This is a genomic window from Candidatus Polarisedimenticolia bacterium, assembly GCA_036001465.1.
Lineage (GTDB): Bacteria > Acidobacteriota > Polarisedimenticolia > Gp22-AA2 > Gp22-AA2 > Gp22-AA3.
The window spans coordinates 57,672-105,261 of record DASYUH010000109.1 but is presented as its reverse complement, the minus strand read 5'-3'; the positions used below and the strand labels follow the sequence as shown (position 1 = coordinate 105,261).

Below are 47,590 nucleotides of genomic sequence, written 5' to 3'. Positions count from 1 at the left end.
GCCATCACCCAGAGCAAATAGTAGTGAAATGCGCCGAGAGCTAGACTGGCTACCGCCAGTCCCCAGCTGACGCGCCACTTCGAGTTGTGCGTTCCTAACAACGTCACTTTAGATCAGCTCCCTTGTACGCATAACGCTCCGGCTAAGCTGCGGCGCGCGTGCTCAGCCTCTCACTCCGCCACGGGCCTCCCGCGCGCCGCCAGCTTCAGCCGGTTGTTAGGCATCATGGCTTCCAGTGGAAGCCCTCCACGATCAGTTCGATCGGCTCCGCTTCGCCGCGCGCGTACATCTTCGTCACGACATCACGACAGAGCACAGCAAGGTCCCCATGCTCGATACGCAGATAGCGTACCCCGTTGGCCTCTTCGAGTTTGGGCCGAAAGCCCGCGGCTCGCGCGAAATCCTGAAATCGAGCCTCGTCCTCGATATTGCGCTCACCGAGAAGCACCCAGTCGAGCCCGGGCCGGCCGCCTTCAAGCGAGAATTGGAGGTTCACAACATCGCCCGGACGGTCAGGTGTGTTGAACATGAATACTGCAAATGTTGGAGACGAGCTGGCGCCAGAAAGGCTGGCTAGTACCTTCGGAATGTCAGCTACCCCAACGTGATACGTCGGTGCGGTGCGTGAACGTAGGAGGGCCGCCACAAGGCTGACAATCACAACTCCCCCGATAACGACCAACACAGGCTTCATGATGCCTAACGCTCCGGCTAAGCTGCGGCGCGCGTGCTCAGCCTCTCACTCCGCCACGGGCCTCCCGCGCGCCGGCAGCTTCAGCCGGTTGTTAGGTGGCACGTACCTCACTAGTCGATTCCCAGTACCAACAAGGTTACGACATGCTGTTCCGGATTGATAATGACAAACTCTTGAAAGGCGTCGTGGAGACTGGATGGCTCGTACTCATGCGACACACCTGATTTCTCGAGACGGAGTGTCTTCGCGTGGTCGAGGTCGAGTTCACGGATCAAGTGCCGGACCTTCTCGGTCGCGCCTGGCTTGGGCAAGCCGTGGCTCTCATCTGCCCAAAACACTTCGATGGCCTGCTGGGCCGAGCGCGCATCGATCGGCCCGAAGTCTTCAAGCCCAATGTCTGACAGAATGAAGGGACCGTGCATGTCCACATTGTCGTGCCGGCCTGAGCCTGGGGTCAGAGTTGCGTCACGGTATGCCGGGTGCTGCAGCAGGGCTGCGAGCAGGGATGCAGCGTTCGATTTCGCCTCATACTTGAGCCGCTTCGCGACTACGAACCGGTGGTTGTCTCCAGCCGCGATACTCAGCTCACCAACCTGACTCAGCATGGCAAATCGCCCCTTAGTGCCACCTAACGCCCCGGCTAAGCTGCGGCGCGCGTGCGCCGCAGCGACTCCGCCACGGGTCTCCCGCGCGCCGCCAGCTTCAGCCGGTTGTTATGCGGACTCGTCACGATGCTCGCCAGGTCTTCACGCATCAACTCGAAGCCAAGACTATGTCGTCGCCCATGTGCCATATGTCTGCTACCCGTCCCGCGTGCTCCTTGCCACGGTCATCAATGATATCCACCTCGCACTCGAAGGGAACAGACCACGGTGGTGGACCTCCTTGGGCCGCGACGGTTCCCTTGAGGAGGATACGGACGACCATGCGTGCGCTCGTTAGGTGTGGGACCTCGACACGTTGCTGAGCCAAGAAGTCGGGAAACGAGAGTACATAGCGGCGCACGGCGTCCGCGACAGGAGCTGTCAAGAACGACTCGGGGCCGGCTCTACCGGTCAGCAAGTTAACAGTGAACTCGGGCACACCCGACGAAACTGCCGATCGTACAAGGTGACTCATCGTGTGATCGTCCCCTGCCCAGTTCAGGGTGCTGACGAACGACGCCGCGAAGTTGTGAGCAGCGCTACGGATCGCCTTGTATTTCACGCCACCACCTGTTCCGCATAACGCAAATTAGGCCGATCTATAAAAACCAATAAACCTGCGAAATCGCCGTCTAGTTCGGAAAAGGTCGGTCTGCTATTTCCAGTTAGTGCTGCGAAGCCGTCGGAAAGATGACGGAGCTGCGCCGAGGCGTAGCCGCCGGACCTGAGTTGCGCTGTAGAGTCATAGGCTGGCACCGGTCGCCTCATGTGGCACTCCCGCCTCGTTCGTCCAGGGGACTTCTGACCCCGCGGCCGCCTCGGTTGAGGACGTGGGCATAGATCATGGTGGTGGCGACGTCGCTGTGGCCGAGGAGCTCCTGGATTGTCCGGATGTCGTAACCGGCCTCGAGGAGGTGGGTGGCGAAGGAGTGCCGCAGGGTGTGGCAGCTGGCGGGCTTGTGGAGCCGCGCGGCGCGAACGGCCTCCTTCACGGACCGTTGGACGACGGATTCATGCAGGTGATGCCGGTACATGACCCCGGTATCGCGTTCGCTGTAGAAGCGGGTCGCGGGGAAGACCCATTGCCAGCCCCACTCTTTCGGCGCGCTGGGGTACTTGCGGACGAGCGCGCCCGGCAGGGGCGCGCGGCCCCTCCCCTTCCGCAGGTCCTGCTGGTGCAGGCGGAATACTTTGTCGAGATGCGAGGTCAGGGGCTCGCGCAATTTGGTGGGGAGGAGCGTGACGCGATCCTTGGCTCCTTTGCCATCGCGGACAGTGATTTCGCCGCGAGCGAGGTCGATGTCCTTGACTCGCAGGCGGCAGCATTCCATCAGGCGCAGGCCGGACCCGTACATCAATGAGGCCATGAGCCAGGGGCTGCCGTTCAGCTCGTTGAGAATGGCGTCGACCTCGTCACGGGTGAGAACGACCGGAAGGCGGATGGGGCGTTTGGCCCGGACGACGTCCTGCAGCCACTCGAGGTCTCGATGCAGGACCTCCTGATAGAAAAATAGGATGGCGCTCAGCGCCTGGTTCTGGGTCGAGGCGCTGACGCGACCTTCGGTCGCCAAGCTCGACAAGAATCGGCTGATTTCGGGCTCGCGCAAGCGGAGGGGATCCTGGCCTTGATGGAACCGGATGAACCGTCGCACCCATCCGGCGTAAGCCTGCTCGGTGCGCGGGCTGAGGTGCCGGCTGCGCGCTTCGCGATGAATGGCTTCGATCAGGCGCTCGACGCTGATCCGCGACCCGCGGGCGGGCGCGGCTGCGGCGTCCTTGGTGGCCAAGGGCTCCATGCATTCACTCCCTTGGGGGCGTTTTTTGGACGGCTCTTGGCCGCAAATATACGCCCGGCGGCCTCATTCAGGCAAGGGGACGTTCGCGCCGCCGCGGGGCGGATGACGCGGTCGACGTGGGGGAGGCGAGCCGCTAGGCTCCGCTGCTGGACGACCCGCCGGAGACCGCCTTCTCCCACCAGGGGGTCTTCTTCTTTCCGGTCTCGCCGGACCCGCCGAAGACGGTCTTGAGAAGGTCGGTGGTGCGGGCGACCGGGTCCTTGCGGATCTTCTCCTCTTCCCGGCCGATCATCAGGAACATGCCGTCGAGCGCCTTGGCGGTCACGTAGGCCTTCAGGTCGAAGGCGACGCGTCCCCCGAACGGCAGCGCGGCCGCGCGGCCCATCATGGTGTCGAAGGTCCGGGTGGTCCCGACCTTGTCGAGCTGCCCGGCGACGATCGGCCGGAACAGGGTGTCGAGCCTGGGGCCGGCGTTGGCGCGCAGGTAATCGGTGGCCTCATGGTCCTTGCCGCGCACGATCTTCACGGCGTCGGCGAAGCTCATCTGCTTGATGGTGTCGAGGAAGACGTTCCTGGCGAGGGGGGCGGCGGTCTCGGCGGCGCGGTTCATGCTGGTCACGAATTCGTCGACCAGGTTCCCCTTGCCGATCGTCCGGAGGCTGACGTCGACGGCATGGAGCTTCTGGGGCATCGGGATCCGGACGTCCAGATTCTTCAGATAGCCGTCCGGGCGGCCGAGGAGGGCGACGGATCGGCTGGTGCCGACTCCGAGCGCCTCCTTCAGGCCGCTGGCGGCGGTCCTGGGATCCAGGGTGGCGGCGGCCTGCGACGGGACGGCGGTCGCGAGGCAGAGCGCGGTCACGATGGCCGCGGGCCGGTGACTCGCTGTCCTGAGTGTCGAGAGCATGGGGAGGTCCTCCTGCTCTGGCGGAGCCGGGTGATTGTAGTCCGCTTCGCGGCGGGCGCAACCGCGGCGGGTTGCCCTTGACTCGGACCGGCGATCGGGATGAGGCTACCGGCTTCAACAACGGGAGACGCGATCATGGCGCGGCGCAATCGTCCGGCGGGAACGGGAATCGCCGTCGGCGGGCTCATCCTCTTCATTGGCGCGATCCTGCTGATGCGCGCGGTGCTGATCCACGGGGGAGATGCGACGTCCGGCGCCGCCTCTGCGTCCGGTGCACCCGCGGCGTCCGGCGCGCCCACCGCGCGCGCCGGGGTGGACCGGGCGGACGCTCCTCGCAAGCGTCTCCGCGACCTGGGGATCGTCATCGGGCGGATGGCTCCGGGGGCGAACAACGCGATCACCGACGTCAAGGGGGTGCGTGTGGGGCACGTGACGCTGGTCCGCGGCGAGGGGAAGCTGCGGCCGGGGGAGGGGCCGGTGCGCACGGGGGTGACGGCGATCCTGCCGCATGGGGGGGACCTGTGGCGCGAGAAGGTCCCGGCGGCGACCTGGGTGCTGAACGGCACGGGGGAGATGACGGGGAGCATCTGGATCGAGACGCAGGGGGCGCTCGAGGTGCCCATCCTGCTGACCAACACGATGAACATCGGGAAGGTGATGGACGGCGTGGTGGAGTACATGCTCAAGCGCTACCCGGACATCGGCATCGGCGACGACGTGGTGGCGCCGACGGTGGCGGAGTGCGACGACTCGTCGCTCAACGACGCGCGCGGGCGGCACGTGTCGGTCGCGGACACGGTGCGGGCGATCGAGTCGGCAAGCGCGGGGCCCGTGATGGAAGGGGCGGTGGGCGCGGGGACGGGGATGATCTCCTACGAGTTCAAGGGGGGGATCGGCACGGCGTCGCGCGTTCTGCGTTCGGAGGACGGCGGCTGGACGGTGGGGGTCCTGGTGAACGCGAACATGGGGCGGCGGCGCGAGCTGCTGGTGGCGGGGGTGCCGGTGGGGCGGGAGATCACCAACCTGATGCCGCTGGAGGGGGCCGGCGACGGCTCGATCATCATCGTGGTGGCGACCGACGCGCCGCTCGATCACCTGAAGCTGCGGCGGCTGGCTTCGAAGGCGTCGATGGGGCTGGCGCGCACGGGGACGATCTCGTCTCACGGCAGCGGCGACATCTTCCTGGCGTTCTCGACGGGGAACCGGGTGCCGCACTACGCGAAGCCCTTGACCTACACGCTGACCGTGGTGCCGGACTCCCACCTGAATCCGCTCTTCGAGGCGGTGGGCGAGGCGACCGAAGAGGCCATCCTGAACGCGCTGGCGATGGCGACCACGACGGTGGGGCGCGACGGCAACACGGCCTTCGCGCTGCCTCTGGACCGGCTGGTGGCGATCATGAAGAAGTACGGCCGGCCGCCGGTCGGCGGCGCGCCCGCTGCGAAGCAGGGGGCGGCGGGCGGCGCGCCGGGGACGCCATGAGCTATTGCGAGGTCGCGACGGGGCATCCGTTCCACGGCCCCTACCACGACAGGGAGTACGGCTTCCCGCTGCGCGACGACGTCGGGCTGTTCGAGCGGCTGGTCCTGGAGATCAACCAGGCGGGGCTGAGCTGGCTGACGATCCTCAAGAAGCGGGCGGCGTTCCGTGCGGCGTACGACCGGTTCGACGTCGATCGGGTCGCGGCGTACGGGCGGAGGGAGAAGGCGCGGCTGCTGCGGGACGCCGGGATCATCCGCAACCGGCTGAAGATCGACGCGGCGATCGAGAACGCGCGGCGCATTGCGGCGCTACGCGAGGAGCACGGCTCGTTCGCGGAGTGGCTCGACGCCCACCATCCGCTGGCCAGGCCCGCGTGGGTGAAGCTGTTCAAGGAGACGTTCCGCTTCACGGGTGGGGAGATCACCGGAGAGTTCCTGATCAGCACGGGGTACCTGCCGGGGGCCCACGCTGCGTCGTGCCCGGTGCAGGGGCGCATCCTGGCGCTCGATCCGCCGTGGGCCCGGGCGGCGGCGCCGCGGGCGGCAGCGCCGCAGCCGGGGGCGGCGGCGGCGCGTCCGCGCCGCGAGGCGGGCCGCCCGGCCGGGCCGGAGAGCCGCGCGCCCGGACGGAGGCGCGATGGCTGACCGGCACGACGTGGTGATCGTCGGGGGGGGCCACAACGGGCTGGTGGCGTCGGCGTACCTCGCGGCGCGCGGGCTGGAGGTCCTGGTCCTGGAGCGGCGGGCGTTCGTGGGGGGGGCGTCGGTGACCGAGGAGCCGTGGCCGGGGTTCAAGGTCTCGACGGCGGCGTACGTCATCAGCCTGCTGCGGCGCGAGGTGGTGCGCGACCTGGACCTGAAGCGGCACGGGCTCACGATCTATCCTCAGGATCCGCCGTACTTCCAGCCGTATCCGGACGGCCGGCATCTGATGATCTGGAACGACTACAACAAGACGCGCGCGGAGATCCGCAAGTTCTCGGCGAAGGACGCGGACGTCTACGAGGACTACGAGAAGGCGCTGAACCGGCTGGCGGAGTTCGTCGAGCCGCTCCTGATGATGACGCCCCCGGACCCGACGTCGTCGCGTTTGCGCGATCTGCTCGGGCTCCTGAAGGTGGCGCGGCTGGCGCGCGGGCTGAAGAAGGACCTGTACGGCGAGATCGAGATCCTGGTCGCGAGCGCCAAGGACTTCCTCGACTCGTGGTTCGAGTCGGAGGAGCTGAAGGCGCTCCTCTGCGGCCAGGCGGTGATCGGGACGTTCGCGGGGCCGCGCACGCCGGGGACGGCGTACGTGCTGTTCCACCACGTCATGGGCGAGGTGGACGGGATGCGCGGCTGCTGGGGGGTGGTGCGCGGCGGCATGGGGCAGGTGTCGGAGTGCATCGCCCGGGCGGCGCGCGAGCGGGGGGTGACGATCCGCTGCGGCGCAGCGGTCGAGAGGATCCTGGTCCGGGACGGCCGGGCGGAGGGGGTCGTCCTGAAGGGGGGCGAGGAGGTCCGGGCGCGCGCCGTGGTCAGCAACGCCGATCCGAACATCACCTTCCTGAAGCTCATGGACGCGCGGCGCGATCTGCCGCCGGAGTTCGTGCGCGCGATCGAGCGCTTCCGGATCACCGGGTCGTCGATCAAGGTGAACTACGCCCTGTCCGAGCTGCCGGACTTCACGGCGCTGCCGGGGAAGGCGCCGGGGCCGCAGCACCGGGGGACGATCGACATCTGCCCGTCGCTCGACTACATGGAGAAGGCCTACGACGAGGCGAAGTACGGGCAGTGGTCGTCGCAGCCGTTCCTCGAAGCCGTGATTCCGACGGTCTACGACGACTCGATTGCGCCGGCGGGGCAGCACATCATGTCGGTCTTCTGCCAGTTCGGGCCGTACGAGCTGAAGGGAGGGACCTGGGACACCGAGAAGGAGAAGTTCGGCGACCGGGTGACGGAGATCTTCACGCGCTACGCCCCCAACTTCAGGGGCTCGGTCCTGCACCGGCAGGTGTTGAGTCCGCTCGACCTCGAGCGGGACTTCTCATTGACGCACGGCAACATCTTCCAGGGGGACATGACGCTCGACCAGCTCTTCTTCATGCGCCCGGTGCCGGGGGCGGCCGACTATCGCACTCCCGTGCGCGGCCTCTACCTGTGCGGGGCGTGCACGCATCCGGGCGGCGGCGTCATGGGGGCCGCGGGGTACAACGCGGCACGCGAGATCGGGCGCGATTTCCGCAAAGGGGCGCTGCGCTAGCCTGCCGGCCGGGACTGGGCGTGCCCGCGGAGCCCGGCCCGACGGGGCCCGGGTGAACGAAGAGGGCCTCCGGGTCGCCCCGGAGGCCCTTCGAATTCCAGCGCTCGACCGAGAAAGCCGGACTTACGCCTTCTCGTGGCTCTCGCCGTGCTTGCAGCAGGCGCCTGCCGGCATCTGGGCCCACTCCTGGACCGCCTTGATGGTCTCGGGAGTGCTGCCGACCAGCGTGAACGTGCCGCCGTCGTCGGCCATCTCGACCTTGGTGGTCACGCCTTCCATGGACAGGGGGCAGCCCTCGCAGGGCTCGCCGTTGGCGTGGGCGGCGAGGTGCTCCTTGATGTGGCTGACGGCCTTGGCGTTCTTCCCCTTCAGGGTCACGATGGCGCCGTCGTCGGTCAGCTTCGCTTCCTTGACGACGTTCTTGTTCAGGTTGCAGTGCGCGCCCGCCTTCGCCTCTCCTCCCTTGCCGTGATCGCAGTTGGCTCCGGCGAACGCGAAGCCGGTCAGGGCGACGGGGAGCACGAGCGCCAGGACCGCCTTGCTCTTCAGGACATTCCTCATGTTGGTCTGCCTCCTTGGCAAGCACCCATCTTACCCGAGCCGCGGGCCGGCGACCAGCCCCGCGGCGGTCGTGGCGACCTATCCGTGCGGGCCTGGGCTTGACTACACGTCAATCCCCTGGATAGAATTCGACCACGATACTTGGGGAACCCACTCTATCCTGGCTAGTTGGAGGGACTCCGATGATGCGGAGCCGGTCCTTCCTGAGTCGTATTGTAGCGGCATGCTGCCTTTTGGCGATGGAATCAGCCTCATTCGCCTCACCCGTTGCTCCAGTCAACGTCGTGATCAAGGTGGCCGTCGTTGACATTGATCTCTCGCTCAAACCGGTACCGAAGCACCCGTTTGAAATCCTGCCTCTGGCAGAGGCAGGAGGCGACAAGGTTGCTATCACCACATCGTTCACCGGGGAGGGCCAGGTTCAACTAGGACCCGGACACTATCGGATTCGTTCCATGGCGCCAGTGCAGCTCGGCCTGCGTCGAATGGAATGGGACTTTGCGTTCGAGGTTATCAGTGGCCGTGCGGTGACGATCGAGTTGAGCAATGACAACGCACTCATCGGCACGCCCTCCGTGCCTGTTCCTGTCCGGCCAAAGTCCACTGCGACAGAGGTGTTCCAGGCGCTGCGTGATTCCGTGGTAACAGTCGAGTCCGAAGGGGGCCATGGCTCTGGCTTTCTAGTAGACGAGCGGGGCCTCCTGATCACAAATGAACATGTCACCTCGGGAAGTCGCTTTTTCACGGTCAGTTTTGACGACGAACACCGGCTGCCCGCGACTGTCATCGCCTCAGATGCACGCGAGGATGTCGCTATCCTCGTGATCAACCCGAAAGCGATGCCGCCTCTCGGCGTGATAAGGCTCGCCGCAGATTCCGCTGAGCAGCCGCCAGTCCGAGAGGGGGACGAGATCTTCGCGATTGGAAGCCCTCTTCATCAACAGAAAATCATCACCGCGGGGATCGTCAGCAAAGTCGAAACTGGCGCAATCATCAGCGACGTCATGATCGATCACGGCAACAGCGGAGGGCCCCTACTCAACGCTGAGAAAGAAGCGATCGGAATCAACACCTTTGGAGAAGGACGCGGGATTTCTGGAACCGTGAGAATATGGAAGGCATTCCCCGTGTTAGAGGAGGCCAGGAAGAAGCTCAGCGGATTCACCCTGCCGTCTTCGGATTTTCGGCCTCCGATCCCGCGGACACGTTATCCCGCGGATGCACTGAAGCAGATTGTCTTGGCTGAAGACTTCGATCTGGAGAATTACCACATCGTGACTCGGCGCTTTGATGTCTTCCTTCTCACTCCGCCTGCTCTCTGCTACTTCGACCATCAGGATGACATCAAGGCCGCCCAGGGCCGGCAGCAGCGGCGCAAGAAGGTCTCTGCAGCCGACACCTACGATCCTGTCGCTGATATCAAGGGTTGGGCTCAGTACGTCGGCCAGTACAGCGCGATTGTAAAGATCGTCATCATTCCCCGGATCAAGCCGACTTTCGGTTCAGCTTTCGCGGCCGGCCTGGTAGGCTCGAGCGCGGTCATGCGCTACCGATACCAAGGAGATGTCGATACTCTGCGGCTCATCCGGGATGGCAAGGAAGTACAGCCGATCCGAATCGGTCGGGCGCCCGTAGGGCAGCGGTTCGCTGGTCCTGCCGGACACATGGAAGATGTGGCATACCTCGGATTCGCAGAGTTTCTGCCCGAGGCATTTGAACCAGCGAGAGCGGAGGGAGATCACCTTGGGCTTGAGATACTCAATGAAGCGAAGCCTGATGCGATCACCAGCGAAGAGATCGGCGGGGATCTTCTCCAGAGAATTTGGAGAGACTTCGCACCCCTGAGAGCTCCGGCTTCGCGCTGACTTTCTCCTCTATCTGAACTTCCTCACGCGCTGCCTGGTCCGGTGCTACGGCAAAAACTTCTCAGTATGCTTGAGCTTTTCCGGAAGATAGGTGTCGATGACGTAGTTGAGCCCCCACTTGGCGAGGGCCTGCTGCTCGGCGCGGACGCCCATCTTCAGGAGGTGCTCCATGGCGGCGACCCAGGGCTTGTGGTGCTGGAAGAACGGGTCGTTCTTGATGGCGTCGCGGGCCCGCTTGATGTCGACCTCCTTCAGCGGGTGGGTGGGGAGCTTGTAGTCGACGATGTCCTGCGGCGTGATCCCCATGTAGCGCGCCTGGGGAACGCAGAAGTACTCGTTGAGGTGGGCGGCGTTTCCGGACCCGACCTTGAGGGTGCGGTAGATGTTCGAGATGCCGTACGGGTCGCCGTCGACGAACACGTAGACGGGGATCTTCTTGAAGTCGGCCAGGCGGCGGATGAAGCGGCGGCAGGCGCGCGTCGGCACGCCCCCCATCGAGACCAGGATGCAGTTGGCGGTCTTCCAGTACTTGTGCTTCACCAGGCGCTGGAACATGCCGGCGGTCTCGATCACCAGGATGAAGTCGGCGTCGGTCTCGAACTTCAGGTGCTCGACCGAGATCGGGATCGAATAGGCGCCGGAGCCGAACTTGGTGCAGTCGATGCGCAGGGGCTTGCCGGTCTCGGAGTCGCGGTCGACGATGACGAGCTTCCCGGAGATCTCGCCCCCCTTCTCCTCCGGCACGAAGCCGATCTGCTCGCGGTTGACCTCGAACAGCGCCTCGACGTCGTCCATCACGGCATCGGATTCGGGCTGCTCGAGGAAGCGCGCCGCGTCCCAGTTCTTCGAGACGTAGTACGCCTCCCTCTTGGTGGCGATGTCGTCCTGCGAGATCAGCTCGCGCGACAGCGCCATCATGCGCAGGGTCTGCGCGAACGTCTTGACGGTCGAGACGGTGAGGGTGCGCTCCTTCTTCCGGCCGCGCATCTCGAAGTGCCCCTTCTTCGGGTCGTACTTGACGTTGCTCAGGCTGCGCAGCGGGAACTTGAGATTGGGCTTCTGCCGCTTCAGGATGGTCTTGCGGACCTCCTCCGCGGTCTGCTCGATCTTCTTCAGGGCCGGGGACGGCATCGTCTCTCCCTTCAGCGCGCGCCGGCGCGCGCCGTCATCACGAAGGCATGCAGCGGTATCCGGACCGGGCGGTCCCCGAACTGCTTCGCCACCGTCAGCGCGACGGCGGAGATCACGTCGGCGACCGGCACGATGTTGCGCTCGCGGATCGCGCTGCCGACCGGGTTCCCCTCGACCAGGCCGGTCGCCAGCTCGCGCGCCGTCGGGCTCTCCCCCTGGAACGCGACCGGGTCGATCCGCACCTCGGTGAAGCCGGCGCCGCTCGCCATCTCCTGCAGCGCGTCCATATCGTGCAGGCTGAACGGGACCTGGTAGAACGTCGGCGGATCGCTGGGGAAGAACGACGCGATCTTCTCGTGCGCGATCTTGGCGAAGGTGTTCTTCTCGAGCGAGTCCCAGACGCTGAGCAGAAGCGTCCCGCCGTCCGCCAGCACGCGCCGCGCCTCCTTGAGCGCCAGCGGCTTGTCCGGCACGAACATCAGGCCGAACTGGCAGACGACGACGTCGAACGACTTGTCGGGAAACGGCAGGGCGCAGGCGTCCGCCTGCTGCCAGTCGATGCCGCGCACCCCTTCGAGCCTGCGCCGGGCGTGGTCGATCATCGGCTGGTTCAGATCGGTCGCGACGAGCCGCGCCCCCGCGGGCAGCCGCTCCCTCAGCTGCCGCGTGACGATGCCGGTGCCGCAGGCGATCTCCAGGACGCGCGTCCCCTCGGCGGCCGGGAGGCGGCGCGCCAGGTCGCGCGCGTACGGCTCGAACAGCACCGGCCCCAGGTGCCGGTCGTAGTTCTCCGGGATCGATCCGGTGAAGTGAGCGTTCGGGTCGGTCATGGCAGCCGGCTCTTCTCGAGGGTTTCCGTGAGCGTCTTCACGATTTTGTCCTCCTCCGTCTTCGTCAGTCCGAGGATCTCCTTGAGGGCGATGCCGATGTGCGGGATGTACGACGTGATGTAGGAGCGCTTCTGCTCGGCCTCGGCCAGGCGGCGCCGGTGGCGCAGGTAGGAGCCGAGGCGGCGGCCGACCTCCTGCAGGGCGAGCCTGAGCTCGCGGATGATCTCGGGGTACGAGGCGATCGCCTCCTTGCTCTCCGAGGTGAACGGCACCCAGACGCTGGCCATGTGCACGAACAGGACCATCGGCGCCGCCGGCAGCGCCCCCTTGCTCTGCTGCATGCCGTAGTTGCGCCAGTCGGTGGTGAGGGCGCCGCGCGTGATGGCGCAGGCCGACTGCTGGTACTGCAGCGGCACGCGGTTGGCGAAGCGCCACAGATCGATCAGCTCTTCGGCCGGCAGCTCGCCGCCGTACGCCAGGCCCGCCTCGACGACGAACGGGTTGCCGCGGTAGACCGCCGGAGGCCGCGTGGCCGAGGTATAGAAGTCGGCCTTGAGCGTCTGCTTCAGCCCCTCGAGGATGAGTCCCTCGCCGATCGGCACGATGGTCGAGGCCGGCGGCGCCATGATCTTCACCTTCGGGATGGCGCGGAACAGCGTCTCGACCTGGGCGACGGTGAGCGAGCGCGGCTTGGCGTCCGGGTCGAGCCCCGCCGCGGCGCAGATCTCCTCCGCCACCTTGGCGCTGACCCGCGAGAAGTCCTGCTGCAGCGCGCCGCGCAGCGACCGTCCCTTCGTGTCGCGCAGCATCGAGATCAGGACACCCAGCTCGACCCCGTACGGGTGCGGCCTGATCGCCAGGGGCTCGCGCGGCAGCTCGGAGGTCAACCGCTCGCGCCGGAACTCGTCCCCCTTGGGCGGGCGGTAGTGCACGGTGGCGTGCGGGTTGGCGAGCGCCGACTGCACCACGTAGTCGTCCACCGACCGGCGCCCCTTCTTGTAGGTGCCGGCGATGTCCATCTCGACGCGCGTGCCGTGCTCCTGGTCCCACGGCACTTCGCGGTCCGTGAGCACCTTGGGCTCGTTGCGCGTCGTGTCGATCTGGATCTCGAAGAAGTGGGCCGGCCGGCTCTTGCCCGTGCGCGACGTGATGCGGATCGGCTGCCCGGTCGTCAGCTGCGCGTACATGCCGGCGGCCGAGATGCCGATCCCCTGCTGCCCGCGGCTCTGCCGCAGGATGTGGAACTTCGAGCCGTACAGGAGCTTCCCGAACACCTTCGGGATCTGGCCGCGCACGATCCCGGGCCCGTTGTCGGTGATCGACAGGCGGAAGCGGTCCTCCGCCAGCTCCTCGATGGCGACGGTGATCTCCGGCAGGATCCCCGCCTCCTCGCAGGCGTCGAGGGAGTTGTCCACCGCCTCTTTTGTCGCGGTCAACAGCGCCTTGGCGGGATTGTCGAATCCGAGGAGGTGCCGGTTCTTCTGGAAGAATTCGGCGACGGAGATCTCGCGCTGCCTCTTGCCGAGCGACTCGGCCGTCTCGCGCCGCCGCGCGGCCGGAGCCTTCGCGGGGGGCGAGGCCGCCTCCGGCGCCGCTTGAGTCTCCGGTGCGGCGTCCGGCACGACCTCGAGGGCGGCGACTTTGGCGGCCGGGCGCTTCGGGGCCGCGGCCTTCGCGGCACGGCGCTTGGTGCCCGGCGCTCCCGCGGGTGCCGCCCCCTTGCGATCGGCCCGGAACAGATCCATCTGCACGACTTTTCCCTTGCCCTTCTTCTGGCCCGCCCTGGACGGCGCTTTCGGCGATCGCGCCGTTGCCCCGGCTGTCTTCGCCTTCCTTGCCATCGCGGAATTCTATCAGAGTCGCCGCGTCGCGCCCCGGGAAGGAATCGGGCCGCACCGAGACCAAGGGTGCGGCCCGTACTTCGGGGCTCGCTTGTCCGCAGCGATCGGCGCCGCGCCGATCGCCTTGACAGCACGGGGCCCGAACCTAGATTCAGAGTCGTCGCGCCCCGTCCCTGGCGACCGGAGTCCTCACGAACGTGACGGAACTACGAATCCGTGATCGCCGCCTCCCGCCGGCCCCCGTTTCCTCCCGCATCATTTATATGACCTTCCTCATCGGCAGCGCCCTGGCGCCGGCCGCGGCCTTGGCGGACGGCGAAGGGTTCTACGGCCCGCTGGAGCTCAAGAGCAGCGAAACGCAGCTCATGAAGAACGCCGGCGCCTACGAAGACCAGTTCGTCCGCCGGGGCTACCGCTACGACGCGCCCGAGCTCGAGGCGGCGCTGTCGCGCCTCGGCGCGCAGCTCGCGCCGAAGCCGACCGATCCGTACATGCGCTACCGCGTCCACGTCCTGCGCGACGCCGCGGCCAACGCCTTCGCCCTTCCGGACGGCCAGCTGTACGTGAACACCGGACTCCTGGCGCAGATCGAGAACGAGGCGCAGCTCGCCGCCGTCCTGGCCCACGAGGTGCAGCACACGGCCGGCCACCACGGCATCCTGTCGTACCGATCGGCGCGCCGCAAGACCATCGCCGGGGCGATCCTCGGGCCACTCACCCTCGGCGTCGGCGATTACTTCCTCGCCATGAGCGTCTTCGGCTACGGCCGCGACCTCGAGGAGGAGGCCGACCGGCTGGGGGCGAAGCGGATGCTGAAGGCCGGCTACGACCCCAGGGAGATGCGCGGCCTGTTCGAGATCCTGATGCAGGACCCCGAAGGGGAGAACCCGGACTTCAAGTCGAAATGGAACACGCATCCCCAGCTCGAGGCGCGCATCGCCTACACGCAGGAGATGATTCCGGGCCTGACGCAGGGGGCCGACCTCGCCGCCCTCAAGGTCGGCGCGCGCGGCTACCGATCGCTCGTGCGGCGCCTCTCCCTCGAGACCGCGCAGGACCTGATCGCCGCCGACCGTCCGCGGTCCGCCGTCGCCCTGGCGAAGCGCCTGGTCCGCGAGGACGAGAGCGACCCGGCCGCCCAGGTGACCCTGGGGGACGCGCGCCTCGCCCTCGGGCCGCGGGCCCTGTTCGAAGGGGAGGCCGGCCCGACCAACAAGCAGAAACTGAGAAACGCCGTCACGCGCGAGCGCTACACGCGGAGCGAGCGCGAGGCGCGTCTCCTCGAGACCCCCGAGGGGCGCGCGGCGCAGAAGCAGAACCTCGACTCCGCCCAGCAGGCGTACATGCGCGCCCTGGCGCTCGACCCGGGGGCCGCCGAGGCCCACCGCGGCCTCGGCTACGTCCTCAAGCGCCAGAAGCGCTTCGTCAACGCCGGCAAGGAGTTCGTCATCTACCTGCGCGCCCGCCCCGCAGCGCACGACAAGGGCGTCATCCTGAACGAGATGAAGGACATCAACGCGGCCATCAAGACCGGAGGAAAGACCCGATGAAGACGTCATCCCGACCGAACTCGCGGACCACGCGGTCCCTGATCGCCCTGGCGCTCGTGCTCGGCGTCGCCTCGTCGGCGGCGGCCTTCGCCCGGGGGTACATGACCGCCGGCTTCCTGGGCAAGAAGTCCCGGCCGATGACGGTGGCCCTGCTCCTGCCGCACGCCGAGTTCGTCAAGGAAAAGGTCATCATGACCGACCAGATGGTGCAGGAGAGCGCCGCGCTGGAGAACGAGGGCTTCGCCGCGTTGAAGGCGATGCTCGCAGCGAAGGGGTACAAGGTCCGCGCCGTGACGTCCCAGGAGCTCGGGCGGAGCGCCGCCCTCGGCGCCCTCGCCCGGAAGATGAACGACCGCTATGACGAGGAGTGGTCCAGGATCGTCCGGCGGCCGAAGCAGGTGCGCCAGCACCGCTACACGGCCGGCGAGGCCGCGGTGAAGCTGTGCGCCTTCCTCAAGGTGGACGGCGTGGCGCTCGCCCGCATCCAGGCGGTCGGCGTGTCCAAGGGGAAAGCCACCATGCGCGCCATCTTCGGCTCCACCAGCGCCGCCCCCCGCAGCTTCGCCCGCATGGACCTGACCGTGTTCGAGGGCCGGCAGGGGTTCGCCGAGGGCTATTTCAGCGGCTACGAGAACACGTCCTACAGCCAGCTCACCAAGAAGGCGGCCCTGGTGATGGGACAGGTCAGCGAGAACCTGCTCCGCAAGTACCCCGAGTCATCGGAGGTCCGGATCGTCGAGGAATCCGAGACCACCGAGGTGAAAGACTCCGACAGCGCCGGCGCCGACCCCGTCGGCGAGTTCGAAGCCCTCCTGGACCGCCACCCGAGCAGCAATCACCCGAAAACCGGCAGCCAGCCAAAATCCAGCGACTGACCGCAAAGCAAACGAGCAGCGCCGGGAACGATCGACCGGCCCGCACTTCGGGGCTAGGCCGTCCGCAGCCGGCGGCGCCGCGGCCTGCGCCCGCCGGGGCTTGTGAGACCTCGCGCCGGGCCCCGCCGCGCGACCTTCAGCGCGGCGGGTGGGCGCGAGGCGAACAGAGGGGAGGCTCGCGCAGCGAGCCGGACCCGTCCTCGGCGGGCGCAGGCCGCGGCGCCACCGGCTGAGGAAGGCTGGCGGTCAGCGCGGGAAGGCGAACTTGATCCCGGGGACTGCCCGCTCCGCGGCCCCCACCTTGTACATCTCCCGCGGCGCGTAGTTCAGCAGGCGCGCGAAGACGATGTACGGGACCTGCTCGATGCGGGTGTTCAGGATGGTGACTGAATCGTTGTAGAACTCGCGCCGGTCGGCGATCTCGTTCTCGAGGGACGTGATCCGCCCCTGCAGCTGCAGGAAGCTCTGGCTCGCCTTGAGGTCGGGGTAGCTCTCGGCCACCGCGAACAGGCTCTTCAGGGCGATCGCCATCTGAGAGCCCGCCAGCCCCTTGGCCGCGGGGCCCCGGGCCTCGAGGTAGCGCGTGCGCGCCTCGATGACCCTCTGGAGCGTCTCCCTCTCGTACTGCATGTGCCCCTCGCAGATCGTCACGAGCTTCGGGATCTCGTCGTAGCGCTGCTTCTCCAGGACCTCGATGTTCGACCAGGACTTGTCGACGTTGACCCGGACCGAGACCAGTTGGTTGTAGATCCCGGCCAGGTAGCTCAAGGCGATCACGACCGCGAGGGCCATGACGATCAGGACGACGATGCCCATGCCAGCCTCCCCGATATCAAAATCGTCACCGCCGCGCGCCGGCGGCCGCGATGGGGAATATAGCCCGCGGCTCCTGCGGCGCAAGGCGGGTCGTTTCCGGAGTTGCTCCGCGCCGGGGTTCTGGGCATAGTTACGTCCATGCGAATCGCCCCCGATCGCCTGCCGGCGCCGGCAGGCCTGGCCCTGGTGGCCGGCATCGCGCTGATCGTGTCCGCCTGCACGGGGGCCTCCGGCCCCGCGCCCCCCGCCGGTCCGCAGGGGGAGGGGACGCGGAAGATGGCGGAGCGCCTCGCGCAGCTGGGGAGAGACATCAATCTGCAGGAAAACCCGTGGTGCAACAAGGAGCGGGCCGAGCTCATCCGCGGCGTGCTCGAGAAGTCGGTCGACCCCCAAGAGTACTTCGACCTGCAGCCGGACTTCGCCGAGGAGCTCCTGAAGGCGGGCAAGTCGGAGGAGGCGATCCAGGCCCTTCTCGATCTGCAGAAGACCGCCGACTCGGGCAAGCGACGCCCCACCCCGCGCAACCGGCTGTTCATGCGGCACCACCTGGCGATCGCCTACCTCCGGCTGGGGGAGCAGCAGAACTGCCTGACGCGCCACACCACCGAGTCGTGCATCCTGCCGATCAAGGGTGGCGGGCTCCACGGGCGCCCCGAGGGCTCGACGCAGGCGATCCGCATCCTCATGGAGGAGCTGAACGACCAGCCGGACGACCTGAGCGCCCGCTGGTGGCTGAATCTCGCCGCCATGACGCTGGGGGATTACCCCGACAAGGTCGAGGAGCGCTGGCTGATCCCTCCCGGAGCATTCGAGTCCGACTACGACATCAGGCGGTTCCACGACCGGGCGCCCGAGCTGAAGCTGGACGTGAACGATCTCGCCGGCGGCTCCATCGCCGAGGACTTCGACCTCGACGGCGATCTCGATCTGGCCGTCTCGACCGTCGCGGTGGACGGCCCCATCCGCTATTTCCGCAACAACTCCGACGGCTCCTTCACCGAGCGCACGGCCGAGGCCGGTCTCACGGGGGAGGTCTGGAGCCTGAACATCGTGCAGACCGACTACAACAACGACGGCTGGCCCGACATCCTGATGCTGCGCGGCGGCTGGCTGGGCCGGGGAGGGCACCTCCCCAACTCGCTCCTGAAGAACAACGGCGACGGGACGTTCGAGGACGTCACCGAGAAGGCGGGACTGCTCAGCTTCCATCCGACCCAGACGGCGAGCTGGCTCGATTACGACAACGACGGCTGGCTCGATCTGTTCATCGGCAACGAGTCGACCAAGCGCGACCCCAACCCGAGCGAGCTGTTCCACAACAACCGGGACGGGACGTTCACCGAGTGCGCCGCGCTCTCCGGCGTCACCGTGGACTGCTTCGCCAAGGGGACCGCCGCCGCCGACTACAACAACGACGGACGGCCCGATCTCTACGTCTCCTGCCGCGAGGAGCCGAACCATCTGTACCGCAACGACGGGCCGAAGCCGGGCGGGGCCGGGCCGACCGCGTGGAGCTTCACCGACGTCACCGCCGAGGCCGGCGTGGCCGAGCCGATCTTCAGCTTCCCGACCTGGTTCTTCGACTACGACAACGACGGCTGGCAGGACCTGTTCGTCTCGGGCTACCAGGCGGAGGGTATCGGGGACTTCGCGGCCGAGTACCTGGGGCTGCCGCACAAGGCCGAGCGCGCCCGGCTGTACCACAACGAGCGCAACGGCCGATTCAAGGACGTCACGAAGGCGGCGCACCTCTACCGGCTGCTGCACACCATGGGATCGAACTTCGGGGACCTCGACAACGACGGCTGGCTCGATTTCTACCTGGGGACCGGCGACCCGAACCTCGGCACCCTGATCCCCAACCGGATGTTCCGCAACGCCGAGGGGCGCTTCTTCCAGGACGTGACCACCCCCGGGGGCTTCGGGCACCTCCAGAAGGGGCACGGCGTGTCGTTCGCCGATTTCGATCACGACGGCGACCAGGACATCTACGAGGCGATGGGGGGCGTGTACCAGGGGGACTTCTACCGGAACGTTCTGTACGAAAACCCGGGACACGGGAACCACTGGATCAAATTGAAGCTCGAAGGGGTCCAGTCCAACCGCGCCGCCCTGGAAGCGCGGATCCGGATCCTCGCCGACACGCCGGAGGGGACGCGCGAGATCCACCGGACCGTCACGACCGGCGGCTCCTTCGGGGCGAACCCGCTGCGCCAGGAGATCGGCCTCGGCCGGGCCACCGCGATCCGCGAGATCCGGGTGACCTGGCCCACGTCCGGGATCGTCCAGACCTTCAAGGACGTCGGGATCGACGGGGTCTATTCGATCAAGGAAGGGGAGGAGGCGCTGGTGCCGCGCACGCTCCGGCCGTTCACCCTCGGGGCGCAGCCGGAGGTCGCCTCCCGCTGACGGCCGTCACCAGCGGACGATCCACCCGCCCGGAAGGATTCCCACCCGCGCCAGAAGCGACACGCTGAATACGACGACCACGCCCGCCCCGCCCGCGAGCGCCGCCCCCGCCTGCAGGGCCAGTCTCCCCACGAGCCACTTCTCGCTGCGATCGGCGATCACGAAGGTCGTCTCGTCGCTCCCCTTGCCGATCAGGACGTCGTCCTCCGGCGGGGCCGCGGGAGCCGACGCCGCGTCGCGCACCACCTCGTCCTGCACGGCGCGCACGGCGTTCCCCCATTCCTCGGTGCTGATCCGGCCGTCGCGATCGGCGTCGAACGTGCTCATGCGCTGCGCATCCCCCTTCAGCTCCCGCAGCCGATCGTGCAGAGTCGCGCGGCTCTCGAGCGCCAGGTCCCGCACCCGCCTCACGGTCCCCGCGACGAACACCTTCTGCCCGCTTACGATCCACCACTCCGTGTATCGCTTGCGCCGCCCGAAGAAGCCCTCGCCCCGCTCGACCTTCCTGAACGACTGCCGCAGCACCGTCTCCGCCCCCGCCGGGTCGACCAGGATCGTCCCGGTCGGGTCCTGGAGGTGGAATGGCACTCCCGAGTCCCCCGATTCGATCGTCACCCACGTGCGGCCCCCCCGGCTTCTCGTCCGTTCCTCCTCCACCTTGTAGCGGAAGTAGACGCACGGGATGTCGGAGTAGGGGGCCGCTACGGTCGCCTTCGCCCTCGCCAGCCCCGCCAGCTCGACGAATCCCATCGCCACCGATCGGATCCTCGACGTCGGGACGTTTTCGATCAGCCGCTTGCGCCTCAAGAGGACGAACCCGAAAAGGAGGAGCGCCCCCCCTCCCAGGACCGCCAGCGCGTCGTACAGCCCGTGCCGCCATGAGCCGTCCCCCCGGAACGGCCCCAGGATCTGGAGGACCGCCAGGCCGCAGCCGGCGACGATGGCGGTGCGAATGAGGTTCTGCCTGCTGAAGTCCAGCCTGAAGTCCATCGGCCCCCGGGCATCCGAGCGTTGCTGCCGCACTCAATATTGGGTCGGCAGTCCGCCCCGGCAAGCCGCCTCTCCACCTTCAGCCGGCACACCTCGAGCGCGCGCACAGCCATGGTGTTGGAGACTCGAGACACCCCTGGGCACAGGTGGGGGGCCGCAGCGCGGGGCGGCGATTTCGAGCCGCGCCATGCGCGTGAGCGAGGCACCGCGCAGCCTTCGCGAGCGAGCCATGAGCCGCCCCGCGCTGCGGCCCCCCACCCGGGACTAGAGAGGCCGCGCCTCCACCGGCTGCACGGCCAGCGGCACCACGCCGCGATCGAGAACCCCCGTGGCCAGGACCTCCTGCACCGCCACGGTGTAGTCGCCGGGAGGAATCGATTCCGCGGGGAGAGGCACGTGCACCTTCCCGTCTGCGCCGATGTCCCGGGGTTCGATGGCAACGATCTTCACGATCGCGTCCCCCTTCCGGATCGCGAGTCGCAATTCCGCGCCTTCGCCGCCGGACCCTTCCGGCATCCTGAAGCCGCACACGAGCGGCTCTCCCTGCCCGTAGACAGCCTTGAGGGCGGGACCGATCGTGGGCTCGCGGTCCGCGCCGGTAACCGCCGTTCCGGCATCTCCCTCCGGCAGATCGATCCAGAGACTTCGTTCCTGCAGCGAGTAGATCGACAGGCCGAGGACCCGGCCCTCCGTGGGCCCGGCCGGCGGGAGGGACAGTCGAGTGCCGCCGACCATCCCCCCGGCGCCGTCCCGCACGACGGCGGTGATCGTCTGGCTCCCGGCCGGCAGCGAGACCCTGTGGACCAGGTCGATCCCGATCGTGCCCGGCCGTCCGTGCTCGGGACGCAGCGCCACGCTCAGCGTTCGGGATGCCCGCACCGTCTCCTTCCTGGCATCGTCCACGGCGACCAGCCCGACCTCGAGATGGGCCGTGGGCCGTCCGTCCTCCGGCAGATAGACGATCCTGTCCCCGGGCACGTGCAGGATCAGATCCGCAATCCGCCCCGACCGGCCCACCGGGCCGGTGACGGCGCTCAGCCCGACCCCCATCTCGGAATACATCTCCGGCACCGTGTACGCCGCCAGGATCGTCCGCTCACGCGCCTCCTCGGGTTTCAGCCGGGTGAATCCCTTCCGCCAGCGCACGCGTGCGTCCCTGTTCCGGCATTTCACCAGCACCTCGTGGAAACGGCCGTCCGGCGGGCCCTGCGGCTGAAACCCGAGGATGTAGTAGGTCCGGCTGCTCGTGTCGAAGTCCTGCAAAACCTGGAAGAAGTCGTTCGAGGCCGAGGCGAGCCCGCCGGTATTGAGGGCGATCGACCTGAGCGAGTCGGTGCGACGCCGGGCCGCCCGCAATTGCCGGGAGTCCCCCGCTTCCAGGCCCCGGGTCTGGAGGCTGTGGATCGTGACACCGCGCGCGGCCGCCGCCTGCACCAGCGCCTGGAGATCGGACGACAGGGACAACGACGCGACCCGGAGGAGCAGGCGATTGTCCTTGACGCGTGCGAGGATCCGCTCGGCGTACGCCAGCGCCGGATTTTCCGGCATGCCGTCCCCCATGTAGACGATCGCCTTGTAGCCGCGCCATCCGGCGACGGAGTCGACGAGCGTCCGGATGGCGCGGAGAACGTCGCGCAGATGGGTCGCCTCCTCCCGGCCATAGGCCTCGGCGAGGTATTTGGCCTTTTCCACCTGATCACCAGGGCGCAGAAGCGCCGCGGCCTCGCCATCGATCTTCTGGGTCGGGCCGGGACCCCCGGAGCCCGCGCCTTGGCCTCTCGACCCGCCCGCGCCTCCCTGGCTCTTACCGCTCCCCATGGGGGATGATTGTTTCGGGTCCGAGATGGAGGACGTCTGGATCGCCTCCGTGACCAGGCGTTCGATCTCGTCGTCGTGCCTCTGCTGCTCGGCGGCGAAATCGGAGATCCGTCGAACCTCGTGCAGGCTCTGGTCGATCACCCCGCGCAACGCGTCGCGGTCGGTCGTGAAATCGTGCAGGATCCTCAGGCCCGTGTCGTACGCGGCGATCCCGACCTGGTCGGAGGGCACCAGCCCCGACGAGAGGAACCGATGGGCGGCCTGCCGCGCAGCCGTCAGGCCGTTCGGTGCGGAGGTCCCGTCCTCGAAGAAGAGCATGAAGCGCCGGGGGAGGTCGGGCGGCCGGGCCGGCTCTCCCGGCGCCGGCTCCTGCGCCGCGGTCACCGCGCCACCCGCCTGCGGAGCGATCGCGCGCAGCTCGAACGAGGCGATCGGGCTCTTGTGCCCGTCCACCATCAGGATGAAATCGTCCGCCGTCAGTCCGGTCAGCGCCCGGCCGCGGGTGTCGGTGACATAGGTCTCGATCAGGACCAGCTCGCTGACGGCGCGTTCGATCAAGGGACGAGGGACCTCGGCCGGAGGCGTCTCTTCCCGGTCCCCCGGAGAGGCCCGTGGCAGGGCGGGCGCCGCGAGCAGCGCGGCCAGGATCGATGCGGTCAGCGGGACGATGCGGGTGCGGTGCGCGCCCATGGGATCTCCGCGTTGCCGACCATGCTACACCTTCCCGGCCCCGCGCAATCGCCCCTTGACCGGCGTCGGCGGGCGGGGTAACGTGACGGCTCCCTTGTGCCTCCCCTGCCGAGAGGCCGCGTCATCCGGAGCGAACGTGAGACGCCTCACAGTTCTTCGCAACTCCCTCGCCGGTCGGAGCGGGGCCCGGCGGCTCGCGCCGGCCGGCCCGGTCATCCTCCCCGTTGCTCTCGCCGTCGCTCTCGTGTCCTTCACCTCCGCAATCCCGCCGGCGGCGGCCGGGGCGCGGCTCGAGCGCAAGGTGGTCCCGACGTTTCAGTCGGTCCGGCTGACGCTCGATCCGGCGCAACCGATCTACAGCGGGACGACCCGCATCGAGCTGAGCGCTCGGGAGGCGACGTCTTCCTTCGACTTTCACGCCCGAGGCATCATCATCGAGCGCCTGGTCCTGGCCCGGCTGGCCGAAATAAAACCGGCGGGCAGCGAGGCTTCCCCAGGCGACCGCGAGATCCCCACTCAGCGCGCCACCGAGGGGGACCGGGTCGTCGTGACCACCGAGCGGCCGATCGACAAGGGGACCTACGCGCTCGACATCGACTTCTCCGTGACCTTCGACACGCAGGCGACCGGGCTCTACCGTCTTCAAGTAGACGGCGCCTGGTACGCCTTCACCCAGTTCGAGGCGACCGACGCGCGCGGGGCGTTCCCCTGCTGGGACGAGCCGGACTTCAAGATCCCGTTCCAGGTCACGCTGGTCGTGCCGAAGGGGGACATGGCGATCGGCAACACGCCGATCGTGCGCGAGAAGATGGAAGGGGACCGCCGGGTCGTCGAGTTCGAGAAGACGCCCCCCCTGCCGACCTACCTCCTGGCGATCGCCACGGGGCCGCTCGAGACCGTCGCCATGCAGGGGCTGCCCTTTCCGGGCCGCATCGTCACCGTGAAGGGAAGCGCCCGCCTGGCGCAGGAGGCGGCGCGCGTCACGCCGCCGATCACCCTGGCGCTGGAGAAGTACTTCGGCATCCCCTATCCGTATCGCAAGCTCGACGTCCTGGCGGTGCCGGAGTTCTGGCCGGGCGCCATGGAGAACGCCGGCGCCATCACCTTCGCCGACCGCATCCTGCTGATCGACCCGCGGGCCGCCAGCGTGGACCAGAGGCGCACCCTGGTCGTGATCGTGGCGCACGAGGTCGCGCACATGTGGTTCGGCGATCTGGTCACGATGAAATGGTGGGACGACCTGTGGCTGAACGAGTCGTTCGCCTCCTGGATGGGGGACAAGGTCTCGGACCAGACCTTCCCCGAGTTCAAGGCGGAGCTGGCCCAGGTGACCGGAATGAACGAGGCGATGACCACCGACGCGCGCCTGTCGACGCGCGCCATGCGGCAGCCGATCGAAGGGGTCGAGAACCTCGACCAGCTGGCCGACACGCTCGCCTACGACAAGGGGCAGGCGGTGCTCACGATGTTCGAGCGCTGGCTCGGCCCCGAGACGTTTCGCAAGGGGGTCGTCGAGTACCTGAAGGCGCACCAGTGGGGGAACGCCACCGCCTCGGACCTGTGGGCGTCGCTGTCGAAGGTGGCCGGCAAGGACATCGGCGCCGCCATGGGGACCTTCCTCGACCAGCCCGGCGTGCCGCTGGTCAAGGCCGAAGTCCTGCCCGACGGCCGCGTGCGCCTCACGCAGGCGCGCTTCCTGAACTACGGCGTCGCTCCGCCGCGGGCCTCGACGTGGCGGATTCCGGTCACCCTGCGATACCCCGACGGCGGCGCGACCCGCACCGAGACGCTGCTGCTCAAGGACGAGTCGACCATCGTGAGCCTGACCGCGAAGAAGCGCCCCGCCTGGATCCATCCGAACGCCGGAGAGACCGGCTATTACCGCTGGCAGGTCCCTCCCGCGATGCTGTCGGCGCTGGCGGCCGACGCTCCGAAGACGCTCACCCCGCGCGAGCGCGTCGGCTTCCTCGGCAACCTGGCCGCCCTCCTCGACGGCGGAGCGCTCAAGGGGGACGAGTACATGAGGCTCCTCGGGCGCTTCGCCAGCGACCCCGAGCCGCGCGTGGTCGGGGCGGTCCTGGACGGACTGGACAAGGTCAAGGAGGCGTTCGTCGTCCCCGAGCTCCAGGGACCGTTCGTCGCCTGGCTGCGCGCCACCCTGGGCCCGACGCTCGCCCGTATCGGACGCACCCGCGCCGAAGGAGAGGACGCGAGCGTGACGTCCCTGCGTCCCCGGCTTCTCGAGTGGCTGGGGAAGGAGGGGCGCGACGAGGCGGTCCTCGATGACGCCGCCTCGCTCGCCAGGGCCTATGAAACAGACCCGGCCTCGATCGACCCCGCCGTCGCCGGGATCGCCCTGCGCCTGTCGGCGCAGCGCGGCGACATGGCGCTCTTCAGCGCGTACTGCGGCCGCTTCGAGTCCGCGAAGATCCCGGCCGATCGCTCCCGTTACCTGGCGGCGCTCGGATCGTTCGAGAAGCCCGAAGTGGCCGATGCGGCGCTCGCCTATGCCCTCGCGGGACCGCTGCGGCCGCAGGAGATCCTGACCATCCCGCACTACCTCTACTCCACGCCGTCGAGCCGTCCGGCCGTGTGGTCCTGGGTCCGGACGAACTTCAAGGCCATCTCCTCGCGCGTCCCCCCGAACTACACCACCTTCTTGGTGTATTTCGCCGCCGGCTGCACGACCGGCCCGCTCGAGGAGGCGCGCGCCTTCTTCTCGAGCCCCGAGCACGACGCCCCCGGGGTTTCCGTCGAGCTCGCCAAGCTCGCCGACCAGGTGAACGACTGCGCCGCCCTCCGCCGCCGCGAGGAGCCGGCGGCGGCCGCCTTCCTGCGCGCCCCCGGCCCGGGCTCGGCTGCTGCAGGCACACGATAGGCGCCGTCAGCCGACACCCCGGCATGTTATCGTGCTCACGATGAGCCTCATCTCAACATCACCCCGACGGCGCGGTGAGACGGTGCCCCCTGCGTCATCCCGCCGTTCTGGCGTCCGGACTGTTGGTGAGCCTCTCCTGCTCAGACCTCCGCTCAAATGGGCAGGCGGTAAACGCTGGCAGATTCCGCATCTGCGCCCGCTATGGCAGGCTCAATCCGGTCGCCGCCTTGTGGAACCATTCTGCGGTGGGCTTGCGGTCACGCTTGGGCTCAGGCCCGAGCGCGCCCTTCTCAACGACGTCAATCCCCATGTCATCAGCTTCTATCGCTGGCTGAAGCGCGGCTTCCGGACTCAGCTGCCGATGAAAAATGACGAGAAGATGTACTACGCCCATCGAGAACAATTCAATGAGCTCCTCGCCGCGGGCCTCGGCGGCAGTAAGGATGCGTCAGCACTTTTCTATTACTTGAATCGTACGGGCTACAACGGCCTGTGCCGCTTCAACCGAAGGGGAGCGTTCAACGTCCCATTTGGTCGATATGCCTCAATTTCGTACAGGGATGACTTTCTGGAGTATCGCAAGGCATTCCGACGCTGGCAATTCATGAGCGTGGATTTCGAGGACATTTCGTTGGCCCGGGGAGATTTCGTCTACGCCGACCCGCCCTACGACGTGGAATTCACGAGTTACGCGAAGGAAGGGTTTTCCTGGCACGATCAGGTCCGGGCCGCCAGGTGGCTGGCGAAACATGATGGGCCCGTCATCCTGTCGAACCAGGCGACGGATAGAATCATGGATCTCTACAAATCCCTTGGCTTTGAGTTGACCATCCTCCGTGCCCCCAGGATGATCAGTTGCACCGGGGACAGAACCCCAGCCCAAGAGGTCTTGGCCCTCAAGAATCTTTGAATCCATGTCACCTCGCAACACGACGACTGGCAGTGTCCTGGAGCAGATGATCCTGCCGGCTTTACGGCGTGGTGGCTACGAAGTGAACCTGCAAGTGAACGTGGGCAAGAGGCTTGGCGGCGGTCGCCATATCGTGGACGCTGTCGCCGCGAAGCAGGGACTCCGGTGGCTCATCTCAATGAAGTGGCAGCAGGTCTCCGGTACGGCCGAGCAAAAGGTTCCGTTCGAGGTCATCTGCCTCGCCGAAGCTGTTCAGTCCGAATTATTCGAGGCAGCGTATCTGGTATTGGGCGGACCTGGCTGGAGCTTGCGTGACTTCTACACTGGCGACGGCCTCCGGCAGCATCTTTCGCATGCTCAAAAGATCCGCATCGTGAGCCTCGAGGACTTTGTCGCATCAGCCAATCAAGGCAGCCTGTAGAGTCCCGAAGTAACCTGCGTCAGCTCACGATCCCTTGCGGACCACGACGAGCCGCCGCGCCGCCTCGTTCCGGCGGACGGTGTGGCTGCCGTCCGGCCACCGCACGTCGATCGATTCGACCGTGGCCGCGCCCCCGAGTCCGAAGTGCAGCCGCGGATCGTGGCTGCTCAGGTAGGAGTCGCCGGACGCGATGTCGCGCCGCTGCGTCCGGCCGCCCGCGGTCACCTTGACCGTGGCGCCGATCGGGATCGCCGCTCCACCCGGGACCTCGCACGCCACCTCCAGCCATGACCCGGCCCCCCGGCCGTCGTTGCGCAGCAGGGCGGGCGGCGCGTCGAGGCGGGTGATCAGGATGTCCAGGTCGCCGTCGTTGTCGTAGTCCCCGATCGCCAGCCCGCGGCTCGACTCGAGCGATTGGAACCCCGGGCCGGCCTGCGCGGTGACGTCCACGAAGCGCCCTTCGCGGTTCTCCAGGAGAAGATTTCGCTGGCGGAAGGTCCCGAGGACCTCCGGGTGCCGGTCGATCTGCGGGTAGATGTGGCCGTTGGCGATCACCAGATCGAGGTCGCCGTCGTTGTCGAAATCGGCGAAGGCCGTGCCCCAGGACATCGGCGGGAAGGTGGCCGGGCCGACCCCGGTCTCCTCGCTGGCGTCCTCGAAGGACCCGCCCCCCAGGCCGCGGTAGAAGGTCGAGAAGTCTTCCGAGAAATTCGTCGTGACGAGATCGAGCCTGCCGTCCCCCGTGGCGTCGCCGACCGCCACCCCCATGCTGGCCTGCGCCGCGCCGTTCGCGTCGAGGGCGCACCCTGACCAGACGCCGACCTCCTTGAACGTCCCGTGCCCTTCGCTGCGGTAGAGGTAGTTCGGATCGGAATCGTTCGCGACGTAGAGATCGAGATCGCCGTCGTCGTCGAAGTCGGCGGCGCGGGCGGCGAAGCCGAACGCCCGGCCCTTGTCCAGGAGCCCCGCCTCGGCCGTGGCATCCACGAACCGCCGGCCCCCTTCCGACCTGAAATAGTGATCCGGCGCCCCGGTGAGGCCGAACGGGCCGAACGCGACCTTCTCGAGCCCCTTCCAGTCGAGGGTCGGCCTCGCCGAGAGGACGTCGTCGAGGGTCGCGGCGATGTACGCCGCGACGTAAAGATCGAGGTCGCCATCCCCATCGGCGTCGAGGAAGGCCGCCCCGGTGTTCCAGCCTGGCGCTTCGATCCTCAGGCGCGGGGCGACGTTCTCGAAGGTGCCGTCCCCCCGGTTGCGGTACAGGACGTTGGGTCCGAAGCTCGTGACCAGGAGATCGGGCCGGCCGTCGGCGTCGTAATCGGCCACCGCGACCCCCGATCCCCAGTGCCCTTCACCGGCGACGCCGGCCTCGTCGGTGACGTCCCGGAAGGTGCCGTCCGGCAGGCCCCTGTACAGGGCATCGCGACCGCGCTCGACCACCCGCGCCTTGCCCGGCGCCGGGCCGCCCGGCGCGGGAGCCTCCAGGCGCCAGCCGTTCACGATGTACACGTCCACACGTCCGTCCCGGTCGTAGTCGAGAAACGCCGCGCCCGTTCCGGCCGAGTCGAGGAGGTGGTCCTTCCCCGGCCGCCCCGCCCAGGTAACGCGCGTGATCCCCGCCGCGGCGGCGACGTCGACGAAGTGGAACCGTCCCGCCCCCTGGTCTTCGGCGCCGGCCGGGGCGCCCGGATGATCCGCACCGGCGCGACGCTCTGCGCCGGCCTGGCGCTCCGCTTCCGGCGGTGAGGCCGGCGGCGCCGGCGGCGCGCCTGCATCGACGCAGGCGGACGCCGCGAGGCAGGCCCACGCCAGAGGGGCCGCCCCGCCCCGGCGCGCGAGGCTCATCAGCAATGGAGGCGAGGCGCGATCAGACGCTCCCCTTCGACAGGGACGCCCAGGTCGTCTCGACCTTCTTCCATTCCGTCTCGAGCGCGTCCGCTTTCGGAGCGCGCGCCAGGAGGCCTAACGCCTTCGACGCGTCGAGGAACGACTGCTTGGCGGCGCGCGTCACGACGACGAATCCTTCGTCGTAGATCCGCTTCGCCTCGCCGGCCGCGTTGTGATGGTGGCCCCCCTCGAGAAGCCGCTTGCGCACGGCGCCGACCGCAGCATCCCCTTCCGTGCCGAGCTGCCCGACGGCCGACGCGAGTCCTTCCAGGGCCGTCTGCGATCCCTTCGCGTCCCCCGCCTTGATCGCCTTGCGCGCGCGGTCCAGCTCGACCTGCGCGTGCGCGTACGCGGTGCCGAGGATGGCGCGCACCAGGTTCGCCTCGGTGGTCTTGACCGCGAGGATCGCGTCCGCCAGGCTCTCGTAGGTCGCGACCATTGCGGGCGGCGTCCCCGCCGGCATCCCCCCCGCCTGCGCCCGCACCTCGAAGGCGCCGAGCACCAGGATCCCCGCCGCCAGGGCGGCACCCACCGCGAACCGCCGCGCGCGTGCTGACATCATCATGTTTCCTCCCGCCGGCCGCGGCCGGCTCAAGAACGACTGGCGGAGAATAGTGAATCGCGGACCTGTTGTCCATGCATAGTGGCGCCGAGAGTGTGGAGAAGAACCCCGTTCATGGACGGAAACTGGTCGCGGACAATCGTTCGCCCGCGGACACAGCAAGGGGGAATTTCGCACATCAATCCTGGTTTCAGAGCGCGGCGAGGGCTGGCTTGACGCTTGATAAGTCGGGGATGTGGACCGGGCGGTCGTCGGGAAGTCGCCCGTCGTTTCCACACTCTGAGCGCCACTATGGGAATCTAGCGGACGAACGTCCCGCGGCGGAGGTCCTCGAGGGCCTGCTCGATCTCGGCCCGGGTGTTCATCACGAACGGGCCGTAGCGGGCGATCGGCTCGCCGAGCGGCTTGCCGGAGACGAGCAGGAACCGGGCCGGCCCGGCGCCGGTCTTGACGTGGATCTCGTCGCCGTCCGAAAGGACCACGAGCTGCGGGGCCGTCACGGTGACTTCCTCCCGCCCGAGGCCGGGAAGGATGGCGCTTCCTTCGAAGACGTAGGCGAAGGCCGTGTGCCCGCGGGCCACGCGCTCACGGTAGGCGCTCTTCGGCGGGACGAGGACGTCGAGATAGATCGGATCGGCCGCGATATCGGTCACCGCCCCCCGGACGTCGCCGACGGTCCCGGCGACCACGCGGATCCGGGCGCCGTCCTTCCCCTTGATCTCCGGAATCCGCTCGGACCGGACGTCCTGGTAGCGCGGCGCGGTCATCTTCGCCTTCGCCGGCAGGTTCACCCAGATCTGGAATCCGGCGATCCCCTCGGGGCGGACCTGGGGCATCTCCTCGTGCAGGATGCCGCGCCCGGAGGTCATCCACTGGATGTCGCCGGCGCCGATGCTCCCGGCGTTCCCCAGCGTGTCCTTGTGGTTCACCGCCCCTTTCAGCATGTAGGTGACCGTCTCGATCCCCCGGTGCGGGTGCTGCGGGAAACCGGCCTCGTAGTCGCGCCGGTCGTGCGACGAGAAGTCGTCCAGCAGGAGGAACGGATCGAGATAATTGACCTCGCGCGTGCCGATGCTCCTGTGGAGCCTGACCCCCGCTCCTTCGAGCACCTGCTGCGGCTCGATGACGGATTGCACGCGTCTGATCTCAGTCATGGTCGCCTCCCCCGCGATGCAGGTCCCCCTGCAGGTACTTCAGCCCCGAGTCCACGATGATCGTGACCACGCGGCGCCCCGGCCCGAGCTCCCGCGCCAGCCGGAGGGCGGCCCAGAGGTTCGCGCCGCAGGAGGTCCCCGCCAGGATCCCCTCTTCCTGCGCCAGCCGCCGGGCGGTCCGGGCGGCGTCGTCATCGCTCACCGCCACGATCGCGTCGGCCAGATCGAGTCGGCAGATCGACGGCACGAACCCGGCGCCGATCCCCTCGATGCGGTGCCCGCCGAGGGGGCCGCGGCGCGACAGCGCCGGCGAGGCCGCCGGCTCGACCGCCACGCAGCGCACACCGGGCAGCCGCTCCTTGAGCACCTCGGCGTTCCCCGAGAAGCAGCCGCCGGTCCCGACCGCCATGACGAACGCGTCGAGCCGGCCGTCGAGCCCGGCGATGATCTCGCGCGCCATCGGGTGGTAGCCGGCCCGGTTGTCCGGGTTGTTGAACTGGTCGGTCCAGAAGGTGTTCGGCTGCGAGGCCAGCTCGCGGGCGCGGCCGACCAGCTTCTGGATCAGCTCCGGCGTGACCTTGCGGTTCACGCTCGTGTGGACCTCGACCGTGGCGCCGAAGGCGCGCATCGTCTGGATCTTCTCCTCCGCGAACGCGTCCGACGACACGAAGTGCGCCTTGTACCCCTTCGCCGCGCACACCATCGCCAGCGAGCTGCCGGTGCTGCCCCCGGTGTAGTCGACGACCGTCCCTCCCGGCTTCAGCTGGCCGCGCCGCTCCGCCCCCTCGACCATCGACAGCGCCATCCGGTCCTTCATACTGCCGGTCGGGTTCGCCCCCTCCAGCTTCACGAAGACGTCGGCGCTCCCCGGCCCGGGCATCCGGACGAGCCGCACGAGCGGCGTGTTGCCGATCGATTCCTGGAGGCTCTTCATGTCACCCCCCGTGGACCGAGCCCAGCAGCGCGTCGAAGCGCGCGCGGTTTGCTTCCATGGTCTTCTCCGGGCCGGTGCACTTGAAGAACCAGTTGGCGTCCGGACCGGGGACAATCGCCCCGAGCAGCATGTAGCCCGGCTTCGGCTCGGGCTCGGGACCGCCCCCCATCGACATCGGCGACGGCGTGTACGTTCCATGGACCTCGGCGCGGCTGATGGTGAACCCCCCCGCCTTCACCTCGGAGAATTCCGGCGACGCCGTGCCCCAGCCGCGGAACTGGGCCGCCCAGCGGTCGAGGTTCGCCTTCACGTCGCCCCCCTGCCCGGCGCCGAAGTAGTAGACCACGCACTCGCCGTCCTCCCTGTCTCCCGAGGCGGCCGGCAGCCGGTACTGCGCCTTGCGCATCCCGGATTTCGGCGGCTCCTCGATCCATTCCTTCGGGACGGTCCAGGCGAGCTCTCCGGAAGCGGCGGCTCCCGGCGGCCCCGCCAGGACGGAATCGTGCGTGGGCAACGGGCTGAGCCGGTCGGCCGGCCCGGCTTCCGGAGCGGAAGGGTCCGCGACCCTCTGAGGAGCCTGGGCCGTCGCGGCGCTCCCGGTCCCATCCGGAGCGCCGCCGCAGGCGAGGCTCGCCAGGAGCAACACTCCGCCCGGCAGCACGGTCCGGATTGCGCGGCCGGCCCCCTTCACCGACATCCTCCCTCGAGCGATTGTCCGGTCCCGTTCCCGGGCCCGTCGACAGGCATTATGCCAGAGTCGCGCGGGGAGGGCACGGCCGCGGCCCCCGGCGACTCGTGCTATGCTTCCGCTCCCGCGCCCACCTTGATTCATAGAGCGGCAGCGGCTGAAGCCCTTGCCTTCAGCCGGGTGGCCGGGACACCTGGGGCGACGGACATGTCCAAGCAGATGACGATGAAGGACGCCATCGCGCGCTTCGTGCGCGACGGCGACCTGGTCGTCATGGAGGGGTTCACCCACCTCATCCCGTTCGCCGCCGGGCACGAGATCATCCGCCAGCGCCGGCGCGACCTGACGCTGGCCCGCCTGACGCCCGACCTGATCTACGACCAGCTGATCGCCGCGGGGTGCGTCCGCAAGCTGATCTTCTCCTGGGCCGGCAACCCTGGGGTGGGGCCGCTGCACGCCTTCCGCCGGGCCGTCGAGCAGGGGCGGCCGCGGCCGCTCGAGATCGAGGAGTACACGCACTTCGGCATGGTGCTGCGGTTCATGGCCGGGGCGTCGAACCTGCCGTTCCTGCCGACGCGCAACTATCCCGGCACCGACCTCACGAAGGTGAACCCGCACTTCAAGAAGGTGCGCTCGCCGTACGGCGACGAGGAGCTGTGGTGCGTGCCGGCCCTCAACCCGGACGTGACCATCGTGCACGCGCAGCGCGCCGACGCCGACGGCAACACGCAGGTCTGGGGCCTGTACGGGGTGCAGAAGGAGGCGGCGTTCGCCAGCCGCAGGGTGATCGTGTCGGTCGAGGAGGTGGTCGACTCGTCGGTCATCCGCTCCGACCCGAACCGCACGCTCATCCCGGGCGCCATCGTCAGCGCCGTGGTGCACGAGCCGTTCGGCGCGCACCCGTCGTTCGTCCAGGGGGCGTACGATCGCGACAACGATTTCTACGTGAAGTGGGACGCCGTCTCGCGCGAGGAGAAGGGCTTCGGGGCGTACCTCGACGAGTGGGTGCACGGGATCCCCGACCGCGCCGCGTATATAAAGAAGATGGGCGCGCGCTTCGACGAGCTGAAGGCCGACCGGCAGATGTGCGCGCCTGTCAACTACGGGTTCTGAGCGGCGGCGGGCCACGGCGCCGGCGGAGTGGACGATGGCCGGATACACGACATCCGAGCTGATGGTCTCGCGGGCGGCGAAGGAGCTGAAGAACGGCGACGTCGTCTTCGTCGGCATCGGCGTGCCGTCGCTGGCGGTCAATCTCGCCTACCGCATGCACGCACCGGGCATCTGCATGATCTACGAGTCGGGGGCCGTCGGCTGCGTGCCGAAGCGCCTGCCGATCTCGATCGGCGATCCGTGCCTGGTGACCGGCTCCCTGGCCGTCGTGCCGATGCTGGACGTGTTCAACCTGTACCTGCAGCGCGGCCTGATCGACGTCGGCTTCCTGGGCGGGGCCCAGGTGGACCGCTTCGGCAACATCAACTCGACCGTCATCGGCGACTACGCCAAACCGAAGGTCCGCCTGCCGGGCAGCGGCGGCGCCTGCGAGATCGCAGCGCTGGCGAAAAAGGTCGTCATCACCATCGCCAACTCGAAGCGCACCCTTCCCGAGCGCGTCGACTTCGTGACCAGCCCGGGCTACCTGCGCGGTGGCCGCGAGCGCGAGTCGCTGGGGCTTCGGGGCGGCCCCGATCTGGTGATCACCGACATGGGCGTCTACCGCTTCGACCCCGACACGCGCGAGATGGTCCTGGTCTCGATGCATCCCGGCGTCACGGTGAAGACGATCAAGGACAGCACCGGCTGGGACGTCAGGGTGGCGGGCGACCTCACCGAGACGCCGCCGCCTACCCCCGAGGAGATCCGGATCATCCGCGAGGAGCTCGATCCGCAGGGGATCTTCCTCAAATCGAAGGCCGGGTGAAGAGGTGAAGAGGTTGAAGCAGGCCGCACGGAAACGCCGGATGGCGAAGCGTGCCCCCGCGAAGCGCTCGCGGGGCCGCTTCGGCGCGAAAGGCGCGGCGCGATCGTCCGCGGCCGGGAAGCGCTCCGCCCGGCCGGCCGCCCGCCGCAAGCCGGCCGCGAGCCGCGGGCCGATCCTTCAGGACTCGGCCCTGGCGAGGGCGACGGGACGGGCCGCCGCGTCGCTTCGGACGTCGCTCGCCAGGGAGCCGGCGCTCATCGCGGAGGAGGCCCTGAAGGCGGCCGAGCAGATCGAGATGCTCCTCGACGATGAAGAGGAGGAGGACCCGGAGCCGCACGAAGAGGAGGAGTACTTCCTGCGCGCCCGGAAGGAGGGCGGGGATCGGCCGCGGTCGCGCCCCGCGCCGACGATCGTGACGAGGCTGAGGGCGCCGGAGAAGCCCCGGTCCCCTTCGCGCTCCGGTCAGGCCGCCGGCGAGTCCCCCAAGGGGCCCGAGTCCGCGCCCGCCCCCGCGGGCGCGCCGCACCTGTTCCCCCGCAACCTGACGGCGGAATACCCGGTCGCCGTGCGGGCCGAGGGGATCTGGATCTACGACGCCGCCGGCAGGAAGTACCTCGACGGCTGCGGCGGCGCGGTCGTCTGCTCGATCGGCCACGGCGTCGCCGAGGTCGCCGAGGTGATGACGAGGCAGGCGAAGCGCCTGGCCTTCGCGCACTCCTCGCAGTTCATCACGAAGGAGTCGATCGGCCTGGCGGACCGCGTCGCGGCGCTGGCGCCGGGGGACATGAAGAAGTCCGGACGCGTCTACCTGGTCTCGGGGGGCAGCGAGGCGATCGAGACCGCCCTCAAGCTGGCGCGCCAATACCACATCGAGACCGGCCACCCCGGCAAGTCGAAGACCATCGCCCGCTGGCAGTCGTACCACGGCAGCACCATGGGGGCCCTCTCGGTGACCGGCAACGTGGCGCGCCGCGCTCTCTACGCGCCCCTGTTCGTGCCGATGCCGCACATCCCTCCCTGCTACTGCTACCGCTGCCCCTACGGGCTGAAGTACCCCTCCTGCAACGTCGCCTGCATCGAGGATCTCGAGGCCGCCATCCACCAGGAGGGGCCGGACTCGGTCGCGGCGTTCATCGCCGAGCCGGTCGTCGGCGCCACGCTCGGCGCCGTCGCCGCCGTGGACGGCTACTGGAAGAGGGCGCGCGAGATCTGCACCAAGCACAACGTCCTTTTGATCGCCGACGAGGTGATGACCGGCGTCGGCCGCACCGGGAAGAACTTCGCCGTCGATCACTGGGGGGTCGTTCCCGACATGCTCGTGGTCGGCAAGGGGCTGTCGGGAGGCTACGCGCCCCTGGGCGCGGTCATTGCCCGCGGCTTCGTCGCCGATGCACTGGCCGCCGGGCGCGGCTACTTCGAGCACGGCTTCACCTACAGCGCCAACCCCCTGTCGGCCGCCATCGGCAGCGCCGTCCTCGACTACGTGCAGCGTAACCGGCTGATCCCTCGCGCCGCGCGCCTGGGGAAGGCCCTCGGCGAGAAGCTCGGCGCGCTCCGCCGTCACCGCACGGTCGGCGACGTGCGCGGACTCGGCATGATGTGGGGAATCGAGCTGGTGCGGGACCGCAAGACCAGAGAGCCGTTCCCCGCCCGCCTCAAGGTGTCGCGGCGCCTGTACGAAGCCTGCCTGGAGGAGGGCCTCCTGATCTACCCCGGCTCCGGCACCCGCGAAGGCCAGGACGGCGACCACTTCATCATCGCCCCCCCCTTCACCATCACCCCCGCCGAGATGGACGACCTCGTCGCCCGCCTCGGCCGCGGCCTCACCCGGCTGGAGAAGTCGCTGCGCTGACGGGCGCGGCTTGCCCCGCTAACGCCCGGACGATCCGCCTTCCACGAGCTGCAGGGCCACGTTCGTGCGATCGATCTCCACGATGGAGTCGAACATCGCCCGGATCCCCGCGCCCTTGTCCGCGGGCCAGTGATTCCTCGGCACCATGAGCAGTCGCTCGCAACGGACGGCTCCCTCGGCCTGGGACGCGCACGTGAAGAACAGCGCGCCGATGGCTGATTTGGCCGCCGCCGCAGCCGGCGGCCGGGCAGCCTTCATTTCGGCCGGGGGCATGACCGTGACCGTCTGCCGCTCGTTCCAGTCGAGATCCACGTAGAACGGGTAGCGGCGATCCTGATTCGACAGCGGGTTGACGTCCCGGCATTCGAGGATGCAGGCGCGCACCAGCATGAGATCGTCGGCCCGGGTCACGAGGCCGGAGGCCTCGACGGTCATCTTGATTCGCAGCGGCTTGTCGAGCGACTCGAGGTTCTCGAACTCGTGGGAGCGCAGGGCCGCCCCGGGACGCGCCTCCCTCAACCAACCCTCCAGGAACGTCGTGCGGGCGGCCTCCGCGACCGGCACGATCTCCTGGCGCATGGCGATGGCGTCCTCCCCCTCGTATTCGGCCACGACATCGAGTTCGGTCATGCCGCCGGACCCCGGCCTGGCCGTGATCGCGAAGCGCGTGCCGTTGGTCTCGGTCTTGATCGGCAGGTTGATGAGCGCCGAGCCTTCGTCGGTGATGTAGAGGGCCCCCGCGCCGCTGTCCTGCGAGGGCATGAACCCGAACGGGGCGTAGGTGACGGTGGGATCCAGCCAGAGCGCGGAGCCATCGGGCTGCGGGACTGCGACGATGACGTGGCTGAACTGCGACAGGCTCGGGTAGGCCGCGTTCAGACGTCCCTTCCGTCTGCCGACCACGAGGGCGAGCTGGGCCCGCACTCCCATCGATCTCAGGGCGGCCATCAGGAGGATGCCCTTGTCCTCGTTGTCGGCCGCCTTGGCCTTGATCATCGACGCGATCGACGAGGCCTGCCCGTACACGTCGTCGGAGGGGACGTACCGAAAATCCTCCTGGACATGGCGAAAGATCGCCTTCATCTGGTCGTTCCGATCCGGGATCCCCTTCGTCCACGAGGCCACGGCCTGCTTCACCGCGACATCGTCGAGGCGGTAGACCTTCTGATAGAAGTAGCGGGCGAAGGTGCCCACGGAGATCCAGTCGGTGAAGAGGCTGCTCACCCTGTCGAGCGGCTCCCACAGGACGTTCTTCCACGCCACCAGGACCATCTCCACTCTCGGGCTGACCTCCTCCCTGGGCGGCATCATCAGCTCCTCCCGGTAGGCGGGGACGTTCTTCATGCCCAGCGTGAGCCGCTTCCCGATGGTCTTCCCGTCGATCCAGTCCTCCTCCGTGGGCACCGGGTGCGGGCACCTGTTGCACAGGACCCGGTAGCTCGCGTCCCCTGGAAGCGCCTGCGTCACCCGGGACACCAGCGTGATTTCCGGCCCCGCGAAGTCCCAGGGCTCGATGTAGACAAGGGCGAAGAGCCCGGCCCGGTGGCGCCGGAACCGGTATTCGAGAATGGCCCCCGGCTCGACCCCCGGGAAGTTGAAGACGTGCTCGGTGACCTTGTAGCCGCGCCCTTTCTGGACGAGCTTCTCGAAGATCTGGTCCTTGGCCACGGGAACCACGGTGCCATCCGGCCTGATGCTGCGCGCCTCGATTCCCTCCACGCGCGAGGATTTGTAGGACGGAATGTGCACCTCCGCATAGCGCTTGCCCCGCTCCCTGAGGACCTTCAATCGCCAGTGGTAGTCGAGGACATTGACGTAGTACTTTCCCTCCTGGACGATTTTTCCGTCGCGGGTGTGCTGCAGGATCACGGCGTCCGCATCCGGGTCCTGCGGCACCGAGGTCAGCGCTCGCTCCTGCTCGGTGATGTCCGGCCACGGGGCAGCGTCCTTCCCGCCGTCACGACCCGGCAAGGCGGATGGAGCTCCTCCGAGGAGGAGAGCCAGGGAGAGGAGCAGGACCCTGCCCGGGGGAACGGGCGTGCGGCGCGTCACCAGGGTGTCTCCCGGACGCCTGTTCAGCGCCCGGCCGGGGCGGCCTCGGCCTTCTGCAACGCGACGGTCATGCGTCCGGCCTCTACGATCTTGTCGTACATGGCGCGGATGCTGCCGTTCTGATCCGCCGGCCAGCGGTTCCGGCGGACCGTGAACTGCTCCCAGCAGCGCGCCCCGCCGTCGCTCTGGGAGGTGCAGCCGAGGGAGAGGGAGCCGATCACCGACTTCGCGGCGGCCGGAGGAGGCATCTGGGCCGCGATCATCCCGGACGGAGGAACAATGACGACCGTCTCCTCCCGGCTCCAGCCGCGATCGATGTAGAACGGGTGCTGGCGGTTTGCGCGGGAGAGCGGATTGGTGTCGTAGCAGTTGAGGACGCAGGCGCGCACCAGGAGCACGTCGTCGGCCCGCGTCACGAGGCCCGGCGCCTCGATGCTCATCTTGATGCGCAGGGGCTTGTCCATGGCGTCGATGTCCTCGATGCTGAAGGATTTCAGGACGGCATCGGGGCGGCGCTCGGCCACCCACGCCTGCAAGTAGGACTTGCGATCCGATTCGGAGATGGGCGCGAGATCATCCCGCATCTCGATGGCGTCCTCCCCGATGTATTCGGCCTCCGCCTCGATGTCGGCCTTGAGATCGGCGCGCGGCTTGACCGAGAGCTTGTAGCGCGAGGCGCTCAGCTCGGCCTTGGAGCCCAGCGTGATCAGCTCCCCCTGGTCCCCTTTCAGCAGGAGGGCTCCCGCACCGGAGTCCGTCCACGGCACGAAACCGAAGGGGGCGTAAGACACGGTGGGATCGATCCATTGGTACGTGCCGTCCGCCTGGGGCAGCCCGACGATGGCGTGCGTGAACTGGGTCGGGCTGAAGAACTTGGGGTTGAGGGAGCCGCCCGCCTTCCCCGAGACCTGGGCGGCGTGGGAGTCGACCCCTATCGCCTTGAGCGCGGCCATCAGGAGGACGGCCTTCTCGGCGTTGTCGGCGGCCTTGTTCTTCAGGAGCTTGTCGATCGGGTCGGGACTGAGCGTGACGAACCTGTAGAAGTCGAGATACCGGAAGTCCTGCTGGACGTGGCGCGTGATCGCCTTGATCTTCTCCTGCGGGTCGGAGAGCCCCTTGGTCCACTCGTCGACCACCGGCTTGATCGCCACCTGACCGGCCTTGATCGCCTGCTGGTAGTAGAACGAGGCGTACTTGGCGACCGAAGCCCAGTCGGTGAACAGGTTGTCCTGGCGTCCGAGCGCCTCGATCCGGCGATCCTTCCAGCCCTGCATGACCATTTCCATGCGGGGCGTGACATCGCGCGCCGGCGGCATCATCAGCTCCTCGCGGTAGCCGGGAACATTGCGCAGCTCGATGCTGTACATCTGTCCCTTCGCCTTCGCTTCGCGCCATTCCTTGACCTCGGGCTTTGCGCCGCCGCACAGGTCGCAGAGGATCGAGTAGGTCATGCCGTTCGGTATGACCTGGGTCAGGCGGGAGAGCAGCGTGAACTCGGGTCCCGCGAAGTACCAGGGGTCCACGAACACCAGGAAATTGTCGTAGCGGTCGTAGCGGTACTCCAGGATCGCTCCCCGCTCCACGGCGGGAAACTTGAAGACCCATTCCGTCACCTTCAGGTCCCCGACCTGGTACAGGAGCTTCTCGAAGATCTGGTCGGGCGCCACCGGAAGAATCGTCCCGTCGTCCTTGACGGTCCGTGCCCTGATGTTGAGGATGCGCGAGAGCTTCTCCGCCGGAAGGTGGACGTCGGCGTACCGTTTCCCGCGATCGTTGAGGATCTTGATTCGCCAGTGATAGTCGAGCACGTTCACCCAGTCCTCGGCCCGCTGGACGATCTTTCCGTTGCGGTCGTTGATCAGGACGACCGCATCCGCTTCCGGATCCTGGTCGACCTTGGTGAGGGACTTCTCGGCCGGGGTGATCTCCGGCCAGGCATCCGCCCCCGCGGCCGCGGGCTTCGAGGCCGCCGCGGACGGTTCCGGAATGGCCAGAACAACGACGAAGAGACCCAGGATGGCGACGTGGTGACGGACCAGGCTCATGGCTGACCTCACAGGTGTCCGGTGACAGTCGAATCGAGATTGGGTGTATTCTACTCGCCAGCAAGACCCTGTCAATCGCCCATTTCGGTCGGCCGGGAGGTCGGAACGCCTTGTCGAGGCCACGCGTATCGGCTCTCGCTTTCGCTTGCGTGAGTGTGGCCCTGCTCGCCCCCGGTCTCGGGCGCCCCGGCCGGGCCGCGGAGCTCGGGGTCTCCGACGACGCCCTCATCCTCGAGGAGGCGATGGAGATCGACATTGCCTCGAACGCCGAAGCCAGCGTGCGGGCTCGCGGCCGGATCCAGGTCCTGACGCCGGCCGGCGTGGAGCGATTCGACGAGGTCGCGGTCAACCAGAATCCCTGGGTGAGCATCCGCGAGCTCCGCGGCTCGGTGGTCTCGCCTTCCGGCTCGCGGACCAGTCTCAAGAAGAAGGACATCTACGAGACGAGCAGTTCGTACGAGCTCTACTCCGAAGAGAAGGCGCGGGTCCTGCGTTTTCCGGGCGTGGTTCCCGGCTCGACGATCGAGTATGAATACGAGCAGTCCCTCAAGAGCCTGTTCTACTTGCCCCGCACGATCAGCCTGCAGGAGGAGGTCCCGGTCCGGCTCCAGACCCTGACGGTGCGCTCGCCCGCTTCCTTCCCGCTTCGCCTGACCGCCCACGGAGGCGCGCCCGAGCCGTCGCGCGTGGAGCAGGGCGGCACCGTGACCCACGTCTGGGAGGTGCGCGACGCCCCCGCGATGAAGACCGAGCCGGAGATGCCCCCTGAAATGGACGTGCTGCCGCGCATCGAGATCGTGCCGAAGGACATCGTGTACGGAGAGCATCGCATCGACGCGTCCACCTGGGACGGAATCGCCGGCTGGGACTGGCAGCTGGTTCGCGATCGGATCAAGCCGACCCCCGAGGTCGAACGGACGGCCCGCGAGCTGACCGCAGGCCTGCAGGACCCCGACGCGAAGATCAGGCCCCTCTATGAATTCGTGCAGAAGAAGATCGATTACGTCCAGATCTACCTGGGGATCGGAGGCTGGCAGCCGCACGCGAGCGAAGACGTCCTGCGTCACCGGTACGGCGACTGCAAGGACAAGGCGACCCTCCTGATTGCCCTGCTCCAGTCGGTCGGCGTGCGCGGCTACCCCGTCCTCATCATGACCCGCAACTTCAGGCTGATCGATCGCGATTCACCCGCCCCCTCCTTCAATCACCAGATCGTGGCCGTGCCGCTGGACGACGCCTACCTGTTCCTCGACCCCACGCCGGACCACACCCCCTTCGGCGATCTCCCGTGGGAGGACCAGGGGGTTCCCGCCCTCGTGGTCAAGGAAGACGGGCGCGGCGAGCTCGTGACGACGCCCCTCTTCCCGCCCGAGAAGAACCGCAGGCACATCCGGGCCGTGGCGCATCTCAAGCCGACCGGCGACCTCGAGGGAACCTACGAGATCCAGGCGTGGGGAGTGCGGCGCGAGTTGCTGAACGAGCTTCAGGCCGCCAAGCCGAGCGAACGGGAGGATGCGCTGGCCGACATCATGAGCCTTCTCTGCCCGGGGGCGGTGCTGCAGGGCCAGGATGTGAAGATCGCGCCCGATCCGAAGGGCCCGGACACGGCCACGCTCCGGTTCACCGTCCCCCGCTTCTTGATTCGCGCCGGAACCCGGGAGATCATCTCCCCCTTCCTCGTGCGCTTCAAGGCCCTGACCGACGTCGCCTCCTACCCGAAGCGGCGCCATCCTGTCCTGTTCTCGAATCTGCGCAGCGACACGACCGAGATTCGCCTCCACCTTCCGCCCGGACGCACCTTCAAGAGGGTCCCCTCGGACAGGAGCCTGAGCGGCCCGGGGCTGTCCGCGAGCACGCAGTTCGCGATGGAGCGGGAGCAGGACCACCAGGTCCTGGTCGTCCGGAGATCGGTCACCGTGTCCCGTCGCGAGATCCCGGTCGAGGACTATCCCGCCCTGCGTTCGTTCGTCTCGTCCCTGGCGGAGGAGGAGGCGAACGCCCTCACCATGGAATCGGACGCTATCGCCACAGCGCTTCCGCCCCCTTCCGGACGGTAGCGGTCCGCGCCCGCACGGCGGCGGCGAGCGTGCGCGCCTGGGCGGCGGCCCGCGGCGCGTCCCCGTCTCCGATCGCCTCGCGCAGTCCCGGGAGGGTCTCCGCCTGGTAGGTCGGGAGGGGCGCGTAGATCAAGTGGCGGAACCAGGGGCGCTTCGGGATCCCGGCCGCGCTGAGCAGATCGCGCTCGGCCCGCATCAGGGACGCGTTGACCCCGGCAAGCGCCTTCGGCGAGGGACGGGGGCCGCGGGACGCGGCGCCTCTCTGGCGCGGCGGCCCCGGGGCTTCGGCTTCAAGGATCGCGGCCACCCTCGCGTCGAACTCGGCGGCCGCCTTCTCCCATTCCGCGATGGCGGCGCGCAGATCCGCCAGGTCGGGAAGCCGCGCCGCGCCCGCGCTCTTCTCCAGGTCGTCCAGGTACGTTCCCACGTCGGCCGGGTAGGGGGATTCCTCGAAGGGCAGGATGTCGGCGTTGGCCGTGCGGTAGGCCAGGAGCGCCCAGACGCGCACCATCGTCGTGTGGTAGAGAAACCCGGGATCGCCGAACCGGCTCATCCAGAAGTAATTGTCGAGGACGGAGTGATAGACGCCGTACGGGCCGTCGAAGCCGGCGTCGAGCGACGGCATGCCGATGTGGTTGAAGAACACGGTGTAGTCCGAGCCGCTGCCGAGGATGTCGTAGTTGATCCGGTGGGCCCGGTGCTCGACCGCGGGGGCGTTGTAGATCGGCGTGAAGGCCCCCTCCTCGTCGTCGCGCAGGGTGACGGCGAACAGGTCCTCGCCGCTTCTCGGATCGCGGACGTCGCGCAGCGCTTCGGAGATCAGCCGCCGCATCGTCGGCACGGCGGTGGCCTGGAAGTTCGGGCCGGCGGCCGCCGAGTCGATGTTCAGGCAGGCGACGCCGTTTCTGGCCAGGTCGTCCTCGCGCTCCTCCCCCCACTCGGTCGAGCCGGTCAGGGTCCACTCCTCGGCGTCCCAGTTGCCGAACACCAGGGTCCGGCGCGGCGGGAAGCCGCGGCGCTTGAGCTCGCCGGCGACGCGCGCCAGCTCGAGCATCGCCGCCGTGCCGCTCGCCGGATCGACGGCGCCGTAGACCCAGGCGTCATGGTGGTTGCCGAGCAGCACGATCTTCTCCGGCTCGGCCGAGCCGCGCAGGACGCCGATGACGTTGGTGATGGCGCGCCTCTCGAAGGACGCCTCGATCCGGAGGTGCAGGCGCGCCGGACCCGGGCCGACGTGGTAGGTCAAAGGCAGGCCGCCTTGCCATCCGCGCGGAACGGCGGGGCCGGCGAGGTTGCGGAAGACGACCAGGGCATCGCGCCACGAGATCGGGACCGACGGGATGCGCGGCAGATTCTCCGCTTGACGCGGGTCGATGCGGCGCGCGCCCGGGAGCGACGCCCAGCCGGGGGTCAGCGGATCCCCCGGGACGATGTAGTCGAACGCCGTCGCGCCGCGCTGGAAGTGGCTCTCGGGCCCCCAGGGCCCGTGCGGGTAGACGTCCCCCCGGTAATAGCCGTCCTCCATCGGATCGCTGTAGAAGATGATCCCGGCCGCCCCCCGCTTCTGCGCCTCCTGCGCCTTGCCGCCGCGGTAGCCGCGGTAGTAGCGCGCCAGGACCAGCCGGTCCTTCACCGACACGCCCAGCCTGTCGAGCGCCGCGAAGTCCTCCGGCCGCGCGTGGTTCACGTACACGACCTCGCGGGTCAGGTCGCACGACGGCGAATAGGCGTTCCAGTTCAGAGACGCCCGGGGGTCGGACGCGTCCCTGTCCTCCGGCACCCCTTCCTCCGGACGGGTCAGGAGCCTCGGCTCGGGGGCGACCTGCTCCAGGAGCGCCCGGTTCACGTATCCCATGTAGACGTCGTAGCTCTTCATCTCGACGTCGAGCCCCGCCTCTTTGAAGCGGTCGGCGATGTAGCGCTGTACCCGCGCGTTCCCCGGAGTGCCGGCGATGTGCGGCTCCCCGGTGAGAACGCGCGCGTGCTCCTCGACCCGCGCCGTGTCCGGCAGGCTCAGGAGGAGCGCCTCGATCTCCCGCTGGCGCGGCAGCGAGGCGCGCAGGAACCCGAAGATGCCGGTTGCCGGAGGAACGGGAGAGCCCGGAGCGGCCGGGGAGCCTGCGGCGGACTTCGGCGCCCCCGGCGGCCCGCTGGCCCGCCGGTCGGGCGGGCGGGGGGCCGCGAGCAGGAGGGCGGCGAGGGCGGGGGCCGCGGCCGCGGTCAGGAGCACCCGGCCGTTCATGCGGCGGTGCGCCTCCGCCGCCAATAGAGATAGGCCGGCAGGCCGCAGCCGAGGATGGCGAGGCCCCAGCCCGATTCGACCGGCTGGTTGATGAGCGTGTTCCCGAGGACGACGACGCATACGCCGACGTACAGGATCGGCGTGGCGGGATAGCCCCAGGTGCGGTAGGGACGCGGCCACTCCGGGTGGCGGCGGCGCAGGACGATGACCGAGGCGCCGGCCAGGGCGTAGAACAGGACGGCGGCGAAGATCACGAAGGTGTAGAGCTGATCGTAGGTCCCCGACAGGCAGAGGGCGCTCGACCAGACGCACTGCCAGAGGATGGCCTGCGCCGGCGTCCGGTGGCGCGGGTGCACCGAGGCGATGCGCCGGAAGAACAGGCCGTCCTTCGCCATGGCGTAGAAGACCCGCGGGCCGGAGATCACGGTCGCCGAGATGCAGCCGAACACCGAGACGAGCACGCACACCGACATGAGGGTCGAGCCGATCGGGCCGAAGAGCCGGCCGGCGGCCGCCTCGCCGATGGTGTCCGTCGACACCATGTCGCCGATCGGCATGGCGTAGAGGTAGACGAGGTTCATCCCGACGTAGATCAACGTGATGGCGCTCATCCCCAGGATGAGCGACCGCGGGAGGTTTCTCTGGGGGTCCTTGATCTCCCCGGCCGTGAAGGTGATGTTGTTCCATCCCTCGTAGGCCCACAGCATCGCCACCAGCGACAGGATGAAGGGGCCGATTCCGAACCCGCCGGCGGCGCCGGCGACGGCCACGCCCGGTGCCGCCGCGTCTCCGGCCCCGGCGGCGAACAGCGGCGTCAGGTGCGACCACGAGCCCTTGCCGACGGCGATCCCCAGGACCATGAACCCTGCGAAGGAGGCGACCTTCACCATGGTGACGATCCCCTGGAACAGGCTCCCCTCCTTGACGCCGAAGTAGTTGACGATCGACAGGAGGACGATGACCGCGACGGCGTTGAGCTGTCCCGCCGAGATCGACAGCGTGTGGCCGAGAAGCGGGAGCGCGGCCACGACCCGATCGGTGCCGAGGGCCGGGACGAAGACGCCGAAGTAGCGCGCGTATCCTACGGCGAGCGCCGCGAGGGAGCCGGTGTGGATGACCGTGAACAGGGTCCAGCCGTAGAGAAACCCCGTCAGGTCGCCGTACGCCTCGCGCAGGAAGACGTACTGCCCGCCGGCGCGCGGCATGGCGGCGCCTAGCTCCGCGTAGACGAGCGCCCCGGCGAACGACAGGATGCCGCCCGCGACCCAGCCTAGGATGAGGAGCCCGGGGGACGGCAGGAGGCGCGCCACGCCGTTCGCCCCTCCGGTGACCAGGAACACCGCCGACCCGATCACCAGCCCGATGACCAGAAGGGTCGAGTCGAGGAGCCCGAGCGCCCGGACGAGCCCGGCTTCTCCCTCGCGCGGGTCGCTCATCGGGCGTCTACAGCTCCCCGTCCCAGTAGTCCGCGACGCGCGGATGTTTCGCCATGCGAATCCTCCCGGTCGGGAAGCGCCCGCGCCGGAGGGCGCATGGTATCAGAGGCAGGGACTGGTGTTGGGGCGGATGCGGCCCGTGCTGTCGGTGCCGAGGATCCCCTCGACGCCGGCGTGCACGCCGGTGACCAGGTAGAAATACACCTGCCCGGCGGGCGGGTTCGCAGGGTCGCTGAACGTGGGAGAGGGCTGCCCCATCAGGAGGCAGGCGCCATAGGCGCTCGGCGAAATGCCGGGGATCGTGCCGCGATACACGTTGTACGTGTCCACGAACGGGCTGTCGGTGCCCGTGAAGCCGGTCGCGGTGTCGGCGAAATCGGTGACCAGCGACGCCGCGACGTATCCCGCCTCCAGGGCGCGCAGCTTGCCGCTCCCGAACCAGGTGTTGGGCAGCGGGCCGGGGGCGACCGCGAATGAGTCGGATCGCGCCGAGGCGGTGATCGCCGCCTTCACCTCCGGCCCCTCCAGGTTCGGATTGATTGCCAAGAGGAGCGCGGCGGTCCCGGCGACGTGCGGCGTCGCCATGCTGGTGCCGCGGATGTTGCCGTGCTCACCATCGCGCTCTTTGCAGTTGTTGTTGCACAACGCCTGGATCGACCCGGCGAGAGTCGAGCCGATGTATTCGCCCGGGGCCGCGATGTCCGGCTTGATCCGACCGTCGCGCGTCGGGCCGAGGCCCGAGAAGCCGGACAGGCTCCCGACACCTCCAGAGGTGCTCAGGGAAGCGATGAACTGCTGGTTCACCGCGGTGATCCAGCGATCCTTGCTGACATACGAGCCGGCGGTGATGGCGTGCCTCGCGGTGCCCGGGAGGGAGACGCTCTTGGCGGTGCTCGAGACGGCCAGGCTGACGAACCCCAGGCCCCCCGCGTCCGCTTCGTCCCACAGATCGAAGGTCGGCGAGGCGGAAGCGATGGCGTCGGTCGTGACCCGGACGGTCCAGCTGCCGGTTTTCGGCGGGAAGGGCGTGGCGCAGGTGCTGCTGTCCCAGATCTGCATGAAGACTTCGTTGTCGCCGTTGATCGGGTCCGGCCCGTTCGTGGCGTCGATCTGCACCGCCCCGTCGGCGGTGCAGACGACCCCCGAATCGGCGCCGCGCGCCGCGCTCACGGTGATCCCGGTGGGCGTGACCAGGCTCACCGTGGCCCGGTCGGCCCCCTTGTACCAGAGATCCAGCCAGATGAAGTCGTTGTCCGCGCCGCCGTTCGGCGAGTACGACAGTGTGAAGGTGTTGATGGCCGAGGCGCCGACCGCCGGCAGCGCGGCCTCCCAGTGATGGCGATGCACGCTCGAATCATGCCCGCCGGAGTTTCCGGCGGCGATCGCCAGCTGGGCGCCGCGCCGGCCAGGG

At 68.4% G+C, this 47,590-nt stretch carries 36 protein-coding genes (1 of these 36 running past the window's edge); 14 read left to right on the top strand and 22 right to left on the bottom strand.

Going from position 1 to position 47,590, the window contains the following annotated elements:
• Nucleotides 1-223: 223 nt before the first annotated feature.
• The 5 genes from VGV60_18585 to VGV60_18565 form a co-directional block, all read right to left on the bottom strand.
• Nucleotides 224-694 carry a hypothetical protein gene (locus tag VGV60_18585; GenBank protein HEV8703284.1) on the bottom strand — a complete coding sequence of 157 codons (471 nt, stop codon included), beginning with the start codon at nt 692-694 and terminating at the stop codon, nt 224-226.
• Between the two features lie 110 nt (nt 695-804).
• Complete coding sequence (locus VGV60_18580) at nt 805-1,299, bottom strand: hypothetical protein (GenBank protein HEV8703283.1); 495 nt, start codon at nt 1,297-1,299, stop codon at nt 805-807.
• 148 nt (nt 1,300-1,447) lie between these two features.
• On the bottom strand, nt 1,448-1,900 hold the full coding sequence (locus VGV60_18575; protein ID HEV8703282.1) for a hypothetical protein: 453 nt from the start codon (nt 1,898-1,900) through the stop codon (nt 1,448-1,450).
• A 202-nt stretch (nt 1,901-2,102) separates the two neighbouring features.
• A complete protein-coding gene (locus VGV60_18570; GenBank protein ID HEV8703281.1) occupies nt 2,103-3,134 on the bottom strand; it encodes an integron integrase in 1,032 nt (343 codons plus the stop codon).
• Nucleotides 3,135-3,267: 133 nt separating this feature from the next.
• Nucleotides 3,268-4,041: a DUF4197 domain-containing protein gene (locus VGV60_18565; GenBank protein ID HEV8703280.1), complete on the bottom strand. Its 774-nt coding sequence runs from the start codon at nt 4,039-4,041 to the stop codon at nt 3,268-3,270.
• 135 nt (nt 4,042-4,176) lie between these two features.
• Between VGV60_18565 and VGV60_18560 the strand changes: the two genes are divergently transcribed.
• From VGV60_18560 to VGV60_18550, 3 genes are read left to right on the top strand one after another with little or no spacing between them, the layout of a single operon-like run.
• Entirely contained in the window at nt 4,177-5,523 is a 1,347-nt protein-coding gene (locus tag VGV60_18560) for a P1 family peptidase (protein HEV8703279.1), read from the top strand.
• Nucleotides 5,520-6,167: a DNA-3-methyladenine glycosylase I gene (locus VGV60_18555; GenBank protein ID HEV8703278.1), complete on the top strand. Its 648-nt coding sequence runs from the start codon at nt 5,520-5,522 to the stop codon at nt 6,165-6,167. Before VGV60_18560 ends, VGV60_18555 begins: the two co-directional genes overlap by 4 nt.
• Nucleotides 6,160-7,764 (top strand): NAD(P)/FAD-dependent oxidoreductase, encoded by a 1,605-nt coding sequence (locus VGV60_18550; protein HEV8703277.1) that lies wholly within the window; start codon nt 6,160-6,162, stop codon nt 7,762-7,764. The genes VGV60_18555 and VGV60_18550 overlap by 8 nt, the downstream gene beginning before the upstream one ends.
• Before the next feature lie 123 nt (nt 7,765-7,887).
• Here VGV60_18550 and VGV60_18545 read toward each other — a convergent pair whose 3' ends face one another.
• Nucleotides 7,888-8,325 (bottom strand): hypothetical protein, encoded by a 438-nt coding sequence (locus VGV60_18545; GenBank protein ID HEV8703276.1) that lies wholly within the window; start codon nt 8,323-8,325, stop codon nt 7,888-7,890.
• Nucleotides 8,326-8,507: 182 nt separating this feature from the next.
• On the opposite strand from VGV60_18545, the gene VGV60_18540 reads away from it, so the two are divergent.
• Nucleotides 8,508-10,190, top strand: coding sequence for a S1C family serine protease (locus VGV60_18540; GenBank protein ID HEV8703275.1), 1,683 nt, complete (start codon nt 8,508-8,510; stop codon nt 10,188-10,190).
• A gap of 45 nt (nt 10,191-10,235) precedes the next feature.
• Here the strand turns inward: VGV60_18540 and VGV60_18535 are convergent, their stop codons facing one another.
• From VGV60_18535 to VGV60_18525, 3 genes are read right to left on the bottom strand one after another with little or no spacing between them, the layout of a single operon-like run.
• Complete coding sequence (locus VGV60_18535) at nt 10,236-11,321, bottom strand: DNA topoisomerase IV subunit A (GenBank protein HEV8703274.1); 1,086 nt, start codon at nt 11,319-11,321, stop codon at nt 10,236-10,238.
• Nucleotides 11,322-11,332: 11 nt separating this feature from the next.
• Complete coding sequence (locus tag VGV60_18530; GenBank protein HEV8703273.1) at nt 11,333-12,151, bottom strand: methyltransferase domain-containing protein; 819 nt, start codon at nt 12,149-12,151, stop codon at nt 11,333-11,335.
• Nucleotides 12,148-13,992 carry a DNA topoisomerase VI subunit B gene (locus VGV60_18525; protein ID HEV8703272.1) on the bottom strand — a complete coding sequence of 615 codons (1,845 nt, stop codon included), beginning with the start codon at nt 13,990-13,992 and terminating at the stop codon, nt 12,148-12,150. Before VGV60_18525 ends, VGV60_18530 begins: the two co-directional genes overlap by 4 nt.
• A gap of 263 nt (nt 13,993-14,255) precedes the next feature.
• Between VGV60_18525 and VGV60_18520 the strand changes: the two genes are divergently transcribed.
• The gene (locus VGV60_18520) at nt 14,256-15,542 is read left to right on the top strand and encodes a M48 family metalloprotease (GenBank protein ID HEV8703271.1); all 1,287 of its coding nucleotides are present in this window, start codon (nt 14,256-14,258) and stop codon (nt 15,540-15,542) included.
• Nucleotides 15,539-16,417: a hypothetical protein gene (locus VGV60_18515; protein ID HEV8703270.1), complete on the top strand. Its 879-nt coding sequence runs from the start codon at nt 15,539-15,541 to the stop codon at nt 16,415-16,417. The genes VGV60_18520 and VGV60_18515 overlap by 4 nt, the downstream gene beginning before the upstream one ends.
• A 246-nt stretch (nt 16,418-16,663) precedes the next feature.
• Here VGV60_18515 and VGV60_18510 read toward each other — a convergent pair whose 3' ends face one another.
• Nucleotides 16,664-17,233 (bottom strand): LemA family protein, encoded by a 570-nt coding sequence (locus VGV60_18510; protein HEV8703269.1) that lies wholly within the window; start codon nt 17,231-17,233, stop codon nt 16,664-16,666.
• A gap of 138 nt (nt 17,234-17,371) precedes the next feature.
• On the opposite strand from VGV60_18510, the gene VGV60_18505 reads away from it, so the two are divergent.
• Entirely contained in the window at nt 17,372-19,642 is a 2,271-nt protein-coding gene (locus tag VGV60_18505) for a CRTAC1 family protein (GenBank protein ID HEV8703268.1), read from the top strand.
• A gap of 6 nt (nt 19,643-19,648) precedes the next feature.
• On the opposite strand, the gene VGV60_18500 is transcribed toward VGV60_18505, so the two are convergent.
• Together VGV60_18500 and VGV60_18495 are read right to left on the bottom strand one after the other, a co-directional pair.
• Nucleotides 19,649-20,632 carry a GIDE domain-containing protein gene (locus tag VGV60_18500; protein HEV8703267.1) on the bottom strand — a complete coding sequence of 328 codons (984 nt, stop codon included), beginning with the start codon at nt 20,630-20,632 and terminating at the stop codon, nt 19,649-19,651.
• A 264-nt stretch (nt 20,633-20,896) separates the two neighbouring features.
• Nucleotides 20,897-23,140 carry a VWA domain-containing protein gene (locus VGV60_18495; GenBank protein ID HEV8703266.1) on the bottom strand — a complete coding sequence of 748 codons (2,244 nt, stop codon included), beginning with the start codon at nt 23,138-23,140 and terminating at the stop codon, nt 20,897-20,899.
• A gap of 136 nt (nt 23,141-23,276) precedes the next feature.
• On the opposite strand from VGV60_18495, the gene VGV60_18490 reads away from it, so the two are divergent.
• From VGV60_18490 to VGV60_18480, 3 genes are read left to right on the top strand one after another with little or no spacing between them, the layout of a single operon-like run.
• The gene (locus VGV60_18490; GenBank protein ID HEV8703265.1) at nt 23,277-26,018 is read left to right on the top strand and encodes a M1 family metallopeptidase; all 2,742 of its coding nucleotides are present in this window, start codon (nt 23,277-23,279) and stop codon (nt 26,016-26,018) included.
• Nucleotides 26,019-26,058: 40 nt separating this feature from the next.
• Nucleotides 26,059-26,928 (top strand): Dam family site-specific DNA-(adenine-N6)-methyltransferase, encoded by an 870-nt coding sequence (locus VGV60_18485; GenBank protein ID HEV8703264.1) that lies wholly within the window; start codon nt 26,059-26,061, stop codon nt 26,926-26,928.
• A gap of 4 nt (nt 26,929-26,932) precedes the next feature.
• Entirely contained in the window at nt 26,933-27,349 is a 417-nt protein-coding gene (locus VGV60_18480) for a PD-(D/E)XK nuclease superfamily protein (GenBank protein HEV8703263.1), read from the top strand.
• 24 nt (nt 27,350-27,373) lie between these two features.
• Here VGV60_18480 and VGV60_18475 read toward each other — a convergent pair whose 3' ends face one another.
• The 5 genes from VGV60_18475 to VGV60_18455 all read right to left on the bottom strand — a co-directional run bounded on the left by VGV60_18475 (nt 27,374) and on the right by VGV60_18455 (nt 32,577).
• Nucleotides 27,374-29,194 carry a CRTAC1 family protein gene (locus tag VGV60_18475; protein HEV8703262.1) on the bottom strand — a complete coding sequence of 607 codons (1,821 nt, stop codon included), beginning with the start codon at nt 29,192-29,194 and terminating at the stop codon, nt 27,374-27,376.
• 22 nt (nt 29,195-29,216) lie between these two features.
• Nucleotides 29,217-29,801, bottom strand: a complete 585-nt coding sequence (locus VGV60_18470; GenBank protein HEV8703261.1) for a hypothetical protein — start codon at nt 29,799-29,801, stop codon at nt 29,217-29,219.
• 296 nt (nt 29,802-30,097) lie between these two features.
• Nucleotides 30,098-30,952, bottom strand: a complete 855-nt coding sequence (locus VGV60_18465) for a pirin family protein (protein HEV8703260.1) — start codon at nt 30,950-30,952, stop codon at nt 30,098-30,100.
• On the bottom strand, nt 30,945-31,886 hold the full coding sequence (locus tag VGV60_18460) for a cysteine synthase family protein (protein HEV8703259.1): 942 nt from the start codon (nt 31,884-31,886) through the stop codon (nt 30,945-30,947). Before VGV60_18460 ends, VGV60_18465 begins: the two co-directional genes overlap by 8 nt.
• Nucleotide 31,887: 1 nt before the next feature.
• Nucleotides 31,888-32,577, bottom strand: coding sequence for a hypothetical protein (locus VGV60_18455; protein ID HEV8703258.1), 690 nt, complete (start codon nt 32,575-32,577; stop codon nt 31,888-31,890).
• A gap of 204 nt (nt 32,578-32,781) precedes the next feature.
• Between VGV60_18455 and VGV60_18450 the strand changes: the two genes are divergently transcribed.
• From VGV60_18450 to VGV60_18440, 3 genes are read left to right on the top strand one after another with little or no spacing between them, the layout of a single operon-like run.
• Nucleotides 32,782-33,687, top strand: a complete 906-nt coding sequence (locus VGV60_18450) for a CoA-transferase (GenBank protein ID HEV8703257.1) — start codon at nt 32,782-32,784, stop codon at nt 33,685-33,687.
• Nucleotides 33,688-33,721: 34 nt separating this feature from the next.
• Nucleotides 33,722-34,495, top strand: a complete 774-nt coding sequence (locus tag VGV60_18445) for a CoA-transferase (GenBank protein ID HEV8703256.1) — start codon at nt 33,722-33,724, stop codon at nt 34,493-34,495.
• A gap of 40 nt (nt 34,496-34,535) precedes the next feature.
• Nucleotides 34,536-36,347: an aspartate aminotransferase family protein gene (locus VGV60_18440; protein ID HEV8703255.1), complete on the top strand. Its 1,812-nt coding sequence runs from the start codon at nt 34,536-34,538 to the stop codon at nt 36,345-36,347.
• Between the two features lie 18 nt (nt 36,348-36,365).
• On the opposite strand, the gene VGV60_18435 is transcribed toward VGV60_18440, so the two are convergent.
• Nucleotides 36,366-38,399 carry a DUF3857 domain-containing protein gene (locus VGV60_18435; protein ID HEV8703254.1) on the bottom strand — a complete coding sequence of 678 codons (2,034 nt, stop codon included), beginning with the start codon at nt 38,397-38,399 and terminating at the stop codon, nt 36,366-36,368.
• Between the two features lie 23 nt (nt 38,400-38,422).
• Complete coding sequence (locus tag VGV60_18430; GenBank protein HEV8703253.1) at nt 38,423-40,444, bottom strand: DUF3857 and transglutaminase domain-containing protein; 2,022 nt, start codon at nt 40,442-40,444, stop codon at nt 38,423-38,425.
• A gap of 149 nt (nt 40,445-40,593) precedes the next feature.
• On the opposite strand from VGV60_18430, the gene VGV60_18425 reads away from it, so the two are divergent.
• Nucleotides 40,594-42,501 (top strand): DUF3857 domain-containing protein, encoded by a 1,908-nt coding sequence (locus VGV60_18425; protein HEV8703252.1) that lies wholly within the window; start codon nt 40,594-40,596, stop codon nt 42,499-42,501.
• On the opposite strand, the gene VGV60_18420 is transcribed toward VGV60_18425, so the two are convergent.
• From VGV60_18420 to VGV60_18410, 3 genes are all read right to left on the bottom strand, one after another.
• Nucleotides 42,464-44,743 carry a M28 family metallopeptidase gene (locus VGV60_18420; protein ID HEV8703251.1) on the bottom strand — a complete coding sequence of 760 codons (2,280 nt, stop codon included), beginning with the start codon at nt 44,741-44,743 and terminating at the stop codon, nt 42,464-42,466. The two genes, VGV60_18425 and VGV60_18420, sit on opposite strands and share 38 nt — an antisense overlap.
• On the bottom strand, nt 44,740-46,179 hold the full coding sequence (locus VGV60_18415; protein HEV8703250.1) for an amino acid permease: 1,440 nt from the start codon (nt 46,177-46,179) through the stop codon (nt 44,740-44,742). Before VGV60_18415 ends, VGV60_18420 begins: the two co-directional genes overlap by 4 nt.
• 102 nt (nt 46,180-46,281) lie before the next feature.
• Nucleotides 46,282-47,590: the 3' portion of a S8 family serine peptidase gene (locus tag VGV60_18410; GenBank protein ID HEV8703249.1), read on the bottom strand. 1,070 nt of this gene lie beyond the right edge of the window; 1,309 of the gene's 2,379 nt are visible here — the last part of the coding sequence; the start codon falls outside the window, past its right edge; the stop codon is at nt 46,282-46,284.

Bases quoted from the DNA above. Each gene is read 5' to 3' on its own strand.
- VGV60_18585 (HEV8703284.1), bottom strand. From the start codon at position 694: ATGAAGCCTGTGTTGGTCGTTATCGGGGGAGTTGTGATTGTCAGCCTT.
- VGV60_18580 (HEV8703283.1), bottom strand. From the start codon at position 1,299: ATGCTGAGTCAGGTTGGTGAGCTGAGTATCGCGGCTGGAGACAACCAC.
- VGV60_18570 (HEV8703281.1), bottom strand. From the start codon at position 3,134: ATGGAGCCCTTGGCCACCAAGGACGCCGCAGCCGCGCCCGCCCGCGGG.
- VGV60_18565 (HEV8703280.1), bottom strand. From the start codon at position 4,041: ATGCTCTCGACACTCAGGACAGCGAGTCACCGGCCCGCGGCCATCGTG.
- VGV60_18560 (HEV8703279.1), top strand. From the start codon at position 4,177: ATGGCGCGGCGCAATCGTCCGGCGGGAACGGGAATCGCCGTCGGCGGG.
- VGV60_18555 (HEV8703278.1), top strand. From the start codon at position 5,520: ATGAGCTATTGCGAGGTCGCGACGGGGCATCCGTTCCACGGCCCCTAC.
- VGV60_18550 (HEV8703277.1), top strand. From the start codon at position 6,160: ATGGCTGACCGGCACGACGTGGTGATCGTCGGGGGGGGCCACAACGGG.
- VGV60_18545 (HEV8703276.1), bottom strand. From the start codon at position 8,325: ATGAGGAATGTCCTGAAGAGCAAGGCGGTCCTGGCGCTCGTGCTCCCC.
- VGV60_18540 (HEV8703275.1), top strand. From the start codon at position 8,508: ATGATGCGGAGCCGGTCCTTCCTGAGTCGTATTGTAGCGGCATGCTGC.
- VGV60_18535 (HEV8703274.1), bottom strand. From the start codon at position 11,321: ATGCCGTCCCCGGCCCTGAAGAAGATCGAGCAGACCGCGGAGGAGGTC.
- VGV60_18530 (HEV8703273.1), bottom strand. From the start codon at position 12,151: ATGACCGACCCGAACGCTCACTTCACCGGATCGATCCCGGAGAACTAC.
- VGV60_18525 (HEV8703272.1), bottom strand. From the start codon at position 13,992: ATGGCAAGGAAGGCGAAGACAGCCGGGGCAACGGCGCGATCGCCGAAA.
- VGV60_18520 (HEV8703271.1), top strand. From the start codon at position 14,256: ATGACCTTCCTCATCGGCAGCGCCCTGGCGCCGGCCGCGGCCTTGGCG.
- VGV60_18515 (HEV8703270.1), top strand. From the start codon at position 15,539: ATGAAGACGTCATCCCGACCGAACTCGCGGACCACGCGGTCCCTGATC.
- VGV60_18510 (HEV8703269.1), bottom strand. From the start codon at position 17,233: ATGGGCATCGTCGTCCTGATCGTCATGGCCCTCGCGGTCGTGATCGCC.
- VGV60_18505 (HEV8703268.1), top strand. From the start codon at position 17,372: ATGCGAATCGCCCCCGATCGCCTGCCGGCGCCGGCAGGCCTGGCCCTG.
- VGV60_18500 (HEV8703267.1), bottom strand. From the start codon at position 20,632: ATGGACTTCAGGCTGGACTTCAGCAGGCAGAACCTCATTCGCACCGCC.
- VGV60_18495 (HEV8703266.1), bottom strand. From the start codon at position 23,140: ATGGGCGCGCACCGCACCCGCATCGTCCCGCTGACCGCATCGATCCTG.
- VGV60_18485 (HEV8703264.1), top strand. From the start codon at position 26,059: ATGAGCCTCATCTCAACATCACCCCGACGGCGCGGTGAGACGGTGCCC.
- VGV60_18480 (HEV8703263.1), top strand. From the start codon at position 26,933: ATGTCACCTCGCAACACGACGACTGGCAGTGTCCTGGAGCAGATGATC.
- VGV60_18475 (HEV8703262.1), bottom strand. From the start codon at position 29,194: ATGAGCCTCGCGCGCCGGGGCGGGGCGGCCCCTCTGGCGTGGGCCTGC.
- VGV60_18470 (HEV8703261.1), bottom strand. From the start codon at position 29,801: ATGATGATGTCAGCACGCGCGCGGCGGTTCGCGGTGGGTGCCGCCCTG.
- VGV60_18465 (HEV8703260.1), bottom strand. From the start codon at position 30,952: ATGACTGAGATCAGACGCGTGCAATCCGTCATCGAGCCGCAGCAGGTG.
- VGV60_18460 (HEV8703259.1), bottom strand. From the start codon at position 31,886: ATGAAGAGCCTCCAGGAATCGATCGGCAACACGCCGCTCGTGCGGCTC.
- VGV60_18450 (HEV8703257.1), top strand. From the start codon at position 32,782: ATGTCCAAGCAGATGACGATGAAGGACGCCATCGCGCGCTTCGTGCGC.
- VGV60_18445 (HEV8703256.1), top strand. From the start codon at position 33,722: ATGGCCGGATACACGACATCCGAGCTGATGGTCTCGCGGGCGGCGAAG.
- VGV60_18440 (HEV8703255.1), top strand. From the start codon at position 34,536: ATGGCGAAGCGTGCCCCCGCGAAGCGCTCGCGGGGCCGCTTCGGCGCG.
- VGV60_18430 (HEV8703253.1), bottom strand. From the start codon at position 40,444: ATGAGCCTGGTCCGTCACCACGTCGCCATCCTGGGTCTCTTCGTCGTT.
- VGV60_18420 (HEV8703251.1), bottom strand. From the start codon at position 44,743: ATGAACGGCCGGGTGCTCCTGACCGCGGCCGCGGCCCCCGCCCTCGCC.
- VGV60_18415 (HEV8703250.1), bottom strand. From the start codon at position 46,179: ATGAGCGACCCGCGCGAGGGAGAAGCCGGGCTCGTCCGGGCGCTCGGG.